The organism is Onishia niordana (assembly GCF_004798965.1).
GTDB classification, from domain to species: Bacteria; Pseudomonadota; Gammaproteobacteria; order Pseudomonadales; family Halomonadaceae; genus Onishia; species Onishia niordana.
The window spans coordinates 225,865-283,535 of record NZ_SDSD01000005.1; the positions used below are offsets into that span (position 1 = coordinate 225,865).

Here is a 57,671-nt window from a genome sequence, read left to right on the forward strand (position 1 = left end):
CCCATGGCCACCAATCTCGTCAAGGCCGGCCACGATGTTTGCGTCTTCGATCTGTCGGAAAAGGCCATGCAAACCCTCGAGGATGCCGGCGCCAACCGTGCGGAAAGCGCCGAAGCAGTGACCATGGGCGCGGATGTGGTGGTCTCGATGCTGCCCGCCGGTGCCCATGTTAAGGGCCTTTATCTTGGCAACGATGACGCTCAAGGGCTGCTGGCTGCGCTGACGGGAAACCCGCTGATCATTGATGCCTCGACCATCGCGCCGGATGATTCTCGCACCGTGGGTGCCGCTGCCGCCGAGCGGGGTTTTGCCTTTGTTGATGCGCCGGTATCCGGTGGGGTGGGTGGCGCAGTCGCCGGCACCTTGACGTTTATTGTCGGAGGCAGCGAGGAAGGCTTTGAGCGGGCAAGGCCGGTACTTGAGGCCATGGGCAAGAACATCTTCCATGCCGGCGATACCGGGTCAGGGCAGGTCGCGAAGCTCTGCAATAACATGCTGCTCGGCATTCTCATGAGCGGCACCGCCGAAGCCCTGGCGCTGGGTGTCGAGAATGGCCTGGACCCGGCGGTGCTTTCAGAGATCATGAAGGAGAGCAGCGGCGGCAACTGGGCGCTTAACGGCTACAACCCCTGGCCGGGGGTGATGGAAAAAGCGCCGGCCTCGAACGACTACCAAGGCGGCTTTCTGACTGACCTGATGGCCAAGGACCTGGGGCTTGCCTGGGAGCTGGCGCTTAAGTCAAAGTCGACGGTGCCGATGGGCTCTCAGGCACGCAATCTTTTCGCCCTGCATGCAGCACAGGGCAGCGGTGGGCTCGATTTCTCGAGTATTCAGCGGCTCTATCGCCGAGACAAGGAGTGAGCCGCCGCGACCACCCTTGAGCCTCGATTAGGCCCCGACACCCAGCACGCATTGGGGCCATGGCCGGAGTGGGGCACAATGACGCCCCCTTTCGACCGAGGTTGCCATGACGTCGACACCGTCTACCCCATCCCCCGCCCGGCGCGGCTCAATGCTCGAAGCACCGATTGCGCGCACGCTGGTACGCAAGACCCTGCCGGTCATCGGCGGCATGTTGGCGATGATGACCTTCAACCTGGTCGATGCCTGGTACATCGCCAAGCTGGGCACCGTGCCATTGGCAGCGGTGTCATTCACCTTCCCGGTGGTTTTCGCGGTGATCAGCCTGGCGATTGGCCTGGGTATCGGTACCTCGGCGGTGGTGGGGCGCTTGCTTGGCCAGGGCGATCACGACCGGGTGGCGCGGCGTGCCACCGATGCGGTGTTGCTGTCGCTGCTTGTCGGGGCGCTGGTCACCCTTGCCGGGTTGCCAAGCATCGAGGCGCTGTTCTCGCTGCTGGGAGCCGATGCCGATCTGATGCCCTATCTCGAGGCCTATATGGGTGTCTGGTACTGGGGCGCTGCGCTGGTGATCGCGCCGCGCATCATCAACAGCGTGCTGCGTGCCCACGGCAATACCCTGGCAGCGGGACTGTCGATGGGCGTGGCGGCATTGCTCAATATGGCACTCGATCCGCTGTTGATCTTTGGTTGGGGGCCGGTGCCGGCGATGGGGGTTGCCGGTGCCGCACTTGCCACAGTGCTGAGCTGGGGGCTAATGACGCTTGGCTTGATTTGCCAGCCACGGCTTCGCGGCCTGATCGCCCTACGGGGCATGACGCTCAAGGCGCTGGCGGAATCCTGGCAGGTGCTTGGGCGTATTGCCCTGCCAGCGGCGGTAACCAGCCTGTTTACGCCGGTGGCCATGGCGCTGGTGACGCGCATCGTCGCCGAGCATGGCCATGCCGCGGTGGCGGCCTTCGGGGTCGGCTCGCGGTTGGATGCCATCGCTCAGATCGTGGTGCTGGCGCTGTCGATGACGCTCTCGCCGCTGGTCAGCCAGAACCAAGGTGCCGGCCAGCTGGCGCGGGTGCGTCGTGCCATCGGCGGCTGCCTTGTTTTCGTGCTGATCCTGCAACTGGTGATCTGGGCTGCTCTTCAGATCCTGGCGCCCTGGCTGACCGCGCACTATGCCGAGGGGCCGGCGGTGGGTGAGGTGCTGCGCGCCTTCATCTGGCTGGTGCCGCTGGGGCTTGGGGCTCAGGGGGTAGTGATCCTTTCAGTGTCCTCGCTCAATGCCCTGCATCGGCCGCGCGATGCCATGGGGCTTTCCGTGGTACGCCTGTTCGTCTTGTTTGTGCCCCTGGCCTGGCTCGGCAGTTTGGTGGCCGGGCCCAGCGGCATTTTCACCGGCATGCTGGCGGCTAACCTGATCATGGCGGGTATCGCCTGGTGGCGCCTGCGCGGTGAGCTGGCGCGACAGCAGCGGTCTTCTCCTGAATCTTCGAGCTGATGAGGGAACGTGGCGTCGATGGCGGGCTGGAGCTGACGGGCTGATCTGACGGGCTTGGGCTGGCTGATCTACGCTCACGGAGGCACAACCTTTCGGGGCCGGGCTCTAGGTGAAAGAGCCGGCCGAGACCAAGGTCGGCTTGGCAGGGCAGGGTGTTTGATCTACATTATTTCAAAATGTCGATATTATTTGGGAGTACCGCATGAGCCAGATTACCCCTGTCACCTGGGATGACCCTTTCCGCCTTATCGACCAGCTCGATGAAGACGAGCGCATGGTGCAACGCACCGCCCACGACTATTGCCAGGACAAGCTTTTGCCGCGGGTGCTCGAGGCCAATCGCCACGAGCATTTCGACCGCGAGATTATGAATGAGATGGGCGAGCTGGGCCTGTTGGGGGCGACCCTCGATGGCTACGGTGGCGCGGGGCTCAACTACGTGAGTTACGGCCTGATCGCCCGGGAAGTGGAGCGTGTCGATTCCGGCTATCGCTCGGCCATGAGCGTGCAGTCGAGCCTGGTCATGTACCCGATCCATGCCTTCGGCAGCGAAGCGCAACGTGAGAAATACCTGCCCAAGCTTGCCAGTGGCGAGTGGGTGGGGTGCTTTGGCCTCACCGAGCCGGATCACGGCTCAGACCCCGGCGGCATGAGCACTCGTGCGGTGCGTACCAAAGATGGCTGGCGCCTCAACGGCAGCAAGACCTGGATCACCAACTCGCCGATCGCCGATGTGTTCGTGGTCTGGGCCCGGGATGAAGAAGGCACCCTGCACGGCTTCATCCTCGAAAAAGACATGCCGGGCCTCACCGCGCCCAAGATTGAAGGCAAGTTCAGCCTGCGCGCCTCGATCACCGGTCAGATCATGATGAGCGATGTCGAGGTCAGCGATGATCAGCGCCTGCCGAACGTCACCGGCCTCAAGGGGCCTTTCTCGTGCCTCAACCGAGCCCGCTACGGGATCGCCTGGGGCACCATGGGCGCCGCCGAGGCCTGCTGGCATGCAGGGCGCCAGTACACGCTGGATCGTAAGCAGTTCGGGCGTCCGTTGGCGGCCAATCAGCTGATCCAGAAGAAGCTCGCCGATATGCAGACCGAGATTGCCCTTGGCTTGCAGGCGGCGTTACGGGTCGGGCGGATGATCGATGACGGCCAGCTGGTGCCGGAGGCGATTTCGCTGATCAAGCGCAACAACGCCGGCAAGGCGCTGGATATCGCCCGTGTCGCCCGCGATATGCACGGCGGCAACGGCATCAGCGATGAATACCACGTTATTCGCCATGTGATGAACCTCGAGGCGGTCAACACCTACGAGGGCACCCACGATATTCATGCCTTGATTCTTGGCCGTTCCCAGACCGGTATCCAGGCGTTTTCCGCCGAATGATCTGGCCGAACGCCTGTCCGGGAGGGAGGTCACGCCCATGTCAGGACCGCTAGAAGGGCGCGTGGTGCTGGATATGTCGCGAGTGTTGGCGGGGCCCTGGGCCGGGCAACTGCTCGCGGACCTCGGCGCCCGAGTGATCAAGATCGAGCACCCGAGCCGCGGTGATGATACCCGCGCCTGGGGGCCACCCTGGCTCGAAGACGCCGCCGGTGATCCGGTGGCGGCGGCCTATTATCTGTGTGCCAACCGTGGCAAGCAGTCGCTGGCCGTGGATATCGCACAGCCGGAGGGGCAGGCGCTGATCCGTGCCCTGGCGAACCGCGCCGATATCCTGATCGAGAACTTCAAGGTCGGCGGGCTCAAGCGCTACGGCCTCGACCATGAGAGCCTGAAAGCCGAGAACCCGGGGCTGATCGGCTGCTCGATTACAGGCTTCGGCCAGGATGGCCCTTATGCCGGTCGGCCTGGCTACGACTTCATGATCCAGGCGATGGGGGGCTTGATGAGCCTGACCGGCGACCCGGACGGCATGCCAATGAAGACCGGGGTGGCGATTACCGATGTGATGACCGGGCTCTATGCCGCCGTGGGTATTCTCGCGGCACTCGATGAACGCTCGCGCACCGGCCACGGGCGCTACATCGACGTGGCGCTGCTTGATGTTCAGGTGGCGACGCTTGCCAACCAGGCCCTGAATACGCTGGTCAGCGGCCGTTCTCCTGAACGCCACGGCAATGCGCATCCCAACATCGTGCCTTATCAGGCCTTTGCCTGCGCCGATGGCTACCTGGTGTTAACCGTCGGCAACGATGCCCAGTTCGCGCGGCTTGCCACGCTGCTCGACTGCCCCGAGTGGGCTCAGGATCCGGCGTATGCCACCAATGCCGCTCGCGTCGCCAATCGCGGGGCGCTGGTCGAGAAGATCACCGCCTGCCTTTCGCGTGGCACCCGGGATCAGTGGCTCGCGGCCTTCGAGGCACACGGCGTTCCCGCCGGGCCGATCCATAGCGTCGCCGAAGCCCTCGAGGATGCTCAGGTGCGGCATCGCGGCCTGGTCAGGCATCTGGAGAGTGATGGCATCGACGTGCCTCAGGTGGGTAACCCGCTGCGCTTCGATGGTGTCTCATGCACCAGCGAGTCGGCGCCGCCGACGCTTGGCGCCGACAGCGATGCGGTGCTCACCGAGATGGGACTGTCGGCTGAGGATATTGCCAGGCTGCGGGATCTCGGCGTGGTGCGCTAGGAAGCGTCGTTTTTCAGCGCGGGCTAAAGCGACGCTGCAGGCCGGCTTCGGCGATCATGCGCGTGGAAATCTCTTCGATCGAGAAGCGGGTGGTGTCGATGTAGGGAATGTGCATCTGGCGATACAGCCCTTCGGCCTGGGCCACTTCCTGCATGCACTGGTCCATCGAGCAGTAGCGGCTGTTGGGGCGGCGCTCGCTGCGGATAGCCGCCAGCCGAGGGGCGGCGATGGTCAGGCCAAACAGCTTGTGGCGATAGGGCGCCAGGGCACGGGGCAGCTTGAGGCTGCCGTCTTCGTCGTAGTCGTCTTCGGTGAGCGGATAGTTGGCGGCGCGGATGCCAAACTGCAGCGCCAGGTACAGCGAGGTGGGCGTCTTGCCGCATCGAGAAACGCCGACCAAGATGACATCGGCCTTGTCATACTGGTTGAGCCGCGCGCCGTCGTCGTTGTCCAGGGCGAAATGCACCGAATCGATGCGGTTCATGTAAACTTCGTCCTGGCCGATCGAGTGGGTGCGGCCCACCGTATAAGTGGAGTGGGTCGCGAGCTCTTCTTCCAGCGGCTTCAAGAAGGTCGAGAAGATGTCGACCTTGAAGCCCTCCGCCGTTGAGACGATGCGACGCACGTCCTCGTCGACGATGGTATCGATGATGATTGGCTGCTCGCCGTCCCGGGCCGCGGTGGCATTGATGCTGTCGACCAGCTCCTGCGCCTTTTCGTTGTCATCGATGTATGGCTTGGTGACCATGCGGATCTCGACGCTCTCGAACTGAGCCAGCAGGCTGCGGCCGAGGGTCTCGGCGGTGATACCGGTGCCATCGGAGATGAAAAAGGCGGTGCGGGTCATGGGGAAACCTTCGGTTCTTGTAGTGGCGAGTAGTGGCGAGTAGTGGCGAATAGTGGCGAGGTGATGGCGTGATTGTCTCGGCTAGTGGCCGGCGCGGCAAGCGCCGTGCGAGCTGTCATGCCTTCTCCAGGGTGGCAGCGAGCGGCTTCATTGCGGCTTGAGAGGTTTCTGGCGAGGCCCTGACTACAGGAAACGCCGCCAAAAGGTTCGTGTTGTAAAAATCCTCCAATGACTTCGCTGTTAGACCAATGGCGAATATCGCCCTACCTTGGTAGGGTTCTTCCCATTCAGCCGTGGCGGCTTTCGATCGCAACGATCGTTGGCAGTGAGCGTCATCAGTCGACTAGGGGGTCGCGTGGAAGAGTCCGTGAATCAGTACATTGAGTGGTTCGATAAGCTGGGCATGAACGACGTCGAGCGGGTCGGTGGCAAGAATGCCTCGCTTGGCGAAATGATCTCCAACCTGGCCAATGCCGGGGTCAGCGTGCCTGGTGGCTTCGCTACCACCGCTCACGCCTATCGCGAATTTCTTGCTCACGATGGCCTCAACGAGCGCATCAATGAAGCGCTTGCTCGCCTTGACGTCGATGATGTGGCGGCACTGGCCAAGACGGGGGCCGAGATTCGCCAGTGGGTGATCGACACGCCGTTGCCGCCGACCTTCGAGGCCGCGCTTCGTGAGGCCTACGATGACATGGTCGCGCGCCACCCGAGCCTCAAGGTTGCGGTAAGAAGCTCCGCTACCGCCGAGGACCTGCCGGATGCCTCCTTCGCCGGGCAGCAGGAGACCTTCCTCAACATCGAAGGCTTCGACAACATCAAGCGTGCCGTGCACGAGGTATTCGCCTCGCTGTTCAATGACCGGGCGATTTCCTATCGAGTGCACCGCGGCTATGCCCACGAGAACGTGGCGTTGTCCGCCGGCATCCAGAAGATGGTGCGCTCCGAGACCGGCGCCTCCGGCGTGATGTTCACCCTCGATACCGAATCCGGCTTCCGCGATGCCGTCTTCGTCACGGCCTCCTGGGGGCTTGGCGAGACAGTGGTTCAGGGTGCGGTGAACCCCGATGAATTCTATGTTCACAAGTCGACGCTGGATGCGGGGCGTCCAGCGGTGCTGCGCCGTAATCTGGGCTCCAAGCTGATCAAGATGATCTATACCGGTGATGCCAGCGCCGGCAAGTCAGTGGAAACCGTGGACGTGCCACTCGCCGATCGTGGTCGCTTCTGCATCAACGATGAACAGGTCATGGAGCTTGCCCGTCAGGCGATGATCATCGAACGTCACTACGGGCGCCCGATGGATATCGAGTGGGCACTGGATGGCGACGACAACCATGTCTACATCGTCCAGGCACGCCCCGAGACAGTGGTCTCCCAGGAAGAGGGTGGCAAGCTCGAACGCTTCCACCTGCGCGAGAAGGGTCGCAACCTGATCGCCGGTCGCGCCATCGGACAGCGCATCGGCAGCGGCGAGGTCAAGGTGATCATGACCCCGGACGAGATGGGCAAGATCAATGACGGCGACGTGCTGGTCACCGACATGACCGACCCGGATTGGGAGCCGATCATGAAGCGTGCCTCGGCGGTGGTGACCAACCGTGGCGGGCGCACCTGTCATGCGGCGATCATTGCCCGCGAACTGGGCATTCCGGCGGTCGTTGGGTCAGGCGATGCCACCAGTGTGCTGCGCGACGGCCAGGAGGTCACGGTTTCCTGCGCCGAAGGCGACACCGGTCATGTCTACGAGGGGCTGCTGGACTTCGAGTGCAAGACCACCAGCGTCGATAGCATGCCGGAACTGCCGTTCAAGATCATGATGAACGTCGGCAACCCGGATCGTGCCTTCAACTTCTCGAGCCTGCCCAGTGCCGGCGTCGGTCTGGCGCGTCTGGAATTCATCATCAACCGCATGATCGGCGTGCATCCCAGGGCGCTGCTCGAGTTTGATAGCCAGCCGGTAGAATTGCAGCAGACCATCGAGCAGCGCACCGCCGGCTATGATGATCCGGTGAGCTTCTACGTCGACAAGCTGGTCGAGGGCATCTCGACGCTGGCTGCGGCTTTCTACCCGCAGAAAGTGATCGTGCGCCTGTCGGACTTCAAGTCCAACGAGTACGAAAACCTGATCGGTGGCAAGCAATACGAGCCGGGCGAAGAGAACCCCATGCTTGGCTTCCGTGGTGCCGCCCGCTACCTGTCGGAATCCTTCCGTCCCTGCTTTGACCTTGAGTGTCAGGCCATCAAGCGGGTCCGCGATGTCATGGGCCTCGACAACATCGAGATCATGGTGCCCTTTGTGCGCACCACCGAAGAAGCAAGCGGCGTGATCGACATCTTGTCCGAGAATGGCCTCAAGCGCGGCGAAAACGGTCTCAAGGTCATCATGATGTGCGAGCTGCCGGCCAACGCGCTGCTCGCCGATGAGTTTCTCGAGTACTTCGACGGCTTCTCCATCGGTTCCAACGACCTGACTCAGCTGACCCTGGGGCTGGACCGTGATTCCGGCGTGATTGCCCATCTGTTCGATGAGCGCAATCCGGCGGTGCTCAAGCTGCTGTCGATGGCCATTCAGGCCTGCAAGGCGCAGGGCAAATACGTGGGCATCTGCGGCCAGGGACCTTCGGATCATCCGGATCTCGCCAAGTGGCTGATGGAGCAGGGCATCGACTCGGTATCCTTGAACCCTGATGCGGTGCTCGAGACATGGTTCATGCTGGCCGGTGAGACTATCGGCTAAGCACTCGCGCGCCTCGCACGATCAACAACCCCGCCCTTCGAGGCGGGGTTTTTTTGTGGGGTTGTGGACCGACAGCGTGATGGCAACGTGGACTGGCGAATCGGGGCTGATTCGACAATAACCGTCAGCCTGCTAATATTGTGCACGATTTAATAATGTACACGATACGCCGGATCACGGCGCACGTGCGGCGCAATGCGTCGCCGATGACCACCGGAGGAGAATTCCCCTTGGCCAGCTTTACCCTGAACGGCAAGCCCGTCAGCGTCGAGGTGTCCCCTCAGACCCCACTGTTGTGGGTTCTGAGGGATAATCTTGGCATGACCGGCACCAAGTTTGGCTGCGGCATCGCGCAGTGCGGCGCTTGCACTGTCCACCTCAACGGCTCTGCCACGCGTACCTGTGTGCTACCGGTATCCGCCGCCGAAGGTGGTGAGGTCGTCACCATCGAAGGGCTGTCGGACAACGATGACCACCCCCTGCAGCAGGCCTGGCGGGAGCACCAGGTGCCGCAGTGCGGGTACTGTCAGTCGGGCCAGATCATGCAGGCCGCCGACTTTCTGAGCCGTACCCCGGACCCAAGCGATGAGGAGGTCACCGAGGCCATGTCCGGCAATCTCTGCCGGTGCATGGCCTATGTGCGCATTCATCGGGCGGTGAAGCGTGCCGCCGAGATTAGCCAGGCAAGTGAGGCCAGCACCGCCGGCGTTGGCGTCTTCGACCCGAGCCGTGATCAGGAGGTGACCCATGGCCAGGTTTGAAGACCAGCTGGCGGCTGTTGAAGCGCAAGGCAGCGATGCCCAAGGCAATGACATTTCGAGCAACGGTGGCGAGGGCTTCACGCGTCGCGGCTTTCTGATCGGCACCATGGCCGGCTCGGCGATGATGGCGTTCGGTCTCTCCGGCGCAGCCGCTGCGGCAAGCGATGGCTCGGCAAATAATGGCTCGGCCAGCGAGTCACTGGCCGCCGGGCGTTATGAGCCGACGATCTGGTATGCCATCGCCCCCGACGGCACGGTGACGGTGCACATCACTAAGGCCGAAATGGGCCAGCATGTCGCCACCAGTCTAGCGCGTCTGGTCGCCGAGGAGCTTGAGGCGGACTGGTCGAGTATTGAAGTCGTCTATGTCGATAGCGATCCGAAGTGGGGCTACATGGTCACCGGTGGTAGCTGGTCGGTGCACCATAGCTATCTGCCGCTGTCGCGTGCCGGCGCGGCTGGGCGTATTGCGCTGATCGAGGCCGGTGCCAAGCTGCTTGATGTCGATCCCGCCGATTGCCGGGCCCGTCATGGGCAGGTCATCAGCGGCGACAAGTCGGTAAGCTATGGCGAGATCGTGTCTCAGGCAGGGCTCGAGCGGACCTTCTCCGAGGAGGAGCTCAAGGAGATCAGCCTGAAACCGGCAAGCGAGCGCCGTGTGCTGGGCACCAAGGGCACGGCCCTTGATGTACCGGCCAAGGTCAATGGCGAGGCGATCTACGGTATCGATGTCACCGTCGACAAGATGCTTTATGCCCGCCCGGTTCTGCCGCCGACCCGTTTCGGTTCCAAGCCGGTCTCGATCGATGACAGCGCCGCCAAGCAGATCGACGGCTATCGCCAGACCATCGAACTCGACGACCCCTCGGGCGTCTGCCAGGGCTGGCTTGCCGTGATTGCCGATAGCTATTCGTCGGCGATGCGGGCAACCGATGCCCTCAAGGTCGAGTGGCAGCGGGGCGACAGCTATGACATTAGCGAGGCGGATATCCAGGAGCAGGGCCACACCCTGGTCAACTCGCCAAGCCGCGACAACGGTTCGCTGTTCGTCGATATCGGCGATGTCAGTTCCGGCCTCGAGGGGGCAAGCGAGGTCATCGATTCCACCTATACCACCTCGAGTGTGCTGCACTTCCAGCTTGAGCCGGTCAACGCCACCGTGTTCGAGGAAGACGGCCATTGGCACGTGCACTGCGGCAACCAGCAGCAGACGCTGGCGGTGGGGATGCTGTCCAAAGCGCTCCAGGTCGATAAGAGCAACATCACTCTGCACCAGTACTACCTGGGCGGCGGCTTCGGTCGTCGCCTGTACGGTGACTACACCATTCCGGCCGCTCTGGCCGCCAAGGCGCTGGGGCGTCCGGTGAAGATGCTCTTCACGCGCCCTGACGATACGCGCTTTGACTGCGTGCGCTCGCCCTCGGTACAGCGACTGCGCTCCGGGCTCGACGGCAATGGCAAGGTCGTGGCATCCGAGCATGCCGCGGCCGCCGGTTGGCCTTCTGCCGCCATGGCGCCGGCCTTTCTCATCGAGCCGGTCGAGGACGGTGGCAAGGTCGACTCCTTCGCCATCAGCGGTGCCGATCACTGGTATGACGTGGGCGCACAGCGCGTCTGGGCGCAGCAAAACCACAAGGCGCATGAAGTCTTTGTGCCGGGTTACCTGCGCTCGGTGGGGCCGGGCTGGACGACCTGGGCCGTGGAGCAGCATATCGACGAGCTGGCGCTGGCCGCCGGGAAGGACCCGGCGCGCTTTCGCCTCGAATTGCTCAACGCCGAAGGCCGTAACGCCGGTCAGGCACCGCACAGTGTCGGCGGTGCCGAGCGACTCAGGGCGGTGCTCGAACGGGCGATGGCCAAGGCCGACTGGGACAGCCGTGACAGCCTGCCGGATGACGTGGGGATGGGCGTGGCGCTGACCTTCGGTCAGGAGCGCAGCATGCCGACCTGGGTGGCCTGTATCGCTCGGGTCAAGATTAATCGTGGTGACGGCTCGGTCGATGTCGAGCACCTGACGGCAGTGGCCGATGCCGGTACGCTGGCGCACCCCGACGGTGCCATGGCGCAGCTCGAAGGCTCGCTACTGTGGGGGCTTTCCATGGCCCTCTACGAGGGCACCGAGGTCGAGAAGGGCAAGCCCAAGGCGCTGAATCTTGGCGCTTATACGCCGCTGCGCATGAACCAGGTACCCAAGATGGATCTGGAGTTTGTCGATAGTGACGCCATGCCGGTGGGCCTGGGTGAGCCCGGGACTACCGTGGTCGCGCCCGCCATCGCCAATGCGATCCAGCATGCCGTCGGCGTTCGGTTGCGTGATATGCCCATGCGTGCCGAGGCCCTCAAGGCGGCTCTCTAGGACAGCGATTCAAAGCCCCGCCCCGGCATGCCCGGGGCGGGGTCTTTGCTGAGTAGGGCATATCATGCAACACCTAGATTTGACGGTAATCCGCCAGGCGCTTGCCTGGGCGCGAGAAGGGCAGCCGGTGTGGCTGTGCACAGTGCTTTCGACCTTCGGTTCGTCGCCGCGAGAACCCGGTGCCTGGCTGGTAGCGCTTCGCGATGGCCGGCATGTGGGGTCATTGTCTGGCGGCTGTGTCGAGGAAAATTTCCTGGCTCGGCTGGCTGACGGCGCTTTCCAGGCGCCAGTGCAACGGGTCCGCTATGGTGACGGCGAGGAGGGCGATGGCCCCGGCATCACTCTGCCTTGTGGCGGTATTCTCGATGTGCTGGTTGAGAGGCTGGCGCCGGGTGATGAGACGCTTGTGCATCTGGCAGCACTTGAAGCGGCACTGACCGGACAGCGTCCGCAATTGCGCCATGTCGATCTGGTGAGCGGTGAGACGAGCCTTGCTGACGATTCAGGGCTCGGTGAGCGGGTGGTGCTGTCTGTTGAACAAAGCTCTCACGAGGAAAGTTCTGAAGGAAACAGTTCTGACGGGCAAAGCGCTGACGAGGGCAGCCCCCAGGCCCCTGGACAGGTGCAGATGCGCGTGGGACCGGCGGCGCGGCTGGTGCTTGCCGGCATGTCACCGGTGGCGGAAGCCTGTGCCGAGTTTGCACAGCGATTGGGTTTCGAGGTGATTCTCTGCGACCCTCGCCCCGACGTATTCGCGGCGCTATCGCTTTCGGGTGTTGAATGTGTCGAGACTCTGCCCTCTAGCTTTATAGCGGAAGGGGGCTGTCATGGAGCCACCGCGGTGGTGGCGCTGACCCATGATCCGCGTATCGATGATCTGGCGATGATCGAGGCGGTCAGAACCAACGCCTTCTATATCGGGGTGATGGGGTCGAGGAAAACGTCTGCCGCCCGTGCCGAGCGGCTTGAACGCAGCGGTGGGCTGAGCAAGACCGCGCTTGCCCGCATTCAGATGCCGATTGGGTTGGATCTTGGCAGCAAGACGCCGGCTGAGATTGCCCTGGCGGTGATGGCCGACATCGTGCGGGTGCGCCGGGGGCGTGAACGAAGCGAGCTGTAAGCGCGCATTAGCAAGCGCTACCAATCAGTACCAATCGCTGCCAATCCAATCAGTACCAAGCGCTGCCAATCCAATCAGTACCAAGCAGTATTAAGAGGTCAGAGCGACCCAACAAAAGCGCCCAGCCAAGCTATTGGTTGGGCGCTTTTTGCATGCACCATTTTGTGGTCAGTCGTCGTTCTTACCGAGCCAGGTAGCGACCATCTCTGGGTGCGCGTCGACCCAGGCCCGGGCGTTGGCTTCATAGTCGCCGTTGGCCTGGTTGGCGGCCATCAAGTCCTGGATGTCCGCGCTGCGCCACTGGAAGCGGTCGAGGATGGCGGTGATTTCCGGCTTGTCCTCGGCGAGCCCCTGGCGGGTCACGGTATGGATCTGCTCGTCCCCTGAATAGCGGCCCTGAGGATCGTCGAGATAGCGAAGTGCTTGCCCCGAAAAGACCGGATGCGGCGCCCAGGCGGTGACGACGATCGGCTCCTGACGAGACATCGCGGTCTTGAGCGTCTGACTCATGGCCGCATCGCTGCCCGCGACCAGTTGCCAGTCCTCGATGCCGTAAGCGTTCATCGCCTGCTCGGTGAGTGCCATGATGCCGGCGCCCGGATCGATGCCGTGGATACGCTGGCCAAACGTCTCCCCGGCGGCAGCGAGGTCGGCGATCGAGGTAACGTCTGCGTAGGTCGGTACCGCCAGCCCGACGCGGGCGTCAGTGAGGTTGGGGCCAAGATCATCGATCTCATCGGCCTTGCTTTCGTAGTAGCTTGCCTGAGTGACCGGAAGCCAAGCGCCGGTGAAGGCATCCAGCTCACCAACCGAGAGCCCTTGCCAGATGGCAGCAAGGCTTACCGAGCTGATATCCACCTGGTGGCCAGCATCTTCAAGGACGGCCTTCAGCACGTAGGTGCTGGCCTGGCCGGTGGCCCATTCGCCTATACCAAGACGCAGGCTGTCTGCTTGTGCGAGGGGGCTGACGGCGGCGAATAGCAGGCCGGTAGAAACGAGCAGTGAACGGACATGCATCTGACTATCTCCAGCAATAACATCCAGGGAAAGCGCCTTATTAGGCACTCATGATAACGGTTCCTTGGCGATGATGATGCCGTTGTTGTCGGCGTACAGCCATTGCTCGGGCGTGATGGTCACGCCCGCAAAGGTCACCGCGATATCGCGTTGGCCCTCGCCGCGCTTTTCGCTCTTGCGGGGGTGGGCCGCGAGGGCCTGAACGCCGATGTCGGTCTCGGCCAGCACATCGACATCGCGAACGCAGCCATACATCACCACGCCTGACCAGCCGTTACTTGCCGCTTGTTCGGCCAGCATGTCGCCAAGCATCGCGCAGCGCAGCGAGCCACCGGCATCCACGACCAGCACAGCGCCGTTGCCCGGCTCGGCGACGGCTTCCTTGACGCGCGAGTTGTCCTCGAAGCACTTGACCGTGCGCACCGGGCCGCCAAAGGCGTCGCGACCGCCGATGTTAACGAAGATCGGTTCGAGTACCTCGACGTCCGGGTGGGCGTCGCAGAGATCAGGCGTGATGATGGAAGTCATGGGATTCTCCTTGAGCGGGAACCCTGATGGTGCCACAACCTGGGCGTTGAAAAACGCTGCGATGAGATATGCAAACGCCGGGTCTGTACCCGGCGTTTGTGTTTTGCTGGCTTGGTGTTGCTAGCCAAGTTTTCTGGCTGGGCTTTGCAATATCAGAAGCGCATACCTGCCGAGGCGGTGAAGGTGTCGATCTTGTAGTCGCTATCCATGTCGTAGCGCTCGTATTCGGCGCGGACCAGGAAAGGATCGAAGTTGAACTGGGCGCCAACGCCATAGACCGGGTCGGTGCCGTCGTTATCCTTGAGGTCCAGGTTGGCGTTGCCGAGGTTGCCATCGACGTCGGTTTCCCACTTGGCAAGGCCTGCTTTGGCAAAGGCCGTGAACCAGGGCGTGACCGGCAACTGGCCGACAACGTTGACGCCGTAGGCGTTGGACTCAAGGTCGGTGTTGCCGATGTCGTTGCCCTTCAGGCGGGTGTGGCCAAGGTCTGCGTAGAAGAGCTCGGTGGCGAAGTAGGGGTTGACCTCATAGCCGACGAATCCCTTGAAGACGTTGTCGTCATCGTCGACGTTGAAGTCGTCGGAGCCGGACTCGATGAAGTTGTCGACGTCGTCACGGTCATTCTCCAGCGAGCTGAAGCCTGTGCCTAAGCCCAGGTAGAGGCCTTCGGCATCCGGGGCGGCGAGCACGGTGGGGGCCGAGGCGCACAGGCCGGTGGCGACGGAGGCGGTAATCAGGGCACGTAGTTTCATGATTTTCTCCTTGATAGCGGTTTCTGAGGGAGGCCGGAGCGATGATGGTGTCTTTGCGGTGCTTCGCCTCACCCAGAAAACACGGGCAATATCGTGTTACTAACTCGACATACAGAATGTAAATAGAACACTGTTCGATAACAAGGGTGGCGCAGTAACGACGAGTAAAGCTTTGTTGCAAACATTCGTTTGATCATTGTTGCTATCAAGGTTTTCTGCACAAAAAAAGCGCCCCGCAGGGGGCGCTTCGGTCATCGACTCCGGGTCATGTCGGCTGATTCGGGCGTAATGTCCTCTTCAGCAGGATGAACCGGCGATGTTGCGAGCATCGGCGATTTAAGGGTGATTCGGTCTCAGGCTTCAGCGACCGGAATCACGTTCGAGGCAGCTTTCTGGAATTCCTCGATTTCATGGAAGTTCATATAACGATAGATTTCACTTGCCATCGCATCGAACTCACTCATGTAGCCCTGGTACTCCTCGACGGTCGGTAGACGACCCTCGACCGCTGCTACCGCGGCAAGCTCTGCGGAGGCGAGGAAGACGTCCGCGCCATCGCCCAGGCGGTTGGGGAAGTTACGTGTCGAGGTGGATACCACGGTGGACTTGGGTGCCACACGTGCCTGGTTACCCATGCACAGCGAGCAGCCCGGCATTTCCATACGGGCGCCGGCACGGCCATAGATGCCGTAGTAGCCTTCTTCGGTCAGCTGGTGCTGGTCCATCTTGGTCGGCGGTGCTAGCCACAGCTTGGTCTTCAGGCTGCCGGCGGGCTGCTTCTCGAGCAACTTACCGGCGGCGCGGAAGTGGCCGATGTTGGTCATGCACGAACCGATGAAGACTTCATCGATCTGGCGGCCGGCGACTTCGGACAGCAGGCGGGCATCGTCCGGGTCGTTCGGGGCGCACAGCACCGGTTCCTTGATGGCATCGAGATCGATCTCGATGACTTCGGCGTATTCGGCGTCTTGGTCGGCACGCATCAGGCTCGGATCAGCCAGCCACTCTTCCATGGCCAGGATGCGGCGCTCGATGGTACGACGGTCGCCGTAGCCTGCATCGATCATCCACTTGAGCAGGGTGATGTTGGACTTCAGGTATTCGGACACCGAGTCCTCACCCAGGGTGATGGTGCAGCCGGCAGCACTGCGCTCGGCGCTGGCGTCGGACAGCTCGAAAGCCTGCTCGACGGTCAGGTCTTCGAGACCTTCGATTTCCAGGACGCGACCGGAGAAGGCGTTTTTCTTGCCGGACTTGTCGACGGTCAGCAGGCCCTGCTGAATGGCGTAGTAGGGAATGGCATGGACCAGGTCACGCAGGGTCACACCCGGCTGGCGCTTGCCCTTGAAGCGCACCAGCACCGATTCCGGCATGTCCAGCGGCATCACGCCGGTGGCGGCAGCGAAGGCCACCAGGCCGGAGCCCGCCGGGAAGGAAATGCCCATCGGGAAGCGGGTGTGGGAATCACCGCCGGTGCCGACGGTGTCGGGCAGCAGCATGCGGTTCAGCCAGGAGTGGATGATGCCGTCGCCCGGGCGCAGCGATACGCCGCCACGATTCATGATGAAGTCGGGCAGGGTGTGGTGTGTTTCCACATCGACCGGCTTCGGGTAGGCGCTGGTGTGGCAGAAGGACTGCATCACCAGGTCGGACTGGAAACCGAGGCAGGCCAGATCCTTCAGCTCGTCACGGGTCATCGGACCGGTGGTGTCCTGCGACCCCACGGTGGTCATCTTCGGCTCGCAATACATGCCCGGGCGCACGCCATCCATGTTGCAGGCCTTGCCGACCATCTTCTGGGCCAGGGTGAAACCCTTTCCGGTGTCGGTCGGCTGCTCGGGTAGACGGAAGACGTCGGACGGCTCGAGGCCCAGGGACTCGCGGGCCTTGCCAGTCAGGCCACGGCCGATGATCAGCGGGATGCGCCCGCCAGCGCGCACTTCATCGAGGATCAGCTGGGTCTTGAGCTCGAAGGTGCTGACCACTTCATCAGTGCCGTGCTTGCAGACCTTGCCCTCATAGGGGTAGACATCGATCACATCGCCCATCTCGAGCTTCTCGACGTCCATCTCGATGGGCAGGGCGCCGGAGTCTTCCATGGTGTTGAAGAAGATCGGGGCGATCTTGCCGCCGAAGCAGAAGCCGCCAGCGCGCTTGTTGGGCACGTTGGGAATGTCGTCACCGAAGAACCATAACACCGAGTTGGTGGCGGACTTGCGCGAGGAGCCGGTGCCGACCACATCGCCTACATAGGCGACAGGGAAGCCCTTGGCCTTCACTTCGTCGATCTGGGCGAGCGGGCCGGTGGTACCGGGCACTTCCGGGTGGATGCCGTCGCGCGGGTTCTTGAGCATGGCGTTGGCATGCAGCGGCATATCCGGGCGTGACCAGGCATCCGGTGCCGGGGACAGGTCGTCGGTGTTGGTTTCACCGGGTACCTTGAAGACGGTCAGCGTGATCTTCTCGTCAAGCGCTGGCTTGGCCAGGAACCACTCGGCATCGGCCCAGGACTGGATGATGTCCTTGGCCACGGTATTGCCTGCCTTGGCGCGCTCTTCCACATCGTGGAAAGCATCAAACATCAGCAGGGTGTGCTTGAGCTGTTCGCCCACTTCCTTCGCCAGGCTCTCGTCATCGAGGAGCTCAACCAGCGACACGATGTTGTAGCCGCCCTGCATGGTACCCAGCAGCTTGACCGCGTGGGTCTTGTCGATCAGCGGGGATTCGGCTTCGCCCTTGGTAATGGCGGTCAGGAAACCGGCCTTCACGTATGCGGCTTCATCGACACCCGGCGGAACGCGATCGGTCAGCAGCTTAAGCAGGAACTCTTCCTCGCCGGCCGGCGGGTTCTTCAACAGCTCGACCAGTTCGGCGGTTTGCTCGGCATTCAGCGGCTTGGGCGGCACGCCCTGAGTGGCGCGTTCTTCGACATGTTGGCGATAGGCTTCAAGCACGGAGGGACCCTCATCAAGTTGATCTTCCAGAGCGGGCCTGTGTGACGACACTTGAAGTGTGACGGTCGTCAATCGAGGTGCTCCGGGACTTTCGTTATGCGTCTTGCGGGAGGCAACACAGTGTACGTGATTTTGTCGACAATGTTAAGCAAGCCCCTGCTGACAGGCTTTGTACGATGGTCGTGTGCTCCTGAGCTGCGGCTTTAGCATGAAAAGAGGGCAAACAAGCAGCCTTTACGAAAACGACGTCAATGGTCCTGATACAAAGGGCTTGATAAGCGCATAGTCATACAGCGATAAGATCGGCTGGAGTGTCGTGGGCTTTTCTAGCCGGGTAAGATAGCGGGCAGCAATACGCTAGGTGGTAGCCAATAAGGAGAGCCATGACACGCCGAATCATTTCGCCCTGCGTCGGTCTGTGTTCGACAACGGTGGGTGACGATGTCTGCCGGGGGTGTCAGCGCCATGCCGATGAGATTCGCGACTGGCCGGCCTATGACTTTGATGAGCGCGATCTGCGCCTTGTCGAGCTGGATACGCTGCGCGTGGCGGTGGCGGGCGAGCTTCTGCGAGTGGTCGATGCCGATATGCTCAAGGCCCAGCTCGAACGTCATGGCATTCGTCATCGTGATGATCAGCCGCCGCTTTCTCAGGCCGTTGAGCTGTTGCGGGTGGGCCGGCATCGTATCAGTGACCTGTCACGTTACGGGCTTGAGACGGTGGGCGAGGGCGCTGGCCTTGCTGCGGCCGACTTGCATGCCATGCTGGTGCCGCGCTTGATGGAGGCCGCCGAGGCACGACGCCTTTCGTCAATTTGATGCTCGTCATGACTTGGCATTATTTCCGCCACTCAGCCGGCATGCTCTGTTGTGCCTGCTAGCTACCCTGTTTCACTATTTGAATGCGCTCGCATTGAATACTCACTTTCACTAACGATCAGAGAAACGATGCAAGAAACTGTGGATGACCTCTTACCCGCCGAGCTGCGGGACTTCTTGGCCTGCGAGACCCCGGGCACCTGGATTGACGCGGCGCTTGACCACCCGGATCTGCTGCTGATCGATCATGCCCAGTGCGAGAAGAAAGCCGCCTCGACGGCGATGAGCCTGATGTATCGCTATGTCGACCGTCCGCTGCTATTGACCAAGATGTCACAGCTGGCGCGAGAAGAGCTCTTGCACTTCGAGCAGGTGATTCGCGTCATGGAATCGCGCGGCATCGAGTATCGCCATCTCAGCGCGTCGCGCTATGCCGAAGGGTTGCGCCGCCATGTTCGCCGCGAGGACCCGCAACGCCTGGTCGACATTCTGATCATCGGTGCCTATATAGAAGCGCGAAGCTGCGAGCGATTCGCACGCCTGATCCCTCATCTCGATGCCGAGCTTGCCAAGTTCTATCGCAGTCTGGTTAAGTCAGAAGGTCGCCACTATGAAGATTACCTGATGCTGGCCCGTCGCTATGCCGCAGAGGCCGATGATACGAGCGTGGATGCGCGCATTGCGTTCTTTGCTGATTGTGAACGCCAGCTGATATGTGAGCCGGATGAGGTGTTCCGATTCCACAGTGGTGTTCCTGTCGCCGCCTGACGGCCAATGGCATACGTAGCACGGTGCTATCGAAAGGTGGTAAGCACGAGACGAGCAAGCAATAGAGGGTGAGGGGCAGCGCAATAGTGCTGCTCAGTGGGGAATGTCGGGGACGAAACGCAGCCGCGTAAACATAATTACAGGCTCGGCAGGCTCGCTTCGCGTAAGGGTGTCGTAGTTGTCCGAGCCAGCAGGATAATAACGCAGGAACCAACACGATGCGGGAACCCTCAGTCAACGAGCAGTTAGCGCTTTTTGGACACTTCTCACTGAATCTAGGTGAGGACTGCCTGACCCAGTTCAGTTACGACAAGGTCAAGGCGTTGCTGGTCTATCTCTTGCTCCATGACCAGCCGGTTAATCGGGCGACGCTGGCAGAGTTACTATGGCCGGATCAGGGCCTGTCTTCCGGGCGTACCAACTTGCGGCATGCGCTGCACTGTCTTCGTCAGTCGCTGGGTGACGAAGCCGATCAGGTGCTGGTGGTCTCTCGACAGACAATTGCCTTCAAGCTGCCCAAGAGCTGGGCATTCGATCTGCATGAACTGCAAGACTTGCTCGATGGGGTCGCCAACATCCCCAACCTGGAGGCCATTCTCGACGCCTATCGCGGGGATCTTGTCGAGGAGTTGCAGCTCTCTGCCTGCTCAGAATTTCAGCGCTGGCTCCTGCAGGTGCGCAACGAGTGGCGACAGCGGGTGATCGCCTTCGCCGAGACGGTCATCGACGAACATGACGATGTCCCTGAGTCGCTGCTGCGCACCCTGGTCAGCCGTTTTTCCGGCTATGGTCCCTTTCATGAGTGCCTGGTGCGTCAACTGGCCGAGCAGGGCCAGTCGGCGGCCGCGCATGAAGAATACAACGCTTACCTGCAGCTGCTGGCGCTGTCCGGACAACAGCCTGAACTCAGCTTTCTTCAGCTGGCGCGCTATTGGTCTGAAAGTCAATCGGAGCTGTCGCCGATCACGCATCAGGGGGCGTTTTCAAGGGCTGTGGCCGCCGATAGCGCGCCACTTCAGGAAGATGAAATCGAGCAGCGACAGTTGTCGGTCATGGCGATCCGCCTGAAGCTCGAAGGTGATTGGCAGGATCGGGCCGAGACCTGCGCCTGTCTGCGCCTGCAGATCGAGCTCCTCCGCTGGCTGGAGGAGCAGTGCCATCACCTGGGCGGTTTCTGGCTGACCGGTGCGACCGGTGGGCTGGGCCTGGCTTGCTTTGGCACCCATGGGCCGGCACATCAGCTTGCGGAACTCGTCGCGCTTTATGAGCACTGCCGCAAGGCGCTTCCCGAAGAAAGTCAGCGTCGCTGGTCAGGTGAAGGCGACATGCCGACATTCACGCTGGCGGCCGGGCTTAACAGCGGTCGAGTGGTTTATGTGCCCGAGCGTCAGTTGGTGGATCCTCTGGGCCAGGTCACCCAGCGCTCTTTGGACCTGATGGGCGCTGCTGATGGCAGTGAGTTGGTGATTTCGCATGAATCCAGCCAGCACATGCCACCGGCGCTTGATCTTCAGCCGCGCCTTACGTCGCGGCTAGTGGCCTGTGATGGCAGGGTGCAGCTGCGCGCCCTGGTCCTTGGGGAGAATGAAGGCGGTCGCGATGCCTTGCCGCCAAGTCTTGTGGGTCGCGAGTCGGATCTGCGCAAGCTGCGCGATGCCCTGGCTCGGGCCGGCATAGGTTTGCGTCAGAGCGTCTTGGTACGTGGTCCCTCGGGGATGGGTAAGTCGGCGCTGATGGTGGCCTTTCGCCAGCTCGAACAGAGTCGTGACGCGGCTATATGCTGGCAACCCGCCACACGTATGGCCGCGCAGACACCCTACAGTGTGGCGCGAATGCTGCTGCGTTGGCATTTGAAAGAAGAGCTGAGCGAGTCGCTGCTGGATGAGGTGCTGGCGGGGCATCCGGCACTTGAGATGGATGACAATCACCGCCGGCTATTGGCCGAGGCGCTAGGGATCTGTCAAAGCGATGAGACAGACCTGACGCAGAGCGGTGAAGCCGTCGAGCTGGTGGCGCGGTTGCTTAAGCAGTTGATCGAAGATCTGACGCAGGATCGTCCGCTGGTGCTGATGCTCGATGACCTGCAGTGGCTCGATGAGCCCTCCTACAAGCTATTGGCTGCCTTGCAGACCCGCCTGCCGATCAACTGCCCATTGCTGTTGGTGGCAAGCCATCATGGTCGCGAGTCGTTACCTTCCAAGCTTCATTGGGACCAGCAGATCACGCTGGGGCGTCTCGACAATCAGCAGTCTTCCAATCTGTTATCGCAGCTGGCGCGACGCTATCACCTGCATCTCAGCCCGCGTCTGCGCAACCAGCTAATCGAGCGCTGCGATGGCGTACCGCTGTATTTGCAGGAAATCTGTCGTCGTCTGGACATGGAGCGCCGGGAAGGGCGCAGCGTGCAGATCGACGAGTTGCCGCAAGGCTTGCTGGGTCTGCTGGCGAGCCGGATCGATCAGCTCGATGCCGATCGTGAAGTGGCCCAGATTGCGGCCGTGCTGGGGCGTCAGTTCCGCGTCGATTTCTTGACGGAATGCAGTGGCTGGGAATCCGTGAGGCTCAAGCAGGCGCTGGATCAGATGCTGCGCCTTGAAGTGATCGAGCCCTGCACGTCTTCCTCCGAGTGCGAATACCAGTTCAGCCATCAGCTGTTGCAGGAAGCCGCGTATCTGTCGTGTCCGCGCGATGTCAGGGTATCCATTCATCGCCAGGTGGTTAGTCTCATCGAAGAGCGCTTCCCGATCTGGATCAGTCGCCATCCCGGCGATTTTGCCACCCACCTGCGTCGCAGTGGCGATTACGCGCGTGGCGCCCGCTACTTCGAATTGGCTGCCCGCGAAGCGCTCAAGGTCAGTGCCAATCGTACGGCACTCAAAATGGCCGACGAGGGATTGGCCAGTCTGCGCCAGGTCGATGATTGCGCCGAGCGCGAAATAAGCCTGCTGACGGTGCGTGGCCAGGCGGCCTTCGCTATGGAAGGGCATGCATCGCCGACGGCTCATGAGTGCTTCGTGCGAGCGCGAGACTTACTTTCTGTGCAGTCGTCATCCGACAAGGATCAGGCCGATGACGAGACCGACCTGGAACAGCGCTTCCTGGTCAAATGGGGGCTCTGGGTCGGTTGCAGTCAGCGCCATGCCCACGCCGATGCTTTCTCGCTGGCCTCGCAGCTGGCGGGGCTGGCGGCGAGTCTCGAGGACCCGCGTTACCTGAGGTTGGCCGACTATGCGCGAGCCTGCTGCGAATATTGGGCGGGCAGCATTCGTCAGGCTTGTGCTCACCTGGAAGAGGTCGATCCTCTTCACCAGCCGATGATGATCGAATGGCTACCGTTCTCGGATCACCCCCAGGTGGCTGCCGCCTGTTATCAGGGCTGGGCATTGTGCCTGCGAGGCGACTATCGCCGGGCCGAGGCGCAGGCCGAGGCGGCGATCCGCCTCGCTGAAAGCTTCAACCATCCCGGCTCACTTGCCATGGCCTTGATGTATGCCGCTGCCGTCTATCGCCAGCTGGGGCATGTTCATCTGGTCAGTCGGCGTGCGCAGCGTGCCTTCGAGCTAACCGGCACCCCGGATCTGCACCTGTGGCAGATGTCGTCGCAGGGCCTGTTGGGCTGGGAGCGTGCCTTGTCGGGAGATCGTGAGGGGCTCAAGGTGATCGAGACCTGCATGGAAGAGTTCGATGCTATCTCGGGGCGTCATCGCTACCAGACGCCGATGCTGTGGTGGGTCGATGCCCTGGTGGCGTGTGAAGAGTTCGAGCGTGCCGAAGACTATCTCGATCAGTGCTTGCTGGTGGCACAGGAGCGTAGTTCGCTTTACATGCCGGAGCTGGCACTTCAACTGGCGCGTGTACGCCAGCGACTGGGGCATCCAGTCGAGGAAGTGCGACGTCTGACCGAACAGGCGCTGGAGCAGGCACGCGAGCACGATAATATTCACCAGCAGTTGAATGCGCTGGAGCTGTGGCTGACGCTGGTTGACCCGCAGGATCTGGCCGCGCGAGATGCGTTCCGCCAGCTGCTAAGTGTGGTCAGCATCAGTGATGCACCGGTGCTCATGCGTTGGCGCACTCTGCTTGACCATCGCTTGGCGGCACCGGCCCGCGCCGAAAGCTAGTCGATCAGGTGCGTCAGTAGCGCCCCACTGTAGAGAAAACAAAACGGCCCATCTGCTTGCGGATGGGCCGTTTTTGTTGGGCGTGAAAGCACTGCTATCTAAAGTAGCGCTGTTTCATGTCAAGGCTTCCCATTCGGCGATTCGCTCCAGTGCTTGGTCGCGATGAGTGCCGCAGAGCTCAGGGTCGAAATCGAAGCGTGCACAGACCTCAGGTCGACTAGGGTCACCGAACAGTCGACAGAGGTTGTCGTCATCGAGCTGCACGCAGCGAACGCCTGCCGGTTTACCTCTTGGCATGCCAGGAATGGAAGAGCTGATCGAGGGCGCGATGCAGCAGGCTCCACAGCCAGGGCGACAACCGTCCTCGGTGGCGTCGACACCTGTAGGTGGGGCAGCATCGGTTTGCATCGTCTCGGATATGGCGTCGGACGCAACCTTACGGCTGGCAATCAATCGGCTCATGGGGTGTGCTCCGCGATGGCTCCCTTGCCAATGCCCTCGAAGGCCTGAACGCGGGTCGCTTGACCGGTTCCACCGGCTATCTCATTGGCAAGCCAGGCGGCGATCTGCTCAATGGTCGTGGCGGTTGGCAAAATCACGCAGCGCTCGCGGGGTAGCATCAGGAAGAAATCGCCCTGGGGCGCGCGATAGCGGGTTGCCAGCATCCCTTTAGCCTCTAATTCGTGGTTATCCTCGATATCACTTTTATCGACCAGGTAACGATCGGCCAGGCGCTCGGCCCATTCGGCCTCGAGTGCCGGCGCGCGAGTGCCAGCCTGCCAGATATGGAGCGGCGAACGGTGGCCGTGGGCGATGCGCTGGCAGTTGCCGTCATGGCGGCGCAGGCCGTGGCTGTAAGTGTAGCTAGCGCCAGTGAGCGGTTCATCCTGAAAGCTCAGGCGTATCGCACTGACCCGCGGCGGCGGCTGGCGCATCATCTCCTCGGCGAAGCGCTCGGCGAGATCTGACGAGGTGATCTCTGCAGCGGGCACCAGGGTGAAGGCCTGCTGCGGGCCGCGCACCTCCATAACGTAGGGCGTGGTGGTGCGGATCGCGAGACCTTCGGGGCACTCGCTGACCGTTATGCCCGGTGCGTCAATGGGGACGATCAGGGTGTGGTCGGCGCCGTCATCCAGCCGTGACTTGATCCACGGTTTGACGTGGCCAAAGTCGAACAGCATGCCATCCTCGCCCAACTCACCGTCGAGCTCGGTATTGACCTGCCAACTGACGCCGATGAGACCGCGATGAGGGCACCACAGCGAGGCATCGAGTTGGGTCAGAGCGTTGACGAATAGCGTCATCAGTCGATCCCCGCAATCTTGTGAGTCTGCAGTGAGAGCTGCCATTGAGGGGCGCCTAGGCAGTAGTCGACGACATCGGCCATGGTGTTGCCGTCACCTCCCAGTGGTGCAAGGTCCATGGGTTGCAGATAGAAATGGTCAAAGTTGAGCCCGTCGAAACGCGCGGGCGGGGCATCCTGTTGCGGATAGACCAGCTTGAGCTCGTTGCCAGCGGTGATGGCAAGGGCGGTGTTGCCCTTGGGGCTGACGCATAGCCAATCGATACCGGCCGGCGGCATGAGCGTGCCGTTGGTCTCCACGGCGATTTCAAAATCGCGGGCATGCAGGGCATCGATCAGCGGCGTATCCAGCTGCAGCAGCGGTTCACCGCCTGTAAACACCACATAGCGACGCCCGCCCGGTACACCCGGCCATAGACTCGCCAGATGATCGGCGAGCGATTCGGCATCGTGAAAGCGACCACCGTTCTGCCCGTCGGTGCCAATGAAATCGGTATCGCAGAAGCGGCAGGCGCTACTCGCCCGGTCCTGCTCGCGACCCGACCAGAGATTACAGCCGGCAAAGCGGCAGAAGACACTGGCGCGTCCAGCCCGAGCGCCTTCGCCCTGCAGGGTATAGAAGGCCTCCTTGACGCTATACATCGTGGCGACCTTCGCTGGAGTCAGCGCTGACTTCTGCGTCAGTGCCTGGCCGCTGTGATGTGTCGGCTTCGGGTCGCTGTGATGCGGTGGCTTCGGGCCGCTGTGAATAGCCCAGGGGATCGCTCAAGCCATGTTGCTCGAAGGCGGCCAGCCGCTCGCGGCAGCTGCCGCAGTCGCCGCAGGCAAGAGCCCTGCCTAGGTAGCAGGTCCAGGTCTTGGCGTAGTCGAGTCCCATGGCGAGGCCGTCGGCCAGAATCTCGCCCTTGCCCTTGTGCAGGTAGGGCGCCTCGATGGTCACCGGCGAGAAGTTGGCGATGGCGGCTACAGCGTTCATCTTATCGACAAACTCGGGCCGGCAATCCGGGTAGAGCACGTGATCGCCGCCGTGGGCGCCATAGAAAACGCGATCCGCGCCGATGTTCACCGCCTGGGCAATGGCCAGAGACAGCAGGATCATGTTGCGGTTCGGTACCACGGTGGCGCTCAGGTTGTCGGCATCGTAGTCGCCGCCGGGCAGTGCCTGGGAGGCGTCTGTCAGGGCGGAGTTGTCGATCAGGCCATGGATGGCACGGATATCGACGATCTGATGAGCGATCCCGAGCTCCTCGCATACCTGTTTGGCGGTATCGAGTTCGCGTGCGTGTCGTTGTCCGTAGTTGAACGAGAGCGCGTGGAGCTCATAACCCTCGCGGCGGGCCCGGTGCAACACCGTATAAGAGTCCATGCCGCCGGAGTAGATCACTACGGCACGGGGGGCTGAAGAGGAGGTCATGGGGAGTTCCTTCGGAGAATTTGTTACGGCCGGCCTGGCGGCACGGACGCCCGGGATCCGGTCCGGGCGAGTCGCGCATTGTAGAGATTGCCAGCGCTGCTGGCCATAGCGGGCGGTTGTCACTGCTTCGTTATGCGTTCGACATGGTCACGTCATGTCGGACGCGCAGGATATCGACAACACCGGAGGACTCCCCGATGCTCGATATAGAACGCCTGATTGACGACAAATACCCTGCACTCAATAGCCGTGCAGCCGTGGTGCGCCAGCCTGCCATGGGGCTGTTGCGCCGCCTGATGCATGAGGATGAGGTCAATGACTTCCTGGCGCTGCATCAGGAAGCGGGCCCCTTCGAATTCATCGACCATGTTCTGGAGCACTTCCGCTTCAGTTACCTGGTCTCTGCACGTGAGCGTTGCAACATTCCGAATGAGGGGCGCGTGGTGATCGTCGCCAACCACCCGCTGGGCACCCTGGATGGCCTGGCGCTGCTCAAGTTGGTGGGTGAGGTGCGCCGAGACGTCAAGGTGATGGTCAACGACCTGCTGTGGGAGTTCGTGCCGCTGCGCCCCTTGTTGCTGCCCGTCGATAACCTGACCGGTAAAGGTTACCGCCAGACTGCCCGCGCCGGCAGCGAGGCGCTGATGGCCGAGCAGGCGGTCATTGTCTTTCCCGCGGGCGAGGTGTCCCGGGCAGGTCCCGCCGGCATTAAAGATGGCCCTTGGCTCAGCGGCTTCCTGCATTTGGCTCGCAAGACCAATGCCCCGATTCTGCCGGTGCACGTAGGCGGGCGAAATTCGGCACTGTTCTATTCGCTGTCGATGATCTACCGGCCACTGGGCGGGCTGCTGCTGGTCAACGAGATGTTCAAGAAGCACGCCATGGACCTGCCGATCCGTGTCGGTGAGCCTATTCCCCTGACGCGCTTCGATTTGCCAGGATTAGCCAATCGCACCAAGCTCAAACTGCTTCGCAAGCATGTCTATCGGCTGGCCAAGAACAAGACGCCGCTGTTCGAGACCGAGCGGCCGATCGCCCACCCAGAGCCGCGACAGGCGTTGCGTGCCGAGCTGGAAAAAGCGCAGTGTCTGGGAACGACCAAGGAGGGCATGCGGATTCTATTGCACGAGTATCGCGCGGATTCCGTGGTGATGCGTGAACTGGGACGACTCCGCGAGCTGACGTTCCGTCGGGTAGGCGAGGGGACCGGTGAGAGCCGAGATCTGGATGACTATGATCGTCATTATCAGCATCTGCTGGTCTGGGACGACAAGGCCATGGAGATTGCCGGCGCTTATCGCCTGGCAAGGGTCAATGGCGTGCTGGCGACGCATGGCGTGGAAGGTCTTTATTCGGCGTCACTGTTCGACTGTTCAGAGGAATGGTTGGCAAGCGTCGGTGAGGGTATCGAGCTTGGACGCAGCTTTGTACAACCCAGGTACTGGGGACGTCGCAGCCTTGATCTGCTATGGCATGGCATCGGTGCCTACTTGAAAGCCAATCCATCGATCGCCTGGATGATCGGGCCGGTGTCGCTATCCAATGCCATTCCCCGTGCCGCACTGGAGCTGCTGGTGTATTTCTTTCAGCATTATTACGGTACCAGAGAAGAAGGCGTGCGAGCTCGTGCGCCATTCCGTGTATCTTCAGCCGTTGCGGACGAAGCTAAGGTGTTGTTCTGCCACGACGATGTGGCGGCCGACTTCAAGGTGCTCAAGCGACAGCTCGGCATGCATGGCGTGACAGTGCCGGCCCTCTATAAGCATTACACCGATCTTTGCTCACCTGGTGGTGTGCAGTTTCTGGATTTCAGCGTCGATGCCGACTTCGGTTACTGCGTAGATGGGCTGGTACGGGTAGAGGTTGCCCGGGTAAAGGCAAAAAAGCGGGTGCGATATATGGGCGAGTGATCTTGGTCGCTTGATCACGATGCAGCTTGGCGGCGCTTAGGGAAAATGGGACGCGTAGATCGGTCAAACAACGAGTCGGCCAGGGGGCGACAAGCCAGATCATGTTCTTGAGCGTGATGGGTGGGTGGCTCGCTTGAGAAGATGCGCTGTTAGCGGTTGAAGGCTGGTCTTGGAGAGGTGAGCTGGTTACCCTCAAGGTTTGTGCGCACCCGTAACAGGATCTCGATATGGCCACCATCGAACATAGCGCGACATTGCCGGCGACGCCGGAGCGGGTCTTCGAGCTACTCGAACGTGTCGAAGACTTTGCGGATTATTCCGACCTGATCGAATCCATCGAATCGCTGGGTGATAAGCGTTATCGCTGGCATGTCAGGGCGGTTGGCGTCGATTGGGCCTTCGATGTGGTGATCACTGAGTCTCGCGCGCCGGAGCGTTTGGCATGGGAGTCTATCGATGGGGTGCAGAATCAGGGCTGTTACCGGCTTACGCCAGTCCCCGAGGGCACACTGGTGACGCTGACGCTTGATTACGTGATCAAGAATCGCCTGGTGGAAAGGGCCGTCAATAAGGCGGCCCGTCCCCTGGTGAACAAAGTCAGTCGACAGATTCTTGAGCGAGTCGAGGAGCGGCTTTGAGTCACCGCTCCCGGCTTCTTTTGCTCACCCCTTGCGCAGCGCGGCGTTGAGCTGATCGACTACCTCAGCCCAGTCAGCGTCATCTTCCAAGGCGCCACGAATCAACTCTGCCTGCCCCCGGTTCCAGAAGGGGGCTTCGGCCAGACTCACGTCATCGGATAATGGTGAATGCTGCTCGATGAACGCCTGGATAGAGGCGTTATCGGCGGGCAGGCCGAGCTGCTCGAAGAGTTCACTGAAAGGGTGTACGGCGTGTTCCATGGTCTGTCTCCTTTTGGCGGACCCCGTCTTGGACGTTTCCCGTAATTCAAGCACCTAGTGCGATCATCTTGCCATGCCACCGGCGTTGAATGGGATCCTCGTTTGCGCTGTGTGGCAGGCGTTGATCAGCGCTCTCCGGTAAGGCTGGTCAGGAACTGACGCTTCCTGTCTGCGTCGCTCAATGGTTTGGCCAGCAGGTGGATCAGCTTTGTCATGGCGGCTTCAGGGGTCATGTCATCGCCAGACATCACGCCTGCGTCTGCGAGCCCCTGGCCAGCCGCATAGGCACCAATATCGATGCGCCCATACGGACATTGACTGATGGCCGTCACCAGCTTGCCTTCCCCGTTGGCTTGGGCCAATACCTCGATCAGTGCCGGGTCGTCGGCGATATTGCCTCCCCCCCAGACTTCTAGCAGCGCGCCCTTGACGGTATCGTCAAGCAGAAGTGCGCCAACCTGTCGGGCGGTGATGCCTGGCCACAGCGCAATCCGTACCACAGGTGATGGGCCTAGTGCCCGATAGTCCGGGAGCTCAAACCGTTGAGCACCACGCTGATGGTCGCCAAGGCCGCGGCCGGGATAGAGTACGGGCAAACCGTCGACCATTTCGCCGAGTAAAGGATAGTTGGGGCTGGTGAAGGCATCCTCGGCCTGTGTCTGCCATTTGCGGGCACGAACGCCTCGTAGTAAGCACCCTGCGAAGTAGAGGGCGACTTCCTGAAGCGCTGGTAGAGCGGCGAAACGCAAGGCGCCTTCGATATTGTTAAGGGCATCACTCCCCCTTGATTCCAGAGGATGCATGGCACCCGTGAGCACGACGGGTTTGTCGATGCCTTGGAGCTGAAAGGCCAGACTAGTGGCGGTCCAGCTCAGCGTGTCAGTGCCATGCAGTATGACGATGCCTGAATAAGCCTGCTGGTGATTCTCGATCAGTGCGGCGAGGCTCTGCCAGTCGGCCGGGCAAGCGCTGCTGGAGTCGATGGTTCTCGGGGTTGCCAGGAAGTCGAAGTCGGGCAGGCTGGCGCGCTGGGCTGGTGCCAGACTTTTAAGGGCATTACGCAGCCTTGTCTCGAAATGCTCGCCCGGTGCGAGGCCGTGAGGCGTCTCGACCATGCCGAGGGTTCCGCCGGTGTAGATGACCAGTAGCGGGGGACGCGACGCATGCATGGGAGACTCCTGTCATCAGTTACGGTAGGTTGTCATGATAACCGATGCGGCCTGCGTTGTGGCCGAGGTGGATGCGCGCTGCTCCTCAAGGAAATCGAGTCCCTGCTCGATGGCCGTACCGGCGGTGAGAAAGGTGGTGAAATGGCCGCGCAGCCTGAGCCGATAAAGCGCGCTGGCAATGCCACGCTCACCCAGTGCCGCGCGGAAGTCTTCGGCCTGCTCGACCGGCACCAAACCGTCGAGGTTGCCGTGAAAAAGAAAGAAGGGCGGTGCGTTATTGCCAAGCTGGTGCAGCGGTGAAGCCTTGCGATAGCGAACCGGATATTCAGCCTGTGTGCCACCGATGAAGTCGGTAAGTAATCGGCCGTCGTCGAACGATAGTAGGTCCGTCGGTGTGCCGCCGGCCAGCACGCCAGCAAGTCGTGTCTCAGGGCCGCCATAGGGACTGTCGAGAGAATTGCCTGCCTCCAGCACGGCCATCAGGCTAATCAGATGGGCGCCGGAGGAGTAGCCGACGCCGATGATGCGGTCGGTATCGATCCGAAATCGTTCAGCTTGATCATGGATCCAGTGCATTGCCTGTTGAAGGTCATGGACCTGTGCGGGGAAGCGATAGGTGGGGGCAAAGCGGTAGTCAATATTGATGGCCACGTAGCCGCGTTCCGCCAGGCGAGCGGCGATGGCGTCCATGTCGTGGCGATCACGACGCTGCCATCCGCCTCCATGTACTACCAGGGCGGCAGGTCTCAGGTCATTACCCGTCGTGGCCGGCAAATGGATGTCTGCCTGCAGGGTCTCGGGCCAGTCCGGCGGCGAATACGTCAAGGCATCGAGGCGCTGGGTGTCGGCGACCGCAGGAGTCTCTTCGAAGCCAAGCGGATAGCTGCTGCAGCCAACCGCCAGGAGTGTCAGCATCATCGCGATCAGGTATCGGGTCAGCCGTAAAATGGCATGCATTGCATGGGCTCCGTCAGCCGATAAATACTCACTGTATAATGCTTGAATCGGTTTTGTATAGGATAGTGCCAGGGATGGGGGCTATGAAGAGTCGGTCTGAAAACAAGAAAGGCGCCTTGCTGGCGCCTTTCTTGACATGAGCGTTGTCACTGAGCGAGTAGTCTCAAGCACTCTCTGGTGTGTTCTCTACAGCGCCGAGTCGGGCGACCATCGCTTCTACCATCTGCGCAGAATGCTGCGCGGCCTGATCGATGAAGGATTTAAAGGAGACGTTCGACTCCTGCCCGGCGATGTCCGACAGGGCGCGAATGATCACGAAGGGGCAGCCATAGAGGTGGCAGGTTTGGGCGATGGCCGCGGCTTCCATTTCGGCGGCAATCATGGTCGGAAAGCGATCGCGAGTGCGCAATACCAATTCAGGGCAGGCCATGAAAACGTCGCCAGTCGCTATCAGGCCCTCGACGACCGTCAGGTTGCCGAGCGATTCGATGCACTCCCTGGCGACCTCGACCAGCCTTTTATCGGGCAGGTAGGCCGCCGGCATCTTGGGCACCTGGCCGTGCTCATAGCCGAACACGACAGCATCCACATCGTGGTGACGCACCTCGGATGATATGACGACATCACCCACGGAGAGGCCCTCGCCGAATCCGCCCGCGGAACCGGTATTGATGACCACGTCCGGCTTGTATACGTCCAGCAGCAGGGTCGTCCCAACAGCAGCATTCACTTTACCGATGCCGGATTGGAGGATCACGACCTCGACGCCTTGGAGACGTCCGGTATGGAACGTACAGCCCACATGGTGACGCGTCCGGCTATCCTCCAGACGAGAGGCCAATAGCGCTACCTCCTCGGCCATGGCGCCGATGATGCCAATCTTGCTCATTTCGTGCGTCGCTCCGGTCATCGGATCACTCAAAAATCAGCTGCCATTCGTCACGCTTGGCCAGAAAGCCGCGGGCGATTTCCTTGGCGCCTTCAAGACTATGGCTGGCGGCCCAGCCGCACTGCATTTCATTGCAGGCCGGCACTTCATCAGCTTGCAGCACGTCCTCGAGGGTCTTCTCGATCAGTGTGAGGATGCCATCGTAGTCATCATGGTTGATCATCGCCCAGTAGAAGCCGGTCTGGCAGCCCATCGGGCTGATGTCGACGACCTTGTCAGTATGGTTGCGCGACATCTCAGCCATGAGGTGCTCCAGAGAGTGCAACCCCGGCATGTCCATGTGATTCTGATTGGGCTGGCAAATGCGCATGTCATACTTGTAGATCTCGTCGCCATGCAGGCCAACGGTCACGCCGGCCAGGCGGACATAGGGCGCTTTGACCTTGGTGTGGTCGAGATTGAAGCTTTCGACGTTCATCTTCTGGTCGTTCATGTCACCTGACCTCATGGTACAAATTGATGTGTATCGCCCCGTTGACGATAGCCCTGGGGCGAAAAGCGTAGAGTCTAACCCAAGGCGACGTCTGGCGCATGGGCTGCGCCGCTGTTAGCGGGTCGGTCTTCAACTGGAAGCTATTCGGCCTTCATGGGGTCATGACGCTCGGCGGCGTAGAGGGTGTTCTCAAGTAGTGAGGCGACCGTCATCGGTCCTACGCCCCCGGGTACCGGTGTGATGTAGCTGGCGCGCTCCGCCGCCGGCGTGAATTCCACGTCACCGATCAGTGTGCCGTCATCATTGCGGTTAATGCCGACGTCGATAACGATGGCGCCTTCTTTTACCCACTCACCTTTGACGAGCCCCGGTTTGCCGACGGCCACCACCAGCAAATCGGCACGACGCACTTGAGCCTCCAGGTCCTTGGTGAAGCGATGGCAGACAGTGGCGGTGCAGCCTGCAAACATCAGCTCCAGTGCCATCGGTCGGCCCACGATGTTAGAAGCGCCGACGATGGTCGCATCCAGGCCGCGCACCTTGATGCCAGATTTTTGAAGCAGTGTCATGACCCCCTTGGGTGTGCAAGGCCGAAGCAGTGGCATGCGCTGAGCCAGTCGGCCGAGGTTGTAAGGGTGGAAACCATCGACATCCTTGCCAGGCAGGATGCGCTCAAGGATTGGCCGCGGGTCGAGATGCTCGGGTAATGGCAACTGGACCAGAATGCCGTCGACGCGCTCGTCGGCGTTCAGCTCGTCGACCAAGGCTTCAAGCGCGGTCTGGGTAGTGTCCGCTGGCAGATGGTGGCGAAAAGACAAGATACCGGCCTCTTCGCAGGCGAGATGCTTGTGGCGAACATAGACTTCGGATGCCGGGTCTTCGCCGACCAGCACCACGGCAAGCCCTGGCCTGCGTGCACCGGATTCGCGGCGGGCCTCTACCTGGCGGGCAACCTGTTGACGAACTTGAGCGGCAATAGCCTTGCCATCGATCAGCTGGGCGGACATCGGTGTTTCCCTAGAAGGTAAGGCGGCAGGCCGTTGGGTGGGCGTACCTGCTGCGGGCGACAAAAGAGTAATGTCGCCAATTTTCGCATGTGCTGGCCTCGAGTCAAAGCATGCTTGTTGAGAGAGTGTGCGCTAAGGGCTTGACCAGCGGGCAAGGATGCGTAGAATACGCTCCGCATTGAGGCGAGAGAGAGCCGCGTCAATGCAGTGCAACATATGATATCGGGATGTAGCGCAGTCTGGTAGCGCGCCTGCTTTGGGAGCAGGATGTCGGGGGTTCGAATCCCTCCATCCCGACCATTTAAGTCATTGATTTGCCGAATAAAATTTTTGACTACCGTTGCATGCAAGAGTTTAGAGGCTTTAGAATGCGCTCATAGCTCAATTGGATAGAGCAACGGCCTTCTAAGCCGTAGGTTGCAGGTTCGAGCCCTGCTGGGCGCGCCACTTATCAGTTAAGTGGTCAGCAGCAAGGCAAGTGCCTGGTTAAGCAAGTCGATATGGTGGATGTAGCTCAGTGGTAGAGCCCCGGATTGTGGTTCCGGTGGTCGTGGGTTCGATCCCCATCATCCACCCCATGACTTCCTTCTTGTTGTGTCTCATATTCCCTTCCTATCAAGATTCGCGACCTATGGGTTCGAGTCTCTCAGTCATGTCTATGTTTTGTGATGTGCCTTTTATCCAAGGCAAGGCCGGCGCTGTATGTCATTTGGGCTTCGGGTGAATAGGTTTTTTGCTCCCGCACCCTTGTAACAGTGCATCGCGCCCCCATAGTCATGGCATTGCGCTTGCCAGCGTGCATCGGGGTTCTTAGAATTAATCCCCTTTGATCATTCAACGCTTTTTTCGAACGCCCCAGTGGTAGAGGACTATTCATGCAAGTTTCCGTCGAACCGACCTCCAAGATCGAACGTCGCGTTAAGGTTCAAGTCCCGGCGGCCGAGATCGATCAGGCCGTCGAGTCTCGCCTCAAGGATACCGCCAAGAGTGCGCGCCTGAATGGCTTCCGCCCAGGCAAGGTGCCGATGGCTGTAGTCCGTCAGCGCTACGGTCAAGACGCGCGCAATGAAGTGGTGGGCGAAGTGATGCGTGAGCGTTATGTTCAAGCCATCACTCAGGAAAACCTCAACCCGGCGGGCTACCCCGAGATTGAGCCGACCGTGAACGAGAGCGGCAAGGATCTTGAATTTGTCGCGACGCTGGAAATCTATCCAGAAGTCGAGCTGGCAAGCATTGAGGGTGCCGAAGTTGAGCGCCCGGTTGTCGAAGTGACTGATGCTGATGTCGAGCAAATGATCGAGACCCTGCGCAAGCAGAATGCCAGCTGGGCCGAAGTCGATCGTGCTGCCGAAGACGGCGATCAGGTCACTCTCGATTTCCAGGGCTTCCTGGGCGACGAGCCATTCGAAGGTGGCAGTGCCGAGAATCACGACCTGGTGATCGGTTCCGGCAGCTTCATCCCGGGCTTTGAAGAGCAGCTGGTCGGCGTTAAGGCCGGTGATGAGACCGAGATCAAGGTGACCTTCCCGGAAGATTACCAGGCCGAGAACCTGGCCGGTCAGGATGCCACCTTCAAGGTCAAGGTCCACAAGGTCAGCGCACAAGAGCTGCCGGCGATCGATGAGGCCTTCATCCAGCAGTTTGGTGTCGAAGGTGGCGATATCGATACCTTCCAGGCCGAGATCAAGAAGAATATGACTCGCGAAGCCAGTCAGGCTGTCGATAACCGCGTCAAGCAGCAGGTGCTCGATGCGCTGAAGAAAGCCAACGACATCCCGGCGCCGCAGGCTCTTGTTCAGCAGGAAACTGATGCGCTCAAGCGCCAGGCTGCCCAACAGTTTGGTCTGGGTGAAGACTTCGATGTTTCTCAGCTGCCCAACGAGCTGTTCGCCGAGCAGGCCAAGAGCCGCGTTCAGGTCGGTCTGCTGCTGGCGGAAGTCATCAAGGTTCACGAAGCAGATGCATCCGACGATGAGATCAGGGCCAAGGTCGAGGAATTGTCTCAGCAGTATGAAGACCCGCAGCAGGTCATCGATTACTACATGAGCAATGATGAGCTCAAGAATCAGCTGAAATCGTCGATTCTAGAAGAGAAGGCTGTCGCAGTGCTGCTTGATCAGGCGACCGTTAAGGATGTCGAGATGTCCTACGAGGAGGCTCTGCAGGCGGCTCAGCAGCAAGAAGAAGCCGCTGAGGAAGAAGAGGAAGACGCCAAGGCGTGATTGGCGACAACAGTCGTTGGCAGTCAGGCTTCGGTCTGACTGCCAGTCATGCTTTACTGTCTTCATGACGCCGCGTAGGCGGGGTCAAAATCCAGTCTCAGGATGAAGGATGTCACACAATGGGCAACGAGTCCGATATTCAAAACGCTGGCGGCTTAGTGCCGATGGTGGTCGAGCAGAGCGCACGCGGTGAGCGCTCCTACGACATCTACTCGCGCCTGCTCAAGGAGCGTGTGATCTTCTTGGTTGGACCGGTGGAAGACTACACGGCTAACCTTGTGGTAGCGCAGTTGTTGTTCCTTGAGTCCGAGAACCCGGACAAGGACATCCACCTGTACATCAATTCGCCGGGTGGTTCCGTCACGGCGGGTATGTCGATCTACGACACCATGCAGTTCATCAAGCCTGACGTCTCGACCGTCTGTATCGGTCAGGCGGCAAGCATGGGAGCATTACTGCTGGCCGGGGGTGCCAAAGGCAAGCGTTATTGCCTGCCGAATTCGCGCATGATGATTCACCAGCCGCTGGGTGGTTACCAGGGCCAGGCCTCGGATATCGAGATCCACACCAAGGAAATTCTCAGTATCCGTAAGCGCCTCAATCAAATCCTTGCCGATCATACCGGTCAGGATTTCGAGACCATCGCCAAGGATACCGATCGTGATAACTTCATGACCGGTGAGCAGGCTGCTGAATACGGCCTGATTGATGCCATGCTGGAGAAACGCCCGGCATCCTGATAGCGTGAGATACATCTCCAGCCACGATATGCAACTCCGGCGGCCGTTAGGTCGCCGTCCGTAGAGAGGTACGCAAATGGCCGACGGCAAAGGTAAGGACGAGAGCGGCAAGCTGCTGTACTGCTCGTTTTGTGGCAAGAACCAGAACGAAGTTCGTAAGCTGATCGCTGGCCCGTCCGTCTATATCTGCGATGAGTGCGTCGACCTGTGCAACGACATCATCCGCGAGGAGGTCCTTGAGGCCGATGCTGAAAGCGATGAAGATCGCCTGCCGGCCCCGCGGGAGATTCGTCACACCCTCGATGATTATGTGATAGGCCAAGACCGCGCCAAGATGGTGTTGTCGGTGGCGGTCTACAATCATTACAAGCGTCTGCGTGCCGAGGTGAAGAGCGACGAGGTGGAGCTTGGTAAGTCCAATATCCTCCTGATCGGTCCGACCGGCAGCGGTAAGACGCTGCTTGCCGAAACGCTGGCACGCTTGCTGAATGTGCCCTTCACCATCGCCGATGCCACGACCCTCACCGAGGCGGGCTATGTCGGTGAAGATGTCGAGAACATCATCCAGAAGCTGCTGCAGAAGTGTGACTACGATGTCGACAAGGCGCAGAAGGGCATTGTCTATATCGATGAGATCGACAAGATCTCGCGCAAGTCTGACAATCCTTCCATCACTCGTGATGTGTCGGGTGAGGGCGTGCAGCAGGCATTGCTTAAGCTGATCGAAGGCACGACGGCTTCAGTACCGCCACAGGGCGGGCGTAAACACCCGCAGCAAGAATTTCTGCAGGTCGATACCGGCAATATCCTGTTCATTGTTGGCGGTGCTTTCGCTGGTTTGGACAAGGTGATTCGCGAGCGCGCCGAGAAGGGTGGTATCGGTTTCAACGCCGAGGTGAAAACCAAGGATGAAACCAAGGGTGTCGGCGATCTGCTGCTCGATGTCGAGCCAGATGACCTGGTCAAGTTTGGTTTGATTCCCGAGTTCGTGGGGCGCTTGCCGGTCATTGCGACGCTTACCGAGCTCACCGAGGATGCGCTGATCGAGATCCTCACTGAGCCTAAGAACTCGCTCATCAAGCAGTATGTCAAGCTGTTCGAGATGGAAGGCGTGGACCTCGACTTCAGAGAAGAGGCGCTGCGGGCCGTTGCCAAAAAGGCCATGTCGCGCAAGACCGGAGCGCGTGGTTTGCGTTCGATCCTCGAAGCGGTGCTGCTCGATACCATGTACGAGATTCCGTCGCTTGAGGGTGTCACCAAGGTGGTGATCGACGACGCCGTGATTCGCGGCGAAAGCGAGCCATTGCTGATCTACTCTCAACAGGAAGACGGCAAGGTGGCGGGCAAGGACGGCTAAGGCCGCTCCCCTCCGAAGCAGGGGCCGCATCTGCGGCCCCTTTTTTTCGCGCGCTTTTGCCCTGGCGGTCTGTCCCCGCGCTTGCAATGGGCGCGCGCTGCCCCCATCACCTGTTCAATCATTCGAGCATTGAGGAACGTCTGCGATGCAGCAGAACGACGAACAGACCCAGAGTCTGCCCCTATTGCCGCTTCGCGATGTGGTGGTTTACCCGCAGATGGTGATTCCGCTGTTCGTGGGGCGGGAGAAGTCCATTCAGGCCCTCGAGGCCGCCATGGCTGCCGACAAGCGGATTCTGCTTGTCGCTCAGCGCGAGGCTGGTCAGGACGAGCCTGATACCAACGATCTGTTCGCAGTGGGTACTGTCGCCGAGATCATGCAGCTCTTGAAGCTGCCTGACGGCACCGTGAAGGTGCTGATCGAGGGCGCCTCGCGAGCCGATGTCGGCGATATTACCGTGGTCGACGAAAGCTATAGTCAGGCCGAGGTTACGCTGCGCGAGAGCGAGCCGCTCACCGAGCGTGAGCAGGAATCGCTGGTGCGCGTATTGCTCAATCAGTTCGAGCAATACGTCAAGCTGTCCAAGAAGGTCCCCAATGAGGTGTTGAACTCGCTGTCGGGGATCGAGGATCCCAGTCGGCTGGTAGATACCATCTGTGCTCACCTGTCCTTGAAGATCGGTGACAAGCAGCAGCTGCTCGAGATGGATCGCGTCCGCGATCGTATCGAACACCTGATGGCGTTGATTGAGTCCGAAATCGACCTGCTTCAGGTCGAGAAGCGCATCCGTTCCCGGGTCAAGGACCAGATGGAGAAGTCGCAGCGCGAGTACTATCTCAACGAGCAGATGAAGGCCATCCAGAAAGAGATGGGCGAGCTCGATAATGTGCCCAATGAGGCCGATAAGTACGAGCAGGCGATCGAAGAATCCGGCATGCCTGAGGAGGCTCGCGAGAAGGCCACTCAAGAGCTCAACAAGCTGAAGATGATGGGGCCGAGCTCGGCTGAGGCTACCGTGGTTCGTTCCTATCTGGATTGGCTGATCGCGGTGCCTTGGAAGAAGCGCACCCGGGTCAAGCACGACCTGCTGCGGGCCCAGAAAGTTCTTGATGAAGATCATTACGGTCTTGAGGAAGTCAAGGAGCGCATTCTCGAGTACCTGGCCGTTCAGAAGCGGGTCAAGAAACTGAAAGGGCCGGTGCTGTGCCTGGTCGGCCCGCCCGGGGTGGGCAAGACGTCGCTGGGCCAGTCGATCGCTCGGGCGACGAATCGCAAGTACGTGCGTCTGGCACTTGGCGGCGTGCGCGATGAGTCCGAAATCCGCGGCCATCGCCGTACCTATATCGGCTCGCTGCCCGGTAAGGTGGTGCAGCGCATGAGCAAGGCCGGGGTCAAGAACCCGCTGTTCCTGCTCGATGAGGTCGACAAGCTGGGCATGGATCATCGCGGTGACCCGTCGTCGGCCTTGCTCGAGGTGCTGGATCCGGAGCAGAACGACAAGTTCAGCGATCACTATCTCGAGCTTGATTATGATCTCTCCGAGACCATGTTCATCTGTACCGCCAACTCGATGAATATTCCGGGCCCGCTGATGGATCGCATGGAGATCATTCGTCTGCCGGGTTACACCGAAGACGAGAAGCTGGCGATCGCCAAACGCTATCTGGTGCCCAAGCAGCTCAAGGCAAACGGCCTGAAGAACGACGAGCTGACGTTCGAGGATGATGCCGTACTCGAGCTGATTCGTTACTACACACGTGAGGCCGGGGTGCGTGAGCTTGAGCGCCAGGTCGCGAAAGTCTGCCGCAAGGTGCTGCGTGAACGTATCGAGATGCAGGCTAAAGAAGGGGCTCAGGCACCTGAGCGTCTTAGCGCCGACGGTATCGAGCGTCACGCGGGTGTGCGTCGCTTCAACTACGGTCTGGCTGACCAGGAAGATCAGGTTGGGCGTGTCACCGGTCTCGCCTGGACGTCTGTCGGGGGTGAGCTTCTCACCATCGAATCCGTGCTGACGCCAGGTAAGGGTCGGATCAACAAGACCGGCTCTCTCGGTGATGTCATGAAGGAGTCGGTGAGTGCCGCTCAGACCGTGGTGCGTTCGCGGGCAAAGGCACTTGGCATCGATACCGAGCGTTTCGAGAAAGAAGACCTGCACATCCACGTGCCCGAGGGCGCGACGCCAAAAGATGGCCCCAGTGCCGGCATTGCGATGGTCACGGCGATGGTCTCTGCCTTCACTGGGCGGACTGTGCGTTGTGATGTGGCAATGACCGGTGAGGTCAATCTACGCGGTGAGGTGATGCCGATTGGCGGGCTCAAGGAGAAATTGCTGGCCGCAAGGCGCGGTGGTATAAAGACCGTGCTAATTCCTGAGGAAAACCGTCGCGACCTCAAAGAAGTGCCTGACAATATCAAAGACGCATTGGATATTCGTCCCGTGCGTTGGATTGACGAGGTGCTTGATGTCGCTCTTGCTGAAAAGTCCACGCTTGAGTCTGATGATAATCGAAAGGATGATCCTGCCGTATCCCAGACAGTGATCAGCACTCACTAGAGGTGATTTTTCCACCATGCCAAGGCCCAAGCCTTGGCATGGTGGGGCTTGAGGCCAATAGTTGCTTGACGATCTTTGGTGGCATTGCTATAAATTACGCTTTGCTGTGATCGAATAAGCCGCCTCAAGATAGCGTCGATTTCCAGTAATTTCTGAAACAGTCAAGGGGTGAAGTGTGAACAAATCTGAGCTGATCGAAGCCATTGCCGCGTCTGCCGACATTCCCAAGGCGGCTGCAAGTCGTGCGCTCGACGCCATGGTGGATAGCGTTACTGAAAGCCTCAAGCAGGGCGATTCCGTCTCTCTGGTAGGCTTTGGCACTTTCTCCATCAAGGAGCGTGCCGCGCGTACTGGCCGCAATCCACAGACCGGTCAGCCGATCGAAATCAGCGCAGCCAAAGTGCCTAGCTTCAAGGCCGGCAAGGCGCTCAAGGATTCCGTCAACTGAGATTCTGGGCTCAGCCCGGCGGACTGACGGTCCTGACCATGGCGCATCGCTTAGCGGTGCGCCTTTTTATTGGTCGCCATTTCATGCGTCGGCCTAGCTCAATGATAGATGCTCCGTGGCGTGAACGTCGTACATGACCTGTATCATCTGAAACGCGTTTTCTGAAAAGCAGTGCCTGAAGTTTAGTCGCTAACACGCTGTGCCTGATGCTCTGTATCTTGACTATGGTTGTTCCAAGACCCTGTCAGGCGCCTATAATGAACTGTTTTTTTTGCCAATCTCCAGCCGAGGCCAGTAATGCTGCAACGTATTCGGGATCGCTCCACCAGCTGGGGCGCCAAGATCATCATCGGCGCGGTGATCGCCACCATGGCCCTTTTTGGGGTCGACTCGCTGATCGGTTTGGTCTCATCTGGCAGTGATGATGTCGCAACCGTCAATGGCCAGTCCATCACGCGTCAGCAGGTAGAGTTGCAAGTGCAACGCGCGATCCGCAGTGGTCAAGTGCCACCTGAGCAGGAACGGCAGCTACGTGGTCAGGTGATCGATCAACTGATCAGTACCTCGCTGCTGGATCAATACGCTGAAGAGGGTGGTCTGTATCTCTCCGAGAGCCAGATCGATGAGCTGATTGTGTCGCTACCTGAGTTCCAGAACCAGGAAGGTAGCTTCTCTCGCGAGTTGTTCAAGAATCGCCTGGCAAGTGCCGGCTATACGCCTCTGGCGTTTCGTGAACAGCTGCGCGATGACATGCAGCGTCAGCAGCTCCAGGAAGGCTTTTCTGCCAGTGAGTTCATGCTCGAGGATGAGCAGCAGCAACTGGCGGCGCTGCAAAACCAGACGCGTCGTTATCGCTATCAGCAGCTCAATGCCTCTGATCTTGACGAAAGGCCGCAAGTTAGTAGCGCCGATCTGAACGCCTATTACCAGGATCACCGCGATGAGTATCAGCGCCCGGAGCAGGTGAAGCTTGCCTATCTGGTGCTGGATCGTGCTGAGCTGGCTGATCAGGTAGAGGTCGATGAGTCGGATCTACGCTCGCTTTACGCCGAGCGTGTCAGCAATGCCGACCGTCGTGTGTCCCACATCATGGTGACCTTTGGCGATCAACGCAGCCGTGAAGAGGCAGTTGAACGTCTCGATACGGTGAAAGAACGCCTTGAAGCAGGCGATTCCTTTGCCTCGCTTGCCAAAGAGGTGTCGGATGATACCTCTACCAGCGATAGCGGTGGTGACCTGGGCGTGATCAGCCGTGGCTTCTTCGGCGAAGCTTTCGAGGATGCTGCGTATTCTCTTGAGCAGGGACAGGTATCAGACATCGTTGAAACGGATAACGGCATCCACTTGCTCAAGGTAACCGGGATAGAGGTTCCCTCTTTCGAGGCCCTGCGTGATGAGCTTCGCGACGAGGTGGCGATGGCCGAGGTGGATGACATCTTCAATCAGCGCGTTCAGCAGCTGATCGATGAAAGTTTCGCTGCCGATGATCTGGCCAGTATTGCCGAAGATGTGGGTACCGAGCTTCAGACCAGTGATTGGGTATCAGCGGCCGGTGCCGAAGGCGTGCTGGCTGAGCCGGGTGTCATGGAGGCCGCCTTCACGCCAGATGTGCTCGAAGAAGGCTTCAACAGTGAGGTCATCGAACTCGACGAGGATCGCCGTCTGGTGCTGCGTGTACGTGAGCATCGTCCCGCAACGACGTTACCCTTGGACGCCGTGCGCGACCGTGTGACTGAGGGGGTCGAACAGCAGAAGGTGCAAGAGGCCCTGCGAACACTTGCCGAGCAGCGTGTTGCCGGTCTGCGTGATGGTTCAGAGCAGGCGGTCGACTGGCAGCAGGTTGAATCAGCTACACGCCAGGGAGCAGGTCAGGTGCCGTCGCCCGTGAATTCGTTGGCGTTCCGGCTGCCGCACCCAGAAGGCGACTCGCCGGTTTATGGCCAGACAGCGACGCAGAATGGTGTGGCGCTGGTGGCCCTCGACGCAGTGCAAGAAGGCGATGCATCCGATGCGTCAGAGTCTCGTGTCGCACAGCTAGTTGAGCGGCTGCGCGCCCAAGCCGTGGTTAATGGCCTGCTTGAGCAGTTGCGTAACGACGCTGAGGTCGAGCGCCTCTAAGTCGCGCTAGCAGCAGAATGACCTGGTCTCGGCGCCAGGCAAATGAAAACGCGACCCGCAAGGGTCGCGTTTTTTTGTGTGCACTCGATCATTCTGTCAGGTGGTTGGAAGAGTCGTCATGGCAAGAAGGTGATGGGTCGAGCGTAAAGGCTGTTCTATGGAAGTCGCTGGCGACGGCGACCTCGGCGAGGCCGATTTGCTCAGGGTTGGGGGCGCTGCCTCCGGCCAGCACCTGCAGCACGCTGTGAACGCCCCGGGATAATGATTCGAGGTGATAACCGCCTTCGAGTACCAGCGCCAGTCGTCCCTCGCAGTGCTGGTCGGCCAGGCTCTGAACAATGGCCGTCATGGCGGCAAAGCCCTCATAGCTCACGTTCAGGCACAGATCGAGCCGGTGGGCATCAAAGCCTGCTGAAATCAGCATCAGGTCTGGCTGGAACCACTTTGTGGCGGGTACCAGAATATCGCGAAAAGCCGTTAACATCGCTTGATCGCCGGCTCCGCCAGGCAAGGGCACATTGATGGTGGTGCCCTCGCCGAGACCCGCACCGACATCTTCCAATAGGCCCGAGCCTGGGTAAAAGGGGGCGGAACGATGGGTGTCGAAGAGCATGACATTTGGCGAGGCCCAGAAGATGTCCTGAGTGCCGTTACCATGGTGGGCGTCCCAATCGACAATCAGCACGCGCTCCATGCCCAATTCCTGCTGCGCATGGGTGGCAGCAACGGCCACATTGTTGAAAAAGCAGAAGCCTCGCGAGCGGGCCGGTTCGGCGTGATGGCCTGGTGGGCGGCAGAGTGCGAAGGCACTCTGGGCTTGGCCTTTGCAGACGGCATCGACAGCCCCGATGGCGGCGCCCGCGGCCACTTCGGCCGCCTCTATGCTGCCAGGTGATACCGCGGTGGTATCGACATCCAGCCAAGCGTGCTTGCCGCGCATGCGCTCAATTTCTCGCAGGTGGGCGCTGGTATGGACGCGCCCAAGCTCTTCCATGGTCGCTGGTTTAGCAGAGGCGAAGCGGACGCCCGGGATGGGGTCGGCGTTGAGGCGCTCGATGATGGCGGTGATCCGGCCCGGATGCTCAGGGTATTTCCATTGCACTGCCAGGCCATTGAGAATTTCTCTGACCCGGCGGTCCAGGCGGCCAGGCAGGAAGGGGTCCTGGATATCGGGTTGATGGTTCAGCATGCGGTCGTCATTGATCACTAGCACTGAGCGGTCGCCGATCACTGGCATTCTCCGTCACGTTAAGGTTGCCAGGCGCTTGCCCCGGCGCTCCCTTAGTGTCGTCGCCTCCCGCCGCTATAGCAATTCAGTGAATGTCGGCAACGTTGCCCGGTTGCGGGTTTGTGCCAGGTTTTTCCTCTCCAAGGGAGGGAGGGCCGTGTGTCCACCATGGTCAGTGGATCACCGGTTTGTCAGCCCCTTTTGGTCAGGAGGGCATGCTGAAACAGCACGATAATGTTATATAGTAACTTTTGCTGTTTTCACTTTCGTCAAGGACTTGCTTCGTGCCTTCTCACGTTTCTTCACGCGCTTCGCTATCGTGCATTCCGGTACACGTCATTACCGGTTTTCTTGGTAGTGGCAAGAGCACGCTAATTCGTCACCTGCTGACGCAAAAACCGCCAGATGAGCGTTGGGTGGTGGTCATCAACGAGTTTGGTCAGGTCGGTATAGACCAAGCCATGTTCGAGGAGCGTGAGGATATAGTGGTCAAAGGCTTGCCCGGTGGGTGCCTGTGCTGCCAGCTGGCCTTTGTGCTGCAAGCCTCCCTGGTCAACCTTTTGCACCGTCATCGCCCCGACCGGCTGATCATCGAGCCCTCGGGGCTGGGGCATCCTGCCGGACTGCTGGACCTGCTGCGTGGAGAGGCCTTCGCCGAGGTGCTGGACGTGTGCGATATCATCACGCTGCTGGATCCGCGTCGCCTCGATGAGCCGCGTGCCCGGAGCAACGAGACCTTTCGCGACCAGCTGGAAATGGCCGATGGCGTAGCGCTGACCATGACCGACCTGTCGACAGAGTCGCAGTGCCAGGAAGCCGACGCCTATCTCGCCAATCTTTGGCCCGCCAAGCGCTGGATCGAGTCGGCGCCGCATGGACAGCTGCCGGTCTCCCGGCTGCTTGATGCCTCGGATAGCAAAGGTGGGCGTTATGCCGAGAATGGCTCGGGTAAGGCGTGGCCTGCCCAGCCCATCGCGCACTCGACCGCGCGCGATAGCCAGGCTCAGGTCGTGCTGGATGCATTCGTTTATCGCGAGCCAAGCCCTGGGTCGCCCGTGTGCGATGAGGGCGCGTCGCTTGGCTATCGCAGTCTTGGCTGGCGTTTTCATGCAAGCGAGGTGTTTTCGCTGGACGCACTGGCAAGGCTGCTTGAGTCATTGCCCGCGACGCTGCGTATCAAGGCAGTAGTGAATAGCGATGCCGGTTGGCAGTGTTACAACCGGGCATCTGGTCAGGTCACCTTGACCTCGACCAGTTGGCGGCGTGACTCGCGTCTCGAGTTGATCATCGAGGAAGGAGTGCAGGGGCTGCCCGAGGCGGTATCATTCGCGTCACGCCTGCTGGCCTGTAAGGAGGCAGGAAATCCAGCACCAAACTAGCCGCGCTAGGGGGTCGTGACGCTGCCTTTAGGAGGCGGTGAGTGGTACAATTTCGCATTGCTATCACGAAGCTAGCCTCATCAGCCTCCTGTAGCGCCAAACAGTCGCAGTGCAAAGGATTTGACGACCCATGGGTGACATCGCCAGAGAGATTCTGCCAGTCAACATCGAGGACGAGCTCAAGCAGTCGTATCTCGATTACGCCATGAGCGTGATCATCGGCCGGGCGCTGCCCGACGTGCGCGATGGCCTTAAGCCGGTGCACCGCCGCGTGCTTTTCGCCATGCACGAATTGAACAACGACTGGAACAAACCCTACAAGAAGTCGGCCCGTGTGGTGGGTGACGTCATCGGTAAGTATCACCCGCACGGGGACAGTGCGGTGTACGACACCATCGTGCGTATGGCGCAGGATTTCTCGATGCGTCACGTGCTGGTCGACGGTCAGGGTAACTTCGGTTCGATCGACGGTGATAACGCAGCCGCCATGCGTTATACCGAGGTCCGCATGTCAAAGCTCTCGCATGAGCTGTTGGCTGACCTCGAGAAGGATACCGTCGACTGGGTCGATAACTACGACGGTACCGAGCGCATCCCCGCCGTGCTGCCGACCAAGGTGCCCAACCTGCTGATCAACGGCAGTTCCGGTATCGCCGTGGGCATGGCCACCAATATACCTCCGCACAACATGAGCGAGGTGATCAGCGGCTGCCTGGCGCTGATCGACGACCATACCCTGTCGGTCGACGACCTGATGGAGTACATCCCGGCACCGGACTTCCCGACCGGGGGCATCATCAACGGCAAGGCCGGTATCCTCGATGCCTATCGGACCGGCCGTGGACGTATCTATGTACGCGCCCGTCATACCATCGAGCATGATGACAAGACCGGCCGTGATCACATCATCGTCAGCGAACTGCCTTACCAGGTGAACAAGGCCCGGTTGATCGAGAAGATCGCCGAACTGGTCAAGGACAAGAAGATCGACGGCATCGCGGAGCTGCGCGACGAGTCCGACAAGGACGGTCTCCGCGTGGTGATCGAGGTCAAGCGCGGCGAGAGTGGCGAGGTGGTGGTCAATAATCTCTTCGCTCAGACCCAGCTGCAGAATGTCTTCGGTATCAACATGGTGGCCTTGTCGGATGGCCAGCCTAAGACGCTGGATCTGAAGCAGATGCTCGAGGCCTTCATTCGCCACCGTCGCGAAGTGGTGACCCGTCGCACGCTTTACGAGCTTCGCAAGGCCCGCGAGCGGGGGCATATCCTCGAGGGTCTGGCGGTCGCCATCTCCAACATCGACGAGGTGATCGAGCTGATCAAGGCCTCGCCGTCGGCCGCTGAAGCCAAGGACAAGCTGCTGGCTCGTGCCTGGCAACCGGGGCAGGTCACCGGCATGCTGGAGCGTGCCGGGGCGACCTCTTGCAAGCCTGAAGACCTGGAAGAAGGCTTCGGTCTCGATGAGGCAGGGCAAGAGTACCGGCTCTCGCCCGCTCAGGCCCAGGCCATTCTCGAGCTGCGCCTGCATCGCCTGACAGGCCTTGAAACCGAGAAGCTGCTTAACGAGTACCTGGGGATCCTCGAGAAGATTGCCGAGCTGACCGCGATACTCGCCTCGGCCGATCGCCTGCTCGAGGTGATCCGCGAGGAACTCGAGGCGATCCGCGATCAGTATGGTGATCCGCGTCGCACCGAGATCCAGATCAGCCATCTGGACCTGCACATTGAGGACCTGATCGCCGAAGAGGACATGGTGGTGACCATCTCCCGCAGCGGCTACGCCAAGACGCAGCCGTTGTCCGACTATCAGGCTCAGCGTCGCGGCGGTCGCGGCAAGTCGGCGACGGCCATGAAGGACGAGGATGTCATCGAACACCTGCTGGTAGCCTCGACCCATGACACCGTGCTGGTGTTCACCAACAAGGGCAAGGTCTACTGGCTCAAGGTCTACGAGATGCCCAATGCCAGCCGTGGCTCGCGTGGCAAACCGTTGATCAACCTGCTGCCGCTGGACGAAGGCGAGGCCGTGAGCGCGATGCTGCCGGTGCGCGATTACCATGCCGACAGCTTTATCTTCTTCGCCACGGCCAAGGGCACGGTCAAGCGCACCAGTCTTGATCAATTCTCTCGTCCGCGCAGTGTCGGCCTGATCGCCATCGACATCGATGAAGATGATCATCTGATCGGCGCTGCCATCACGTCAGGCAGCGATCATGCCATGCTGCTGTCCTCCAATGGCAAGGCGATTCGCTTCGAAGAGTCTCATGTGCGTGCCATGGGCCGTACTGCCCGCGGTGTGCGCGGCATGCGCCTGCAGGATGGCGCCAAGGTGATCAGCCTGATCATCCCGCAGTCTCAGCAGATCGATGTCGAGACGGAGAGCGATACTGACGTTGGTGACGAGTCGCAGCCAGATGTGACGACGGCCGGCAACGGGGGCCAGATCTATATCCTCACGGCCTCTGAGCGTGGCTTTGGCAAGCGCACCCGCCTCGAGGAGTTCCCGCTGCGGGGTCGCGGCGGGCAGGGCGTCATTGCCATGCAGACCAGCAAACGCAACGGTGACCTGGTTGCAGCGATGCAGGTCTATTCCGCCGATGAAATGATGCTGATCACCGATCGCGGCACCTTGGTGCGTACCCGTGTCGAAGAGGTCTCTACCACCTCGCGCAATACGCAGGGTGTGATGCTGATCCGCCTCGGCGAGGGTGAGGCGTTGGTCAAGACCGTGCGTATCGATGAGCCGGAAGAGGAAGAGATCAGCGGTGAGGTGCTTGATGAGTCGTCCAATGAGACTGCTGATGGCCAGGAAGGCGCCGATGGAGCGCCGGGAGCGGGCCAGGACGGCGATGACTCACCTGAAGGCGGCCACTAACCCCCTTCGAGCCGATACCATTAGTCTGGAATACTACGCCGATGACACGTCACTATAATTTTTGTGCGGGACCGGCAGCACTGCCGGCCGCCGTGCTCGAAAGGGCTCGCGAAGAGCTGCTGGACTACCATGGCCGCGGTCTCTCGGTGATGGAGATGAGCCATCGTAGCGCCGAATTCGTGGCCATTGCCGAGCAGGCTGAGGCCGACGTGCGTGAGCTGCTGGCGGTGCCCAGTAACTATCGGGTGCTGTTTCTTCAGGGCGGTGCCTCCATGCAGTTCGCGATGCTGCCTTATAACCTGCTGGGGCAGGGCGGCACCCCCAACTATCTCTACACCGGGATATGGGGCAAGAAGGCCATTGCCGAGTCGCGTCACCTGGCCGGGGCCCATGTGGCGGCCTCCAGTGAAGCCAATGGGCTGACCGCCGTGCCGCGCCAGGATGACATTGTGCTCTCAAGCGATGCCGCTTATCTGCACTATACGAGCAACGAGACCATCGGTGGTCTCGAGTTCGATTATGTGCCCGAGGGGCGCTTGGCCGATGGAAGCCGCGTGCCGGTGGTCTGCGATATGTCCTCGTCGATCCTGTCCGGCCCGATAGATGTCTCACGCTTCGACATTATCTACGCCGGTGCACAGAAGAATATCGGCCCGGCCGGCCTGACGCTTGTGATCGTGCGTGATGATCTTCTGGAGCGTGCGCGTCCCGAGACGCCGACCATGTTCAACTACAAGGTCATGGCCGAGCACGGTTCGATGTACAACACGCCACCAACCTATAGCTGGTATCTGTCAGGCCTGGTGTTCCAATGGTTGAAGCACGAAATCGGTGGTCTCGAAGCGATGGATGCGCTCAATGACCGCAAGGCGGCCAAGCTCTACGCTGCTATCGATCAATGCGAGATGTACTCCAATCCCATCGCGAAAGCCAACCGGTCGCGAATGAATGTGCCCTTCGTGCTGGCCGATGATCGTCTCGACAAGGCCTTCCTGGCCGAATCCGAAGAGGCCGGTCTACTCAATCTCAAGGGTCACCGTAGCGTAGGCGGCATGCGTGCGAGTCTGTATAACGCAGTGCCCGAAGCCGGGGTTGATGCCCTGGTGGATTTCATGACCGACTTCGAGCGTCGGCGCGGCTAGTGTCGCAGCGGGCGGCACCGCCTTAGCCATTGCGCTTGGCGTTGGCCGCACCATTGTCGAATCAGGGGTTTAGTGTAGGGGAAATCGAATGAGTGACACCCCCATCGATCTCGATGCGCTACGTCAGCGCATTGATGGCCTGGATGGTGAGATCCTTCGTCTGATCAGTGAGCGCGCCCAGTGCGCCAGTCAGGTCGCCAAGGTCAAGACCAGCTCCGACCCGGATGCGGTCTTCTACCGGCCCGAGCGTGAAGCGCAGGTGCTGCGGCGCATCATGACGCTCAATCAAGGCCCGCTGGATGCCGAAGAAATGGCGCGCCTGTTCCGCGAGATCATGTCGGCCTGCCTGGCGCTTGAGCAGCCAGTCAAGGTGTCTTATCTGGGGCCCGAGGGTACGTTTACCCAACAAGCTGCCCTCAAGCACTTCGGTGAGAGTGCCGTCAGCCTGCCGATGGCGGCCATTGATGAAGTATTCCGAGAGGTCGAGGCGGGCGCTGTGAACTATGGCGTGGTGCCGGTGGAAAATTCCACCGAGGGTGTGGTCAACCATACCCTCGATTCCTTCATGGATTCTTCCATGCGCATCTGTGGCGAGGTGGTGCTGCGTATTCATCACCACTTGCTGGTGTCCAGTAATACGCGTCGTGACAAGGTCTCGCGTATCTACTCCCATCCGCAGTCCTTTGCGCAGTGCCGTAAATGGCTGGACGCCCATTATCCGCATGCCGAGCGAGTGGCCGTCTCCTCCAACGCCGAAGCGGCCAAGCTGGTCAAGACCGAGTGGCACAGCGCGGCGATTGCCGGCGATATGGCCGCCAAGCTTTATGGGCTCGATAAGATCGCCGAGACGATCGAGGATCGCCCGGACAACTCGACGCGCTTCCTGATCATTGGCAATCAGGACGTGCCGGCCTCCGGCGAGGACAAGACGTCCATCGTGGTCGCGATGCGCAACCAACCCGGCGCGCTACATGACCTGTTGGAACCCTTCCACCGGCATAAGATCGATTTGACGCGCCTTGAGACACGGCCCTCGCGCTCCGGGGTCTGGAACTATGTGTTCTTCATCGATTTCCGGGGCCATCGTGACAACGCCCAGGTGGCAGCGATGCTTGAGGAAGTGCAGCTGCGTTGCGCCGAGCTCAAGGTGCTCGGCTCCTACCCGGTGGGTGTGCTCTGATCATGACGGTGCCTTCCAGGTCTCAGGCGGCGATGACAACTGAGGCAGGCAGCGATGTGGCAGGGCCTGCTGAGTCTCAGCTATTGATCGTTGGGCTCGGGCTGATCGGTGGCTCACTGGCCTCGGCACTCAAGGCGGGTGGCTTTTCCGGCCGCATCCTTGCCTGTGATCGTGATCCCGATGAAATCGCCCGCGGTATCGAGATGGGCATCATCGATGGCGGCGATACCGAGCTCTCCAGCGTGCTGCCTGGCAGCACGCTGGTGGTGCTGGCGGTACCGGTGCTGGCGATGGATGCGGTCATGCAGTCTCTCAAGGCAGGGCTTGCAACGGCCGATACCGCCGTTGTCATTACCGATGTGGGCAGCACCAAGGCGGCGATTCGCGAGGCCGCAGAACGTGCCTTCGGTACGCTGCCGGCCAACTTTGTGCTGGGCCACCCCATCGCCGGCTCCGAGAAGAGCGGCGTCGCCGCCTCCAACCCTCGCTTGTATCATCAGCATAAGGTCATTCTGACGCCCGACGAGAACACGGCGCCCTCGGCACTTTCTCGGGTGCGCGCGCTCTGGCAGTTCTGTGGCGCTACAGTGCTCGAGATGCCGATAGCGCGTCATGACCAGGTCCTTGCGCGGACCAGTCATCTACCGCATCTGTTGGCCTTTTCGTTGGTGGACACCCTGGCGCGCCAGGATGAGCGTCTGGAGATTTTTCGCTATGCCGCCGGCGGCTTTCGTGATTTTACGCGGATCGCCGGCAGTGATCCGGTGATGTGGCGTGACATCTTTACGGCCAACAGTCAGGCGGTGCTTCAGGCGCTCGATGATTTCGAGAGCGGTGTGGCGCGGCTTCGCCGAGCCGTGGAGGACGGCGATGGCGATGCCATGCTGGGTATCCTCGATCGTGCCAGCCATGCGCGGCAATATTTCGATACGCTGTTAAACCAGACCAGTTATCAGGCGGGTTATCAGACCATGCAAGACAATTCCATGCGCTACCGGGTCACCCCCGGTGGTAGTGTCGACGGGCGCATTCGCGTGCCGGGTGACAAGTCAGTGTCACATCGTTCCATCATGCTCGGCGCGCTTGCTGAGGGGGTGACCGAGGTCAAGGGCTTCCTCGAGGGTGAAGATAGCCTGGCGACGTTGCAGGCCTTCCGCGAGATGGGCGTTGCGATAGAAGGGCCGCACCAGGGGCGGGTGACCATTCATGGTGTGGGCATGCACGGCCTAAAGGCCCCAGCGGGACCGATTTATGTGGGTAATTCCGGGACGGCCATGCGGCTTTTCACCGGTTTGCTGGCCGGCCAGTCCTTTGATAGCGAGTTGACCGGCGATGCCTCACTGACCAAGCGGCCAATGGATCGAGTGGCTGATCCGCTTCGTCTGATGGGCGCGACCATCGACACCGCCGAAGGGGGGCGTCCGCCGCTGAAGATTCATGGTGGTCAGGCGCTTAAGGGCATTGATTACGACATGCCCATGGCCAGTGCCCAGGTCAAGTCCTGCCTGCTGCTGGCGGGCATGTATGCCGAGGGCGAGACGCGGGTCAAGGAGCCGGCGCCGACCCGTGATCACACCGAGCGCATGCTCAATGGCTTTGGCTATCGGGTCGAGCGTGAGGGTGATACCGCTTGGCTGAATGGTGGGGGATCATTGACCGCGGGCCCAATTGATGTGCCGTCCGATATCTCCTCGGCGACCTTTTTCCTCGTCGCCGCGGCGATCACGCCGGGTGCCGATCTCACCCTTGAGCATGTCGGCATCAACCCGACCCGGGTTGGGGTCATCAACATCCTCAAGCTAATGGGAGCCAACCTTGAACTCTCGAACCAGCATGAGGTCGGCGGGGAGCCGGTCGCAGACATTCGGGTGCGTTATTCACCGCTCTCGGGTATCGACATCCCCGTCGATCAGGTGCCGCTGGCTATCGATGAGTTTCCGGCACTGTTCATAGCGGCCGCCAATGCCAGTGGCAAGACACGCTTGCGTGGCGCTGAAGAATTAAGGGTCAAGGAATCCGATCGTATCAAGGCCATGGCCGATGGCCTGGATCTGCTTGGCGTCGAGAACACCGTGGTGGCCGATGGCATTGATATCATCGGCGGCGATGATGGTACCGGAACGCCGAATTATGGTGGTGGCCACGTCGATAGCCTCGGTGATCATCGCATCGCCATGGCCTTCACGGTGGCCGGTCTGCGGGCAAGCGACGAAATCCTGATCGACGATTGCGCCAACGTAGCCACGTCCTTCCCGGGCTTCGTGCAGCTGGCCTGTCGCGTGGGTCTGACGGTTAGTCCGGAATCGGTCGCTAGTGAACAGCAGGAGGATGCATGAGCGATGCCAATGCACCCGTGCTGACCATCGATGGGCCTGGTGGGGCCGGAAAAGGCACCATCAGTCGTCTGATTGCCGAGCGACTGGACTGGCACCTGCTGGATAGTGGGGCACTTTATCGCCTGACCGCTCTGGCGGCGCTCCGGCATGAGGTTCGTACCGACGACGAAGAGGCCCTCGAGGCGCTTGCCGCCGAGCTGGACGTGGTCTTTGTGCCCTTTGATGGTGGCAGCCGAGTGCTGCTTGAAGGTAATGACGTCAGCCAGGAAATCCGTACCGAACAGGCCGGTGACCGAGCTTCTCAGGTGGCGGCCTTGCCACGGGTTCGTCAGGCGCTGCTGCGTCGCCAGCGTGATTTCCAGAAGGCCCCTGGTTTGGTCGCAGATGGCCGCGACATGGGCACCGTGGTATTCCCTGAGGCGCCGCTCAAGGTCTTTCTGACCGCAAGTGCCGAAGAACGAGCTCAGCGCCGCTATCTCCAGTTGCGGGAAGCGGGACAGAGTGCTAGTCTACCGAGTCTTTTAAAGGAGATTCAGGCCCGCGATGCGCGAGACATGCAGCGCAGCGTTGCCCCTCTCGAGCCGGCAGACGATGCCATCGAGCTGGACACCACGAGCCTGACAATTCCGGAAGTGGTGGAACGGGTGACAGTTCTCCTTGCCCAACGTGGCATTTCATGAGCGTCTAACGATCCATTACGGGCTGCGGGATGATGTAACGACATGGGACGGACAACACACACTGAAAGTCCGCTCAGGTCTAACCAGCGCTAACATCCCCGGAGCATATTGCAGTAGGCCCGCACTCGCTGGTGGTGCGGAGAAGGCGGTAAGCCGCCATTCAACGTTGATCACGTAGGAACATCATGAGCGAAAGCTTTGCTGACTTGTTTGAACAGTCTCTCCAAGACATCAACATGGAGCCGGGCGCCATTGTCATGGCGACCGTCGTCGACATTGAAGGTGACTGGATCACCGTCAATGCCGGTCTGAAATCCGAAGGCCAGATCCCGTCCGCGCAGTTCCGCGACGACAACGGTGAGCTGACCATCGGTGTGGGCGACGAAGTCAAGGTCGCACTCGAAGCCGTGGAAGACGGTTTCGGCGAAACCCGCCTGTCCCGCGAGAAAGCCAAGCGCGCCGAGGCGTGGAAAGAGCTGGAAGCAGCCTTCGAGAAGGATGAGATCGTCAAGGGCGTGATCAACGGTAAGGTCAAGGGCGGCTTCACCGTCGACGTGGCTTCCATCCGTGCCTTCCTGCCGGGTTCGCTGGTCGACGTTCGCCCGGTGCGTGATACTGCGCACCTCGAGCACAAAGAGCTGGACTTCAAGGTCATCAAGCTCGACCCCAAGCGCAACAATGTGGTGGTTTCTCGCCGTGCCGTTCTCGAAGCCGAGAACAGTGCCGAGCGTGAAGCACTGCTGGCTACCCTGCAGGAAGGCCAGCAGATCAAGGGTATCGTCAAGAACCTGACCGATTACGGTGCCTTCGTGGACCTGGGCGGCGTCGACGGCCTGCTGCACATCACCGACATGGCCTGGAAGCGTATCAAGCATCCGTCCGAGATCGTTGCCGTCGGCGACGAGATCAATGTCAAGGTGCTGAAGTTTGACCGTGAGCGTAACCGTGTATCCCTGGGTCTCAAGCAGCTGGGCGAAGATCCCTGGGTCAACATCAAGGGTCGCTACCCGGAAAACACCAAGGTCACCGCGCGCGTTACCAACCTCACCGACTACGGCTGCTTCGCCGAGCTCGAAGAGGGTGTCGAGGGTCTGGTCCACGTGTCTGAAATGGACTGGACCAACAAGAATATCCATCCGTCCAAAGTCGTCCAGGTTGGCGACGATGTCGACGTGATGGTCTTGGATATCGACGAAGAACGTCGTCGTATCTCCCTGGGTATCAAGCAGTGCACCACCAACCCGTGGGAAGACTTCAGCGCTCGCTTCAACAAGGGCGACCGCGTTTCTGGCAGCATCAAGTCCATCACCGACTTCGGCATCTTCATCGGCCTGGATGGCGGTATCGATGGTCTGGTGCACCTGTCAGACATCTCCTGGTCAGAGACAGGCGAAGAAGCCGTGCGCAACTTCAAGAAGGGCGACGAAGTTGAAGCCGTCATCCTGTCTATCGATCCGGAGCGTGAGCGCATCTCGCTGGGCATCAAGCAGCTGGACAGCGATCCGGTTGCCGAGTACCTCGCCGTCAACGACAAGGGCTCGGTTGTGACCGGTCGTGTCGTCGAAGTCGATGCCAAGGAAGCGCACGTTGAGCTGTCAACCGACGTCGTTGCTGTGCTCAAGGCGTCCGAGATCAGCGCTGACCGTGTTGAAGACGCACGTAATGTCCTGAATGAAGGTGACAGCGTCGAAGCGCGTATCGTGAGCGTAGATCGCAAGAGCCGCTTGATTAACTTGTCCGTCAAGGCCAAGGATCAGGACGATACCCGTAAAAACATGGGTCGTCTGCGCGAGCAGCAAGAGACCGAGTCTACACCGACCACCATCGGTGACTTGATCAAGCAGCAGATGGGTCAGGACTAATTCCTGCCCGGGCGCCTCGGCTTGCCGAGGTGTCCTGATTGCTTGAACAAAAACGCCGCCCTTTGGGGCGGCGTTTTTCGTTTCCGAGTGTCAGGTTTTATGGATTCATTTCAGTTGCCAGCAACTCTATAAGCAACTCTCCAAGCAGCTCTCTACGTGGCTAGTTTAAAGCCAGGCTCCATCACTTCGCGTCACAACCCAGCGCTCTCATTCAGCCGGTAATGGGTGGTGGGCACTCAAGAACCACTCCTTCATGGTCGTCGTAATCAGGCGCATCTCATCATCGAGCGTGACATAGGCCGGCATCGTGTAAAGCCAGCGGCCGAAGCTGCGCAGCCAGACGCCACGCTCGCGGGCGAATGCCTGTACGTCCTCCAGGCTTGTCTCGTCGTGTACTTCGATCACTGCCGTGGCGCCGAGGGCGCGCACGTCTCTCACGGCCGGGTGAGCCTTGAGGTCGGTATCCTCGACCAGCTCCTGGCGTAGGATGGCGTTGAGTGAGGCGATCTTGTCCAGATAGTTTTCTTCTTCGAAGACGGCCAGGCTCTCAAGTGCGACGCGGCAAGCGAGAGGGTTGCCCATGAAGGTGGGGCCGTGCATGAAGGCATGATGAGGATCTTCGCTCAAGAAGGCGTCAAAGACCTCGTCAGTGGCGAGAGTTGCTGCATGGCCCAGGTAGCCACCGGTTAGGCCTTTGGAGAGCACCATGATGTCTGGCGTGACGTTGGCATGGTCGGCGGCGAACATTTTGCCGGTCCGCCCAAAGCCGGTGGCGACTTCGTCGAAGATCAGCAGCACGCCGAACTCATCGCAGAGTGCTCTTGCTGCCTCAACATAATAGGGCGAGGTCATGTTGAGCCCACCAGCAGCCTGCAGCAGAGGCTCCATGAGCAGTCCGGCAATTTCATGGTGGTGGGCTTCGAGCACATCACGTAAGCGCTTTATATCGGCTTCTACCTCGTCTCGAGTGGCATCGAAGGGGGCGGTGGGTGCTGGAGCAAAATGGTGCGTGGGTAGAAAGCCGGAAAACAATGAGTGCATGCCTTCCTCGGGATCACAGACTGCCATGCAGCCGGCCGTATCGCCATGATAGGCCTTCATCAGTGACAGCATGCGGTATTTGCCTTTACGGCCACGCTGTACCTGATACTGCACAGCCATCTTCATGGCCACTTCCATCCCGACAGAGCCACTGTCCGAGAAAAAGACATGATTGAGTCCAGGCGGCGTTACTCGCACCAACGCCTTTGAAAGCAGGTCTGCTGGTTCATGCGTCAGCCCGCCAAGCATCACGTGGCAAAGCGTATCGGCTTGTTTCTGGATCGCTGAGACTAGCCTGGGGTGAGCATAACCATGAATCATGCACCACCAGGAGCAAGTGGCATCCAGTAGTTGCTCCCCGCTCTCAAGAGTGAAGTGTGCTCCTTTACCGCCTATTACTTTAAGGGCTGCGGCTTGAGTCTGCATCTGGGCATAAGGGTGCCAAAGTGAGTGGCTCATGGGGATCCTCTTTGTTAACCTTCTATTCTGATAAGGTTAACAGATGAGCTCGTTGTCAACCATGCCCAGTGCTCACTCATGAGGCATTGTGGAAAAATTTTTAATAGAGGTAATGTGTTCGACACTTATATTGTCGTTTTAAAAGAAAACGATTAAACTCCTCTTAAAGTCAGATACAGCTCTGCTTGCAAAATCAGCGATCCCGTTGCGATAAACCAGTAGCATATAAGGAATGACCATGTCC

At 60.3% G+C, this 57,671-nt stretch carries 44 protein-coding genes and 3 tRNA genes (2 of these 47 only partly in view); 30 read left to right on the forward strand and 17 right to left on the reverse strand.

The genetic code is table 11. The annotated features are described in order from the left end of the window. From mmsB to ETC27_RS11490, 4 genes are all read left to right on the forward strand, one after another. Window positions 1-861, forward strand: partial view of a 3-hydroxyisobutyrate dehydrogenase gene (mmsB, locus tag ETC27_RS11475; RefSeq protein ID WP_340162681.1) — the 3' portion only. Its footprint begins 129 nt before the window's first position; the window shows 861 of its 990 coding nt (coding positions 130-990); the start codon falls outside the window, past its left edge; it ends in the stop codon at window positions 859-861. Between the two features lie 106 nt (window positions 862-967). Beyond that, on the forward strand, window positions 968-2,353 hold the full coding sequence (locus ETC27_RS11480; protein WP_136255130.1) for an MATE family efflux transporter: 1,386 nt from the start codon (window positions 968-970) through the stop codon (window positions 2,351-2,353). A 202-nt stretch (window positions 2,354-2,555) separates the two neighbouring features. Then, window positions 2,556-3,740, forward strand: a complete 1,185-nt coding sequence (locus ETC27_RS11485; RefSeq protein ID WP_136255131.1) for an acyl-CoA dehydrogenase — start codon at window positions 2,556-2,558, stop codon at window positions 3,738-3,740. Between the two features lie 37 nt (window positions 3,741-3,777). Beyond that, entirely contained in the window at window positions 3,778-4,983 is a 1,206-nt protein-coding gene (locus tag ETC27_RS11490; RefSeq protein ID WP_136255132.1) for a CaiB/BaiF CoA transferase family protein, read from the forward strand. A 13-nt stretch (window positions 4,984-4,996) separates the two neighbouring features. Here ETC27_RS11490 and ppsR read toward each other — a convergent pair whose 3' ends face one another. Next, the gene (gene ppsR / locus ETC27_RS11495) at window positions 4,997-5,830 is read right to left on the reverse strand and encodes a posphoenolpyruvate synthetase regulatory kinase/phosphorylase PpsR (protein ID WP_136255133.1); all 834 of its coding nucleotides are present in this window, start codon (window positions 5,828-5,830) and stop codon (window positions 4,997-4,999) included. Between the two features lie 367 nt (window positions 5,831-6,197). Here ppsR and ppsA point away from each other — a divergent pair, with 367 nt between their 5' ends. The 4 genes from ppsA (at window position 6,198) to ETC27_RS11515 (ending at window position 12,807) form a co-directional block, all read left to right on the forward strand. Further along, window positions 6,198-8,570, forward strand: coding sequence for a phosphoenolpyruvate synthase (ppsA, locus tag ETC27_RS11500; RefSeq protein ID WP_136255134.1), 2,373 nt, complete (start codon window positions 6,198-6,200; stop codon window positions 8,568-8,570). A gap of 155 nt (window positions 8,571-8,725) precedes the next feature. Further along, window positions 8,726-9,331: a (2Fe-2S)-binding protein gene (locus ETC27_RS11505; protein ID WP_439331806.1), complete on the forward strand. Its 606-nt coding sequence runs from the start codon at window positions 8,726-8,728 to the stop codon at window positions 9,329-9,331. Beyond that, window positions 9,318-11,687, forward strand: coding sequence for a xanthine dehydrogenase family protein molybdopterin-binding subunit (locus ETC27_RS11510; protein WP_136255135.1), 2,370 nt, complete (start codon window positions 9,318-9,320; stop codon window positions 11,685-11,687). Before ETC27_RS11505 ends, ETC27_RS11510 begins: the two co-directional genes overlap by 14 nt. Before the next feature lie 64 nt (window positions 11,688-11,751). Next, entirely contained in the window at window positions 11,752-12,807 is a 1,056-nt protein-coding gene (locus ETC27_RS11515) for an XdhC family protein (protein ID WP_136255136.1), read from the forward strand. Window positions 12,808-12,975: 168 nt separating this feature from the next. Here the strand turns inward: ETC27_RS11515 and ETC27_RS11520 are convergent, their stop codons facing one another. The 4 genes from ETC27_RS11520 to acnB all read right to left on the reverse strand — a co-directional run bounded on the left by ETC27_RS11520 (window position 12,976) and on the right by acnB (window position 18,058). After that, entirely contained in the window at window positions 12,976-13,824 is an 849-nt protein-coding gene (locus ETC27_RS11520; RefSeq protein WP_136255137.1) for a glycine betaine ABC transporter substrate-binding protein, read from the reverse strand. Window positions 13,825-13,872: 48 nt separating this feature from the next. Continuing rightward, window positions 13,873-14,352: a ribonuclease E activity regulator RraA gene (gene rraA / locus ETC27_RS11525; RefSeq protein WP_136255138.1), complete on the reverse strand. Its 480-nt coding sequence runs from the start codon at window positions 14,350-14,352 to the stop codon at window positions 13,873-13,875. 152 nt (window positions 14,353-14,504) lie between these two features. Further along, entirely contained in the window at window positions 14,505-15,104 is a 600-nt protein-coding gene (locus tag ETC27_RS11530; protein WP_136255139.1) for a porin family protein, read from the reverse strand. A 353-nt stretch (window positions 15,105-15,457) separates the two neighbouring features. Further along, window positions 15,458-18,058 (reverse strand): bifunctional aconitate hydratase 2/2-methylisocitrate dehydratase, encoded by a 2,601-nt coding sequence (gene acnB / locus ETC27_RS11535; protein WP_136255140.1) that lies wholly within the window; start codon window positions 18,056-18,058, stop codon window positions 15,458-15,460. A gap of 383 nt (window positions 18,059-18,441) precedes the next feature. On the opposite strand from acnB, the gene ETC27_RS11540 reads away from it, so the two are divergent. The 3 genes from ETC27_RS11540 to ETC27_RS11550 all read left to right on the forward strand — a co-directional run bounded on the left by ETC27_RS11540 (window position 18,442) and on the right by ETC27_RS11550 (window position 23,765). Next, window positions 18,442-18,876, forward strand: coding sequence for a DUF1289 domain-containing protein (locus tag ETC27_RS11540; RefSeq protein ID WP_136255141.1), 435 nt, complete (start codon window positions 18,442-18,444; stop codon window positions 18,874-18,876). A 129-nt stretch (window positions 18,877-19,005) separates the two neighbouring features. Then, a complete protein-coding gene (locus ETC27_RS11545; protein ID WP_136255142.1) occupies window positions 19,006-19,644 on the forward strand; it encodes a MiaE family protein in 639 nt (212 codons plus the stop codon). Between the two features lie 218 nt (window positions 19,645-19,862). After that, complete coding sequence (locus ETC27_RS11550; RefSeq protein WP_136255143.1) at window positions 19,863-23,765, forward strand: ATP-binding protein; 3,903 nt, start codon at window positions 19,863-19,865, stop codon at window positions 23,763-23,765. A 114-nt stretch (window positions 23,766-23,879) separates the two neighbouring features. On the opposite strand, the gene ETC27_RS11555 is transcribed toward ETC27_RS11550, so the two are convergent. From ETC27_RS11555 to queC, 4 genes are read right to left on the reverse strand one after another with little or no spacing between them, the layout of a single operon-like run. Next, window positions 23,880-24,173 carry a YkgJ family cysteine cluster protein gene (locus tag ETC27_RS11555; protein WP_136255206.1) on the reverse strand — a complete coding sequence of 98 codons (294 nt, stop codon included), beginning with the start codon at window positions 24,171-24,173 and terminating at the stop codon, window positions 23,880-23,882. A gap of 50 nt (window positions 24,174-24,223) precedes the next feature. Beyond that, entirely contained in the window at window positions 24,224-25,069 is an 846-nt protein-coding gene (locus ETC27_RS11560; RefSeq protein WP_136255144.1) for a 6-carboxytetrahydropterin synthase, read from the reverse strand. After that, complete coding sequence (gene queE / locus ETC27_RS11565; RefSeq protein ID WP_136255145.1) at window positions 25,069-25,710, reverse strand: 7-carboxy-7-deazaguanine synthase; 642 nt, start codon at window positions 25,708-25,710, stop codon at window positions 25,069-25,071. Before queE ends, ETC27_RS11560 begins: the two co-directional genes overlap by 1 nt. Further along, window positions 25,703-26,482 (reverse strand): 7-cyano-7-deazaguanine synthase QueC, encoded by a 780-nt coding sequence (gene queC, locus ETC27_RS11570; RefSeq protein ID WP_136255146.1) that lies wholly within the window; start codon window positions 26,480-26,482, stop codon window positions 25,703-25,705. Before queC ends, queE begins: the two co-directional genes overlap by 8 nt. A 197-nt stretch (window positions 26,483-26,679) precedes the next feature. On the opposite strand from queC, the gene olsF reads away from it, so the two are divergent. Beyond that, a complete protein-coding gene (gene olsF / locus ETC27_RS11575) occupies window positions 26,680-28,392 on the forward strand; it encodes a bifunctional ornithine lipid synthase OlsF (RefSeq protein WP_136255147.1) in 1,713 nt (570 codons plus the stop codon). A 227-nt stretch (window positions 28,393-28,619) separates the two neighbouring features. Further along, window positions 28,620-29,030 carry an SRPBCC family protein gene (locus ETC27_RS11580; protein WP_136255148.1) on the forward strand — a complete coding sequence of 137 codons (411 nt, stop codon included), beginning with the start codon at window positions 28,620-28,622 and terminating at the stop codon, window positions 29,028-29,030. A 24-nt stretch (window positions 29,031-29,054) separates the two neighbouring features. Here the strand turns inward: ETC27_RS11580 and ETC27_RS11585 are convergent, their stop codons facing one another. The 6 genes from ETC27_RS11585 to folD form a co-directional block, all read right to left on the reverse strand. Further along, entirely contained in the window at window positions 29,055-29,291 is a 237-nt protein-coding gene (locus ETC27_RS11585) for a DUF2789 domain-containing protein (protein ID WP_136255149.1), read from the reverse strand. A 125-nt stretch (window positions 29,292-29,416) separates the two neighbouring features. Further along, window positions 29,417-30,460, reverse strand: coding sequence for an asparaginase (locus ETC27_RS11590; protein WP_136255150.1), 1,044 nt, complete (start codon window positions 30,458-30,460; stop codon window positions 29,417-29,419). A 15-nt stretch (window positions 30,461-30,475) separates the two neighbouring features. Continuing rightward, window positions 30,476-31,417: an alpha/beta hydrolase gene (locus tag ETC27_RS11595; protein ID WP_136255151.1), complete on the reverse strand. Its 942-nt coding sequence runs from the start codon at window positions 31,415-31,417 to the stop codon at window positions 30,476-30,478. Window positions 31,418-31,580: 163 nt separating this feature from the next. Beyond that, window positions 31,581-32,306 carry a 5'-methylthioadenosine/S-adenosylhomocysteine nucleosidase gene (gene mtnN / locus ETC27_RS11600; protein ID WP_136255152.1) on the reverse strand — a complete coding sequence of 242 codons (726 nt, stop codon included), beginning with the start codon at window positions 32,304-32,306 and terminating at the stop codon, window positions 31,581-31,583. 25 nt (window positions 32,307-32,331) lie between these two features. Beyond that, window positions 32,332-32,799 carry an S-ribosylhomocysteine lyase gene (locus ETC27_RS11605; RefSeq protein ID WP_136255153.1) on the reverse strand — a complete coding sequence of 156 codons (468 nt, stop codon included), beginning with the start codon at window positions 32,797-32,799 and terminating at the stop codon, window positions 32,332-32,334. Between the two features lie 140 nt (window positions 32,800-32,939). After that, entirely contained in the window at window positions 32,940-33,806 is an 867-nt protein-coding gene (gene folD / locus ETC27_RS11610; protein WP_136255154.1) for a bifunctional methylenetetrahydrofolate dehydrogenase/methenyltetrahydrofolate cyclohydrolase FolD, read from the reverse strand. Window positions 33,807-34,029: 223 nt separating this feature from the next. Here folD and ETC27_RS11615 point away from each other — a divergent pair. The 9 genes from ETC27_RS11615 (at window position 34,030) to ETC27_RS11655 (ending at window position 43,245) form a co-directional block, all read left to right on the forward strand. After that, a tRNA-Pro gene (locus tag ETC27_RS11615) sits at window positions 34,030-34,106 on the forward strand. 70 nt (window positions 34,107-34,176) lie between these two features. Next, window positions 34,177-34,253: transfer RNA gene (locus tag ETC27_RS11620), tRNA-Arg, on the forward strand. A gap of 56 nt (window positions 34,254-34,309) precedes the next feature. Continuing rightward, window positions 34,310-34,384, forward strand: a tRNA-His gene (locus ETC27_RS11625). Between the two features lie 297 nt (window positions 34,385-34,681). Further along, complete coding sequence (gene tig / locus ETC27_RS11630; RefSeq protein WP_136255155.1) at window positions 34,682-36,028, forward strand: trigger factor; 1,347 nt, start codon at window positions 34,682-34,684, stop codon at window positions 36,026-36,028. A 119-nt stretch (window positions 36,029-36,147) separates the two neighbouring features. After that, a complete protein-coding gene (gene clpP, locus ETC27_RS11635; RefSeq protein WP_136255156.1) occupies window positions 36,148-36,768 on the forward strand; it encodes an ATP-dependent Clp endopeptidase proteolytic subunit ClpP in 621 nt (206 codons plus the stop codon). Window positions 36,769-36,844: 76 nt separating this feature from the next. After that, window positions 36,845-38,125 (forward strand): ATP-dependent Clp protease ATP-binding subunit ClpX, encoded by a 1,281-nt coding sequence (gene clpX / locus ETC27_RS11640; protein ID WP_136255157.1) that lies wholly within the window; start codon window positions 36,845-36,847, stop codon window positions 38,123-38,125. Window positions 38,126-38,270: 145 nt separating this feature from the next. Next, window positions 38,271-40,679, forward strand: coding sequence for an endopeptidase La (gene lon / locus ETC27_RS11645; protein WP_136255158.1), 2,409 nt, complete (start codon window positions 38,271-38,273; stop codon window positions 40,677-40,679). A 175-nt stretch (window positions 40,680-40,854) separates the two neighbouring features. Further along, window positions 40,855-41,127 carry a nucleoid-associated protein HU-beta gene (hupB, locus tag ETC27_RS11650; protein WP_092528694.1) on the forward strand — a complete coding sequence of 91 codons (273 nt, stop codon included), beginning with the start codon at window positions 40,855-40,857 and terminating at the stop codon, window positions 41,125-41,127. A 297-nt stretch (window positions 41,128-41,424) separates the two neighbouring features. After that, window positions 41,425-43,245 carry a SurA N-terminal domain-containing protein gene (locus ETC27_RS11655; RefSeq protein ID WP_136255159.1) on the forward strand — a complete coding sequence of 607 codons (1,821 nt, stop codon included), beginning with the start codon at window positions 41,425-41,427 and terminating at the stop codon, window positions 43,243-43,245. 88 nt (window positions 43,246-43,333) lie between these two features. On the opposite strand, the gene ETC27_RS11660 is transcribed toward ETC27_RS11655, so the two are convergent. After that, entirely contained in the window at window positions 43,334-44,482 is a 1,149-nt protein-coding gene (locus ETC27_RS11660) for a histone deacetylase family protein (protein WP_136255160.1), read from the reverse strand. Between the two features lie 275 nt (window positions 44,483-44,757). Here ETC27_RS11660 and ETC27_RS11665 point away from each other — a divergent pair, with 275 nt between their 5' ends. The 7 genes from ETC27_RS11665 to rpsA all read left to right on the forward strand — a co-directional run bounded on the left by ETC27_RS11665 (window position 44,758) and on the right by rpsA (window position 55,927). Beyond that, entirely contained in the window at window positions 44,758-45,852 is a 1,095-nt protein-coding gene (locus ETC27_RS11665) for a CobW family GTP-binding protein (protein ID WP_136255161.1), read from the forward strand. Between the two features lie 130 nt (window positions 45,853-45,982). Next, window positions 45,983-48,727, forward strand: a complete 2,745-nt coding sequence (gene gyrA, locus ETC27_RS11670) for a DNA gyrase subunit A (RefSeq protein WP_136255162.1) — start codon at window positions 45,983-45,985, stop codon at window positions 48,725-48,727. A gap of 41 nt (window positions 48,728-48,768) precedes the next feature. After that, the gene (serC, locus tag ETC27_RS11675) at window positions 48,769-49,869 is read left to right on the forward strand and encodes a 3-phosphoserine/phosphohydroxythreonine transaminase (RefSeq protein ID WP_136255163.1); all 1,101 of its coding nucleotides are present in this window, start codon (window positions 48,769-48,771) and stop codon (window positions 49,867-49,869) included. Between the two features lie 88 nt (window positions 49,870-49,957). Then, the gene (gene pheA, locus ETC27_RS11680; protein WP_136255164.1) at window positions 49,958-51,049 is read left to right on the forward strand and encodes a prephenate dehydratase; all 1,092 of its coding nucleotides are present in this window, start codon (window positions 49,958-49,960) and stop codon (window positions 51,047-51,049) included. Between the two features lie 32 nt (window positions 51,050-51,081). After that, entirely contained in the window at window positions 51,082-53,385 is a 2,304-nt protein-coding gene (locus tag ETC27_RS11685) for a bifunctional prephenate dehydrogenase/3-phosphoshikimate 1-carboxyvinyltransferase (protein WP_136255165.1), read from the forward strand. Continuing rightward, window positions 53,382-54,065, forward strand: a complete 684-nt coding sequence (gene cmk, locus ETC27_RS11690; protein WP_136255166.1) for a (d)CMP kinase — start codon at window positions 53,382-53,384, stop codon at window positions 54,063-54,065. Before ETC27_RS11685 ends, cmk begins: the two co-directional genes overlap by 4 nt. A 185-nt stretch (window positions 54,066-54,250) precedes the next feature. Next, the gene (gene rpsA / locus ETC27_RS11695; RefSeq protein ID WP_136255167.1) at window positions 54,251-55,927 is read left to right on the forward strand and encodes a 30S ribosomal protein S1; all 1,677 of its coding nucleotides are present in this window, start codon (window positions 54,251-54,253) and stop codon (window positions 55,925-55,927) included. 207 nt (window positions 55,928-56,134) lie between these two features. Here rpsA and bioA read toward each other — a convergent pair whose 3' ends face one another. Further along, window positions 56,135-57,427 (reverse strand): adenosylmethionine--8-amino-7-oxononanoate transaminase, encoded by a 1,293-nt coding sequence (gene bioA / locus ETC27_RS11700; RefSeq protein WP_136255168.1) that lies wholly within the window; start codon window positions 57,425-57,427, stop codon window positions 56,135-56,137. A gap of 238 nt (window positions 57,428-57,665) precedes the next feature. Here bioA and ETC27_RS11705 point away from each other — a divergent pair, with 238 nt between their 5' ends. Then, a protein-coding gene (locus tag ETC27_RS11705; protein ID WP_136255169.1) for a histone-like nucleoid-structuring protein, MvaT/MvaU family crosses the window boundary here: on the forward strand, window positions 57,666-57,671 show its start. Its footprint extends 372 nt past the window's final position; the window shows 6 of its 378 coding nt (coding positions 1-6); its start codon is at window positions 57,666-57,668; its stop codon lies off the right edge, out of view.

Coding starts and splice junctions, on each gene's coding strand:
- ETC27_RS11480 (WP_136255130.1), top strand. CDS start 968: ATGACGTCGACACCGTCTACCCCATCCCCCGCCCGGCGCGGCTCAATG.
- ETC27_RS11485 (WP_136255131.1), top strand. CDS start 2,556: ATGAGCCAGATTACCCCTGTCACCTGGGATGACCCTTTCCGCCTTATC.
- ETC27_RS11490 (WP_136255132.1), top strand. CDS start 3,778: ATGTCAGGACCGCTAGAAGGGCGCGTGGTGCTGGATATGTCGCGAGTG.
- ppsR (WP_136255133.1), bottom strand. CDS start 5,830: ATGACCCGCACCGCCTTTTTCATCTCCGATGGCACCGGTATCACCGCC.
- ETC27_RS11505 (WP_439331806.1), top strand. CDS start 8,726: ATGTACACGATACGCCGGATCACGGCGCACGTGCGGCGCAATGCGTCG.
- ETC27_RS11510 (WP_136255135.1), top strand. CDS start 9,318: ATGGCCAGGTTTGAAGACCAGCTGGCGGCTGTTGAAGCGCAAGGCAGC.
- ETC27_RS11515 (WP_136255136.1), top strand. CDS start 11,752: ATGCAACACCTAGATTTGACGGTAATCCGCCAGGCGCTTGCCTGGGCG.
- ETC27_RS11520 (WP_136255137.1), bottom strand. CDS start 13,824: ATGCATGTCCGTTCACTGCTCGTTTCTACCGGCCTGCTATTCGCCGCC.
- rraA (WP_136255138.1), bottom strand. CDS start 14,352: ATGACTTCCATCATCACGCCTGATCTCTGCGACGCCCACCCGGACGTC.
- ETC27_RS11530 (WP_136255139.1), bottom strand. CDS start 15,104: ATGAAACTACGTGCCCTGATTACCGCCTCCGTCGCCACCGGCCTGTGC.
- ETC27_RS11540 (WP_136255141.1), top strand. CDS start 18,442: ATGACACGCCGAATCATTTCGCCCTGCGTCGGTCTGTGTTCGACAACG.
- ETC27_RS11545 (WP_136255142.1), top strand. CDS start 19,006: ATGCAAGAAACTGTGGATGACCTCTTACCCGCCGAGCTGCGGGACTTC.
- ETC27_RS11550 (WP_136255143.1), top strand. CDS start 19,863: ATGCGGGAACCCTCAGTCAACGAGCAGTTAGCGCTTTTTGGACACTTC.
- ETC27_RS11555 (WP_136255206.1), bottom strand. CDS start 24,173: ATGCAAACCGATGCTGCCCCACCTACAGGTGTCGACGCCACCGAGGAC.
- ETC27_RS11560 (WP_136255144.1), bottom strand. CDS start 25,069: ATGACGCTATTCGTCAACGCTCTGACCCAACTCGATGCCTCGCTGTGG.
- queE (WP_136255145.1), bottom strand. CDS start 25,710: ATGTATAGCGTCAAGGAGGCCTTCTATACCCTGCAGGGCGAAGGCGCT.
- queC (WP_136255146.1), bottom strand. CDS start 26,482: ATGACCTCCTCTTCAGCCCCCCGTGCCGTAGTGATCTACTCCGGCGGC.
- olsF (WP_136255147.1), top strand. CDS start 26,680: ATGCTCGATATAGAACGCCTGATTGACGACAAATACCCTGCACTCAAT.
- ETC27_RS11580 (WP_136255148.1), top strand. CDS start 28,620: ATGGCCACCATCGAACATAGCGCGACATTGCCGGCGACGCCGGAGCGG.
- ETC27_RS11585 (WP_136255149.1), bottom strand. CDS start 29,291: ATGGAACACGCCGTACACCCTTTCAGTGAACTCTTCGAGCAGCTCGGC.
- ETC27_RS11590 (WP_136255150.1), bottom strand. CDS start 30,460: ATGCATGCGTCGCGTCCCCCGCTACTGGTCATCTACACCGGCGGAACC.
- ETC27_RS11595 (WP_136255151.1), bottom strand. CDS start 31,417: ATGCATGCCATTTTACGGCTGACCCGATACCTGATCGCGATGATGCTG.
- mtnN (WP_136255152.1), bottom strand. CDS start 32,306: ATGAGCAAGATTGGCATCATCGGCGCCATGGCCGAGGAGGTAGCGCTA.
- ETC27_RS11605 (WP_136255153.1), bottom strand. CDS start 32,799: ATGAACGACCAGAAGATGAACGTCGAAAGCTTCAATCTCGACCACACC.
- folD (WP_136255154.1), bottom strand. CDS start 33,806: ATGTCCGCCCAGCTGATCGATGGCAAGGCTATTGCCGCTCAAGTTCGT.
- tig (WP_136255155.1), top strand. CDS start 34,682: ATGCAAGTTTCCGTCGAACCGACCTCCAAGATCGAACGTCGCGTTAAG.
- clpP (WP_136255156.1), top strand. CDS start 36,148: ATGGGCAACGAGTCCGATATTCAAAACGCTGGCGGCTTAGTGCCGATG.
- clpX (WP_136255157.1), top strand. CDS start 36,845: ATGGCCGACGGCAAAGGTAAGGACGAGAGCGGCAAGCTGCTGTACTGC.
- lon (WP_136255158.1), top strand. CDS start 38,271: ATGCAGCAGAACGACGAACAGACCCAGAGTCTGCCCCTATTGCCGCTT.
- ETC27_RS11655 (WP_136255159.1), top strand. CDS start 41,425: ATGCTGCAACGTATTCGGGATCGCTCCACCAGCTGGGGCGCCAAGATC.
- ETC27_RS11660 (WP_136255160.1), bottom strand. CDS start 44,482: ATGCCAGTGATCGGCGACCGCTCAGTGCTAGTGATCAATGACGACCGC.
- gyrA (WP_136255162.1), top strand. CDS start 45,983: ATGGGTGACATCGCCAGAGAGATTCTGCCAGTCAACATCGAGGACGAG.
- serC (WP_136255163.1), top strand. CDS start 48,769: ATGACACGTCACTATAATTTTTGTGCGGGACCGGCAGCACTGCCGGCC.
- pheA (WP_136255164.1), top strand. CDS start 49,958: ATGAGTGACACCCCCATCGATCTCGATGCGCTACGTCAGCGCATTGAT.
- ETC27_RS11685 (WP_136255165.1), top strand. CDS start 51,082: ATGACAACTGAGGCAGGCAGCGATGTGGCAGGGCCTGCTGAGTCTCAG.
- cmk (WP_136255166.1), top strand. CDS start 53,382: ATGAGCGATGCCAATGCACCCGTGCTGACCATCGATGGGCCTGGTGGG.
- rpsA (WP_136255167.1), top strand. CDS start 54,251: ATGAGCGAAAGCTTTGCTGACTTGTTTGAACAGTCTCTCCAAGACATC.
- bioA (WP_136255168.1), bottom strand. CDS start 57,427: ATGAGCCACTCACTTTGGCACCCTTATGCCCAGATGCAGACTCAAGCC.